The 57,671-nt window shown below is 39.4% G+C and carries 47 protein-coding genes and 2 pseudogenes (1 of these 49 running past the window's edge); 48 read left to right on the top strand and 1 reads right to left on the bottom strand.

Annotation, left to right across the window (positions count from 1 at the left end; translation table 11 throughout):
• Positions 1 to 356: 356 nt before the first annotated feature.
• From MHB51_RS06600 to MHB51_RS06390, 43 genes and pseudogenes are all read left to right on the top strand, one after another.
• Entirely contained in the window at positions 357 to 1,142 is a 786-nt protein-coding gene (locus MHB51_RS06600; RefSeq protein WP_066170123.1) for an isoprenyl transferase, read from the top strand.
• Positions 1,142 to 1,936: a phosphatidate cytidylyltransferase gene (locus MHB51_RS06595; RefSeq protein WP_066170126.1), complete on the top strand. Its 795-nt coding sequence runs from the start codon at positions 1,142 to 1,144 to the stop codon at positions 1,934 to 1,936. The genes MHB51_RS06600 and MHB51_RS06595 overlap by 1 nt, the downstream gene beginning before the upstream one ends.
• An 18-nt stretch (positions 1,937 to 1,954) precedes the next feature.
• The gene (gene dxr / locus MHB51_RS06590; RefSeq protein WP_107942298.1) at positions 1,955 to 3,100 is read left to right on the top strand and encodes a 1-deoxy-D-xylulose-5-phosphate reductoisomerase; all 1,146 of its coding nucleotides are present in this window, start codon (positions 1,955 to 1,957) and stop codon (positions 3,098 to 3,100) included.
• Positions 3,101 to 3,240: 140 nt separating this feature from the next.
• The gene (gene rseP, locus MHB51_RS06585; RefSeq protein WP_107942299.1) at positions 3,241 to 4,509 is read left to right on the top strand and encodes an RIP metalloprotease RseP; all 1,269 of its coding nucleotides are present in this window, start codon (positions 3,241 to 3,243) and stop codon (positions 4,507 to 4,509) included.
• A 356-nt stretch (positions 4,510 to 4,865) separates the two neighbouring features.
• Positions 4,866 to 6,575: a proline--tRNA ligase gene (locus MHB51_RS06580; RefSeq protein ID WP_066170136.1), complete on the top strand. Its 1,710-nt coding sequence runs from the start codon at positions 4,866 to 4,868 to the stop codon at positions 6,573 to 6,575.
• 82 nt (positions 6,576 to 6,657) lie between these two features.
• Positions 6,658 to 9,582: pseudogene (locus MHB51_RS06575) on the top strand (PolC-type DNA polymerase III); the annotation flags it as partial.
• Positions 9,583 to 10,300: 718 nt separating this feature from the next.
• Positions 10,301 to 12,127: a group II intron reverse transcriptase/maturase gene (ltrA, locus tag MHB51_RS06570; protein ID WP_342559257.1), complete on the top strand. Its 1,827-nt coding sequence runs from the start codon at positions 10,301 to 10,303 to the stop codon at positions 12,125 to 12,127.
• 109 nt (positions 12,128 to 12,236) lie between these two features.
• Positions 12,237 to 13,640, top strand: a pseudogene (locus tag MHB51_RS06565) (PolC-type DNA polymerase III); the annotation flags it as partial.
• Positions 13,641 to 13,910: 270 nt separating this feature from the next.
• Positions 13,911 to 14,396 carry a ribosome maturation factor RimP gene (gene rimP, locus MHB51_RS06560; protein WP_066170139.1) on the top strand — a complete coding sequence of 162 codons (486 nt, stop codon included), beginning with the start codon at positions 13,911 to 13,913 and terminating at the stop codon, positions 14,394 to 14,396.
• 12 nt (positions 14,397 to 14,408) lie between these two features.
• Positions 14,409 to 15,548, top strand: a complete 1,140-nt coding sequence (nusA, locus tag MHB51_RS06555) for a transcription termination factor NusA (protein ID WP_066170142.1) — start codon at positions 14,409 to 14,411, stop codon at positions 15,546 to 15,548.
• A 115-nt stretch (positions 15,549 to 15,663) separates the two neighbouring features.
• Complete coding sequence (locus MHB51_RS06550; RefSeq protein ID WP_066170145.1) at positions 15,664 to 15,942, top strand: YlxR family protein; 279 nt, start codon at positions 15,664 to 15,666, stop codon at positions 15,940 to 15,942.
• Positions 15,939 to 16,247 carry a YlxQ family RNA-binding protein gene (locus MHB51_RS06545; protein WP_066170148.1) on the top strand — a complete coding sequence of 103 codons (309 nt, stop codon included), beginning with the start codon at positions 15,939 to 15,941 and terminating at the stop codon, positions 16,245 to 16,247. Before MHB51_RS06550 ends, MHB51_RS06545 begins: the two co-directional genes overlap by 4 nt.
• A gap of 14 nt (positions 16,248 to 16,261) precedes the next feature.
• Positions 16,262 to 18,532: a translation initiation factor IF-2 gene (infB, locus tag MHB51_RS06540; protein ID WP_066170151.1), complete on the top strand. Its 2,271-nt coding sequence runs from the start codon at positions 16,262 to 16,264 to the stop codon at positions 18,530 to 18,532.
• The gene (locus MHB51_RS06535) at positions 18,532 to 18,810 is read left to right on the top strand and encodes a DUF503 domain-containing protein (protein WP_066170154.1); all 279 of its coding nucleotides are present in this window, start codon (positions 18,532 to 18,534) and stop codon (positions 18,808 to 18,810) included. The genes infB and MHB51_RS06535 overlap by 1 nt, the downstream gene beginning before the upstream one ends.
• 27 nt (positions 18,811 to 18,837) lie before the next feature.
• Positions 18,838 to 19,182, top strand: a complete 345-nt coding sequence (gene rbfA, locus MHB51_RS06530) for a 30S ribosome-binding factor RbfA (RefSeq protein ID WP_066170157.1) — start codon at positions 18,838 to 18,840, stop codon at positions 19,180 to 19,182.
• 324 nt (positions 19,183 to 19,506) lie between these two features.
• Positions 19,507 to 20,427 carry a tRNA pseudouridine(55) synthase TruB gene (gene truB / locus MHB51_RS06525; RefSeq protein WP_342559256.1) on the top strand — a complete coding sequence of 307 codons (921 nt, stop codon included), beginning with the start codon at positions 19,507 to 19,509 and terminating at the stop codon, positions 20,425 to 20,427.
• A 6-nt stretch (positions 20,428 to 20,433) separates the two neighbouring features.
• Entirely contained in the window at positions 20,434 to 21,378 is a 945-nt protein-coding gene (locus MHB51_RS06520) for a bifunctional riboflavin kinase/FAD synthetase (protein ID WP_107942302.1), read from the top strand.
• A 219-nt stretch (positions 21,379 to 21,597) separates the two neighbouring features.
• A complete protein-coding gene (rpsO, locus tag MHB51_RS06515; protein WP_042472014.1) occupies positions 21,598 to 21,867 on the top strand; it encodes a 30S ribosomal protein S15 in 270 nt (89 codons plus the stop codon).
• Between the two features lie 161 nt (positions 21,868 to 22,028).
• Positions 22,029 to 24,143, top strand: a complete 2,115-nt coding sequence (gene pnp / locus MHB51_RS06510; protein ID WP_107942303.1) for a polyribonucleotide nucleotidyltransferase — start codon at positions 22,029 to 22,031, stop codon at positions 24,141 to 24,143.
• A 146-nt stretch (positions 24,144 to 24,289) separates the two neighbouring features.
• Positions 24,290 to 25,516, top strand: coding sequence for a pitrilysin family protein (locus MHB51_RS06505; RefSeq protein ID WP_066170169.1), 1,227 nt, complete (start codon positions 24,290 to 24,292; stop codon positions 25,514 to 25,516).
• A gap of 309 nt (positions 25,517 to 25,825) precedes the next feature.
• Positions 25,826 to 26,089, top strand: a complete 264-nt coding sequence (locus MHB51_RS06500) for a YlmC/YmxH family sporulation protein (protein WP_066170172.1) — start codon at positions 25,826 to 25,828, stop codon at positions 26,087 to 26,089.
• Complete coding sequence (locus MHB51_RS06495) at positions 26,086 to 26,874, top strand: dipicolinate synthase subunit A (RefSeq protein ID WP_342559255.1); 789 nt, start codon at positions 26,086 to 26,088, stop codon at positions 26,872 to 26,874. The genes MHB51_RS06500 and MHB51_RS06495 overlap by 4 nt, the downstream gene beginning before the upstream one ends.
• Positions 26,847 to 27,434: a dipicolinate synthase subunit B gene (locus MHB51_RS06490; protein WP_066170177.1), complete on the top strand. Its 588-nt coding sequence runs from the start codon at positions 26,847 to 26,849 to the stop codon at positions 27,432 to 27,434. Before MHB51_RS06495 ends, MHB51_RS06490 begins: the two co-directional genes overlap by 28 nt.
• A gap of 84 nt (positions 27,435 to 27,518) precedes the next feature.
• A complete protein-coding gene (locus tag MHB51_RS06485; RefSeq protein ID WP_066170180.1) occupies positions 27,519 to 28,559 on the top strand; it encodes an aspartate-semialdehyde dehydrogenase in 1,041 nt (346 codons plus the stop codon).
• Positions 28,560 to 28,761: 202 nt separating this feature from the next.
• On the top strand, positions 28,762 to 29,676 hold the full coding sequence (gene dapA, locus MHB51_RS06480; protein ID WP_066170183.1) for a 4-hydroxy-tetrahydrodipicolinate synthase: 915 nt from the start codon (positions 28,762 to 28,764) through the stop codon (positions 29,674 to 29,676).
• A 135-nt stretch (positions 29,677 to 29,811) separates the two neighbouring features.
• Positions 29,812 to 31,479 (top strand): ribonuclease J, encoded by a 1,668-nt coding sequence (locus MHB51_RS06475; RefSeq protein WP_107942306.1) that lies wholly within the window; start codon positions 29,812 to 29,814, stop codon positions 31,477 to 31,479.
• A 95-nt stretch (positions 31,480 to 31,574) separates the two neighbouring features.
• Complete coding sequence (locus tag MHB51_RS06470; RefSeq protein ID WP_342559254.1) at positions 31,575 to 33,800, top strand: DNA translocase FtsK; 2,226 nt, start codon at positions 31,575 to 31,577, stop codon at positions 33,798 to 33,800.
• Between the two features lie 180 nt (positions 33,801 to 33,980).
• Positions 33,981 to 34,709, top strand: a complete 729-nt coding sequence (locus tag MHB51_RS06465; protein ID WP_066170326.1) for a GntR family transcriptional regulator — start codon at positions 33,981 to 33,983, stop codon at positions 34,707 to 34,709.
• A 54-nt stretch (positions 34,710 to 34,763) separates the two neighbouring features.
• Positions 34,764 to 35,861 carry a BMP family protein gene (locus MHB51_RS06460; RefSeq protein ID WP_066170192.1) on the top strand — a complete coding sequence of 366 codons (1,098 nt, stop codon included), beginning with the start codon at positions 34,764 to 34,766 and terminating at the stop codon, positions 35,859 to 35,861.
• A gap of 477 nt (positions 35,862 to 36,338) precedes the next feature.
• Positions 36,339 to 37,877 (top strand): ABC transporter ATP-binding protein, encoded by a 1,539-nt coding sequence (locus tag MHB51_RS06455; RefSeq protein ID WP_066170194.1) that lies wholly within the window; start codon positions 36,339 to 36,341, stop codon positions 37,875 to 37,877.
• Position 37,878: 1 nt separating this feature from the next.
• Entirely contained in the window at positions 37,879 to 38,925 is a 1,047-nt protein-coding gene (locus tag MHB51_RS06450; protein ID WP_066170197.1) for an ABC transporter permease, read from the top strand.
• Position 38,926: 1 nt separating this feature from the next.
• Positions 38,927 to 39,889, top strand: coding sequence for an ABC transporter permease (locus MHB51_RS06445; protein WP_107942308.1), 963 nt, complete (start codon positions 38,927 to 38,929; stop codon positions 39,887 to 39,889).
• A 272-nt stretch (positions 39,890 to 40,161) separates the two neighbouring features.
• Complete coding sequence (locus MHB51_RS06440) at positions 40,162 to 41,442, top strand: pitrilysin family protein (protein WP_342559253.1); 1,281 nt, start codon at positions 40,162 to 40,164, stop codon at positions 41,440 to 41,442.
• A complete protein-coding gene (locus MHB51_RS06435) occupies positions 41,429 to 42,730 on the top strand; it encodes a pitrilysin family protein (RefSeq protein ID WP_342559252.1) in 1,302 nt (433 codons plus the stop codon). The genes MHB51_RS06440 and MHB51_RS06435 overlap by 14 nt, the downstream gene beginning before the upstream one ends.
• Positions 42,727 to 43,449 (top strand): SDR family oxidoreductase, encoded by a 723-nt coding sequence (locus MHB51_RS06430; protein ID WP_066170213.1) that lies wholly within the window; start codon positions 42,727 to 42,729, stop codon positions 43,447 to 43,449. Before MHB51_RS06435 ends, MHB51_RS06430 begins: the two co-directional genes overlap by 4 nt.
• 56 nt (positions 43,450 to 43,505) lie before the next feature.
• On the top strand, positions 43,506 to 43,763 hold the full coding sequence (locus MHB51_RS06425) for a DUF3243 domain-containing protein (RefSeq protein WP_066170215.1): 258 nt from the start codon (positions 43,506 to 43,508) through the stop codon (positions 43,761 to 43,763).
• 702 nt (positions 43,764 to 44,465) lie between these two features.
• On the top strand, positions 44,466 to 45,251 hold the full coding sequence (locus MHB51_RS06420; RefSeq protein WP_066170218.1) for a DUF3388 domain-containing protein: 786 nt from the start codon (positions 44,466 to 44,468) through the stop codon (positions 45,249 to 45,251).
• 17 nt (positions 45,252 to 45,268) lie between these two features.
• The gene (locus MHB51_RS06415) at positions 45,269 to 46,147 is read left to right on the top strand and encodes a helix-turn-helix domain-containing protein (protein ID WP_342559251.1); all 879 of its coding nucleotides are present in this window, start codon (positions 45,269 to 45,271) and stop codon (positions 46,145 to 46,147) included.
• A gap of 59 nt (positions 46,148 to 46,206) precedes the next feature.
• The gene (gene pgsA / locus MHB51_RS06410) at positions 46,207 to 46,785 is read left to right on the top strand and encodes a CDP-diacylglycerol--glycerol-3-phosphate 3-phosphatidyltransferase (protein ID WP_066170224.1); all 579 of its coding nucleotides are present in this window, start codon (positions 46,207 to 46,209) and stop codon (positions 46,783 to 46,785) included.
• Positions 46,786 to 46,800: 15 nt separating this feature from the next.
• Positions 46,801 to 48,042 (top strand): competence/damage-inducible protein A, encoded by a 1,242-nt coding sequence (locus MHB51_RS06405; RefSeq protein WP_342559250.1) that lies wholly within the window; start codon positions 46,801 to 46,803, stop codon positions 48,040 to 48,042.
• Between the two features lie 308 nt (positions 48,043 to 48,350).
• Positions 48,351 to 49,418 (top strand): recombinase RecA, encoded by a 1,068-nt coding sequence (gene recA, locus MHB51_RS06400; RefSeq protein WP_107942314.1) that lies wholly within the window; start codon positions 48,351 to 48,353, stop codon positions 49,416 to 49,418.
• A 264-nt stretch (positions 49,419 to 49,682) separates the two neighbouring features.
• Positions 49,683 to 51,245, top strand: a complete 1,563-nt coding sequence (rny, locus tag MHB51_RS06395; protein WP_066170328.1) for a ribonuclease Y — start codon at positions 49,683 to 49,685, stop codon at positions 51,243 to 51,245.
• Between the two features lie 336 nt (positions 51,246 to 51,581).
• Positions 51,582 to 52,379: a TIGR00282 family metallophosphoesterase gene (locus tag MHB51_RS06390; RefSeq protein ID WP_342559249.1), complete on the top strand. Its 798-nt coding sequence runs from the start codon at positions 51,582 to 51,584 to the stop codon at positions 52,377 to 52,379.
• A gap of 27 nt (positions 52,380 to 52,406) precedes the next feature.
• Here MHB51_RS06390 and MHB51_RS06385 read toward each other — a convergent pair whose 3' ends face one another.
• Entirely contained in the window at positions 52,407 to 52,694 is a 288-nt protein-coding gene (locus MHB51_RS06385) for an RNA polymerase alpha subunit C-terminal domain-containing protein (protein ID WP_066170234.1), read from the bottom strand.
• A 136-nt stretch (positions 52,695 to 52,830) separates the two neighbouring features.
• Here MHB51_RS06385 and MHB51_RS06380 point away from each other — a divergent pair, with 136 nt between their 5' ends.
• The 5 genes from MHB51_RS06380 to MHB51_RS06360 form a co-directional block, all read left to right on the top strand.
• Positions 52,831 to 53,097: a stage V sporulation protein S gene (locus tag MHB51_RS06380; RefSeq protein ID WP_042472077.1), complete on the top strand. Its 267-nt coding sequence runs from the start codon at positions 52,831 to 52,833 to the stop codon at positions 53,095 to 53,097.
• Between the two features lie 102 nt (positions 53,098 to 53,199).
• A complete protein-coding gene (locus tag MHB51_RS06375) occupies positions 53,200 to 53,613 on the top strand; it encodes a hypothetical protein (RefSeq protein ID WP_342559248.1) in 414 nt (137 codons plus the stop codon).
• 172 nt (positions 53,614 to 53,785) lie between these two features.
• Positions 53,786 to 55,519, top strand: a complete 1,734-nt coding sequence (locus tag MHB51_RS06370; protein ID WP_066170241.1) for a 2-oxoacid:acceptor oxidoreductase subunit alpha — start codon at positions 53,786 to 53,788, stop codon at positions 55,517 to 55,519.
• Between the two features lie 2 nt (positions 55,520 to 55,521).
• On the top strand, positions 55,522 to 56,388 hold the full coding sequence (locus MHB51_RS06365; protein ID WP_066170244.1) for a 2-oxoacid:ferredoxin oxidoreductase subunit beta: 867 nt from the start codon (positions 55,522 to 55,524) through the stop codon (positions 56,386 to 56,388).
• Positions 56,389 to 56,534: 146 nt separating this feature from the next.
• Positions 56,535 to 57,671, top strand: partial view of a methyl-accepting chemotaxis protein gene (locus MHB51_RS06360; protein WP_342472824.1) — the 5' portion only. The gene runs 384 nt beyond the window's last position; only the first 1,137 of its 1,521 coding nucleotides appear in the window; its start codon is at positions 56,535 to 56,537; the stop codon falls past the right edge of the window.

The following is a 57,671-nucleotide window of genomic DNA, read 5'->3' as shown; positions in this document are numbered from 1 at the left end:
ATATGTCAAAGAAATTAATAATAAAACACCTTATATTATGAGACGCGTATGTTAAAATATATTAGAGATATAATTGATTGTTCTATTACTTTAATCAATTATGCCTATACTAACTCTAGTCTAGATTTTTTCGAGCTTGCGTAAGTAGTTGTTTTTCAAAATATATGACATCCGCCACAACTATATCTTAATTCAATGAATATTTAATTACGATTGAATCAAAGTAGGCATTTAATTTGCCATCTGTAGTGGGAAAAGCTGAATCAAGATAGAGTGCCGTAGGTGTATGCAGTACTATCATGATGTCTGAATACGATAAAATAGGTCCGATATGCAAGTAGTTGGAGGAATAGGCTATGTTTAAAAAGCTGTTAGGAAAAAAAATAAATAAAAATGAAATCGAATATAATAGCAAGAGCTTAATTGATGCAGAGGTTCCTTCGCATATTGCGATTATTATGGACGGCAATGGTAGATGGGCGAAAAAGCGTGCGATGCCGAGAATTGCCGGACATCATGAAGGAATGAAAACTGTGCGGAAAATTACGCGCTATGCTTGTGATTTAGGTGTGGATATTTTAACATTATACGCTTTTTCAACGGAAAATTGGAAGCGCCCTAAATCGGAAGTTGAGTTTTTAATGGGACTACCCGAACAATTTCTTAATTCCTTTTTACCAGAGCTGATGGAGCGCAATATTCGAGTGCAAATGATTGGAGATGTGGAAAGCTTGCCTATGCATACGCAGAAGGCTTTACACCATGCAATCAATACAACAAAGCATAATACGGGCTTAATTTTAAATTTTGCGATGAATTATGGTAGTCGTGCAGAGCTTGTGCTAGCAATGAAGCATATTATGCAGGAAGTGGCAGCAGGCAAGCTAACAATTGATGAGGTAACAGAAGAGCATATTAGTGCTAATTTAATGACTTCCCATTTACCTGAGCCAGATTTATTGATTCGCACAAGTGGAGAAGTACGTTTAAGCAATTTTATGTTGTGGCAGCTAGCCTATACTGAATTTTTATTTACAGATACGCTATGGCCAGATTTTGATGAGCAATGCTTATTAAAGGCAGTCCAGCAGTATCAGCAACGAAATAGACGGTATGGCGGGCTGAAAGGAGAAGAGCAGTAGTGAAGCAACGAATCATAACAGCAGTTATTGCAGCGGCGTTATTTATACCTTTCGTCGTTTATGGGCAATGGCCATTCGCTTTATTAGTTTATGCAATGGCAGCAGTAGGATTATATGAGATTTTAAAGATGAAAGGGATTGCGGTTTTTTCTGTACCGGGAATATTAGGAGCACTCACATTGTTTACCATTTTGCTACCGAAAAATGTAGCGGAAAAAGTGCTTGAAATAACAAGCTATACAAAATTTGAACTTCTTATTATTGGTGTTATTTTATTGCTTGTTTATTCGGTTATTGTGAAAAATCATTTTACATTTGATGATGTAGCCTTTGTTATTTTAAGCACATTATATGTTGGCATTGGCTTTTATTATTTTATCGAAACGCGTGAAGCAGGATTAGTATTTGTTATTTTTGCCTTGCTTATTGTTTGGACAACCGATTCTGGCGCATATTTTATTGGTCGTCGCTTCGGGAAAAATAAGCTATGGCCAGAAATATCCCCGAATAAAACGGTGGAAGGCTTTTTAGGTGGTATAGCAGTTGCTGTTATTGCGGCAATCATTATGCAGCTAATTGTGCCGTTTACTATTTCATGGCTTTTATTAATCATCATTGTCATTATTAGCTCGATATTCGGACAAATGGGTGACTTAGTAGAGTCTGCTATTAAACGACATTATGATGTTAAGGATTCAGGTACAATTTTACCTGGTCATGGTGGCATTTTAGACCGCTTTGATAGCTTATTATTCGTTTTACCATTATTAAACTTGCTGCATTTCGTTAACTAATGAAGGGAAGTAAAGAAGTTGAAAAAAATTAGCTTATTAGGAGCAACAGGCTCTATTGGTTTACAAACGATTGATATTTTAAAAGCACAAAAAGAGACTTTTCAGCTTGTTGCAGTATCTTCAGGACGAAACATAGAGGCAACAAAGCAAATTATAAATGAATTGCAGCCACAGCTTGTATCTGTTCAAGATGCCGAGGATGCACGTCGCTTACAACAGGAATATCCGCATATTGAGATTACCTATGGTGCAAAAGGGCTTGTGGAAGTAGCCACACATCCAGAAACAGCGGTATTACTTAATGCCGTATTAGGTAGCGTCGGCTTAGAAGCTACTTTAGCAGCGATTCGCATGGGGAAAACGATTGCCATTGCGAATAAGGAAACACTTGTTACAGCAGGGCATCTAGTGATGGCAGAGGCGCGTAAATATAATGCGCCGATTTTACCTGTTGATAGCGAGCATTCCGCTTTATTCCAATCTATGAATGGTGAAAATCCTAACAATATTGAGCGTTTAATTTTGACCGCTTCAGGCGGCTCATTCCGCGACCGTAGTCGTGAAGAGTTGCAGCATGTGACAGTAAAGGATGCTTTAAATCATCCCAATTGGTCAATGGGTGCTAAAATTACGATTGATTCTGCCACGATGATGAATAAAGGGCTTGAAGTGATTGAAGCACATGTTTTGTTCGACATGTCATACGATAAAATTGATGTATTATTGCATCGCGAGAGCATTATTCATTCATTAGTGGAATACCATGATACGAGTGTTATTGCACAGCTTGGTACGCCGGATATGCGCGTGCCAATCCAATATGCGCTTAGTTATCCAGAGCGTGTACCAGTGCAAGGTGGACAGCGTTTAAATTTAGCACAAATTGGGCAATTATCATTTAAAGAGATTGATTTTGAGCGCTTTAAAGCATTACAGCTTGCATATGATGCAGGGCGTGCTGGTGGAACGATGTTAACAGCGATGAACGCTGCAAATGAAGCAGCTGTTTCGTTGTTTTTACAAGAAAAAATAACATTTTTACAAATCGAGGAGCTTATTGAACGTGTAATGCTTGCACATAATAATATACTGCTACCAGATTTGGAGACAATTTTACATGTAGATAGTGAAACGAGAAAAACGGTTATAGACATGGTAAAATAGAATGAATCTATAATGAGTATGTTTTTCGCCGAGTTTTAACATAGCATAAAAATATGCTTATGCTACTAGCATTGAGAAGCAACAAAGGAAAAGCTACATTTGTGGAGTAATTAATAAAAAGCTTATGAAGGTGGGTAATTATGCAAACAGCTATTGCATTTATCGTAATTTTTGGCTCGCTCGTATTTTTCCATGAGCTAGGACATTTCCTATTCGCTAAGCGCGCAGGAATTATGGTACGAGAATTTGCCATTGGGATGGGGCCAAAAATCTTTGGTATGACGAAAGGCGAAACTGTTTATACGTTACGCCTACTTCCAATAGGTGGATATGTTCGTATGGCTGGCGATGATTTAGATTCGGTTGAATTACAGCCGGGCTATCGTGTTGGCTTATTAATGAATGAAGATAATGTCGTTGAGAAGATTGTTTTAAATCAAAATAGCCAGCATCCGAATATTTTATTTATGGAAGTTGAGCGTGCAGATTTAGAGCATGAGCTATGGATTGAAGGCTACGATGAGGATGAAAATCTAGTGCGCTACAATGTTTCACGTACGGCGACGATTGTGGAAAATGGCAAAGAAACAATGATTGCTCCTTATGACCGTACATTTAATGCGAAAACGGTCGGACAGCGCTCAATGGCTATTTTTGCAGGACCGTTATTTAATTTTATTTTAGCCTTTTTCCTGTTTTTAATGATGGGGCTTTTACAAGGTGTGCCTACAAACGAATCGCTGCCGAAAATTGCACAAGTTGCAGACGACGGTGTAGCGAGTGCTGTTGGCTTAGAGCGTAACGACGTTGTAACAGCAATTGATGGCAAAAGTATTTCAACATGGGAAGAGCTGTCACAAGCAATCCAAGCCAAAATGGGACAACCTATGCAAATGGAAGTGAATCGTGACGGTCAACTATTAACTTTTGAATTAACACCGAGAATTGTACAAAATGACCAAGGTGAAAAAGTTGGACAAATTGGTATTTATGCGGCACGAGCTTATGAAAAATCTCCGATAAAGGCTGTAGCCTACGCGGGAGAGCTGACATATGAAACAGCGACAATGATTTTTAAAGCTGTTATTAAGCTTGTGACAGCACAATTGTCGATTGATGAGCTATCAGGTCCTGTTGGTATTTATAAATATACGGAGGAAGCGACATCCTACGGTATATTTAATTTAATGTTTTGGGCGGGAGCACTGAGCATGAACTTAGGAATTATGAATTTATTGCCGCTACCAGCACTTGACGGCGGACGGTTATTATTCTTCGGTTTTGAGGCATTGCGCGGGAAACCGATTGATCGTCAAAAGGAAGGGCTTGTGCATTTTGTTGGCATCGTGTTACTGATGATTTTAATGATTGTCGTAACATGGAACGATATTCAGAAGTTTTTCTTTTAGCATCTTTCACCAATGTTTACTGCGCCGAGTAACCGCGCAAGTAAATTACTTTTTACTGAGAACGTAGCGACAAATCTTATTTGTCCCGGTAGCAAGGCAACAGGTATAGCTTCAGAAGTCTCAAGCATCTATAGGCGGCGAGATGAATGAATTCATTAGGCTCATATCAATGGGCGTGTAAATACCCGCTGAAAGAAGTTCAGCCTCCTGTGGATGTTACAGATTTTGAAGAGGAATTTTTGAGCTAGCTCGAAAAAATCTAGACGCAATTACGCAGAGGTGTAATTGAAATAGTAGCATCTAAAGCAAAGTTTGTTTAAGCTATCTATATAATTAATTTAAAGGTGGAACTATATATGAAACAAAGTTTAACATTCATTCCAACATTGCGGGAAACGCCAGCAGATGCGGATGTCCAATCACATAAGGCATTATTACGTGCAGGCTTTATTCGTCAAAATGCGAGTGGTGTTTATTCCTATTTACCATTAGCGAAGCGTGTATTGACAAAAATTGAACAAATTATTCGTGAAGAGATGGAAGCAATCAATTCAATTGAACTACTAATGCCATCATTACAACCAGCAGAGCTTTGGCAAGAATCCGGTCGCTGGGAAGCGTATGGTCCAGAATTAATGCGTTTGAAAGACCGCCATGAACGTGATTTCGCACTAGGTCCAACGCATGAAGAGGTAATTACAACATTAGTGCGTGATGAAATTAAATCGTATAAAAAACTTCCAATTACGCTATACCAAATTCAAACAAAATTCCGCGATGAAAAGCGTCCACGCTTTGGTTTATTACGCGGTCGCGAATTTATTATGAAGGATGCCTATTCATTCCATGCATCAAGAGAGAGCTTAGATGAAACGTATGAGGATATGTATCGTGCTTATTCAAATATTTTTACACGTCTTGGTTTGAATTTCCGTGCAGTTATTGCAGATGCAGGCTCAATTGGTGGTAAAGGCACACATGAATTTATGGTATTATCGAAAATTGGTGAAGATACAATTGCTTATTCAGATTCATCAGATTATGCTGCCAATATCGAAATGGCAGAAGTAATCGTAGATTATAAAGCGAGTAGTGTCGCACAAAAAGAGCTTGAAAAAGTGGCGACACCAAATGCGAAGACGATTGAAGAGGTAAGTAACTTCCTTTCTGTTGATGCAGCAAACTGCATTAAATCATTAGTGTTTAATGTGGATGGGGAACTTGTTGTTGTGTTAGCGCGTGGTGACCATGAAATTAATGATATTAAATTGAAAAATGCTTTAGGTGCTACCTCTGTAGAATTAGCAGAAGAAGCGGATATTAAAAACTTATTGAATTGTACGCCAGGCTCAATCGGACCGATTAAACTACCTGTTGAAGTAAAGGTTATTGCAGACCATGCGATAAAAACGATTCGCAATGGTGTAGCGGGTGCGAACGATGATGGTTTCCACTATACAAATGTCAATCCAGAGCGTGATTTCGCTATTAATAGCTATGAAGATATTCGTTTTATTCAAGAGGGAGACCCATCACCAGACGGTCATGGTACAATTAAATTTGCTGAAGGTATTGAAGTAGGACATATTTTCAAGCTAGGCACAACTTATTCGGCTAAAATGGACGGCACGTTTTTGGATGAACAAGGGAAGGCACAGCCATTTATTATGGGCTGCTACGGCATTGGTGTATCACGTATACTAGCTGCTGTGGCAGAGCAATTCCAAGATGACAATGGCTTTATCTGGCCAAATCAGCTTGCGCCATATGATGTACATTTAGTCCCTGTTAACTTGAAGGACGAGACGCAAAGCCAGTTGGCAGATGAGCTTTACAGTATTTTAAAATCATACCGTTATGACATACTATTCGATGATCGCCAAGAGCGACCAGGTGTAAAGTTTGCTGATGCAGATTTAATAGGCTTACCGATTCGAATTACAATTGGCAAAAAAGCTTCAGAGGGCATCGTGGAAGTAAAGGTACGTGCAACAGGTGAAACATTTGAATGGGCGAAGGAAGAGGTTGTTGATCGCTTAAGCGAATTTTTCCGCACACACGAATGATAGGATATAAAGAAGAACGAGCTGTCTAGAAAGTTTTTGACCTTTCTAGACTGCTCTTTTTTGCTAGAGGAAGGTGACGATGATGACCAACGAACAAGAGGCAAGAACGAGGTTTTTAATGCTCTTACAGCAACTAGAACTAACGGATGATATTTATATGTCGTTATTTGAAGAGGGCGAGCTAACGAGATTATCTGTTCATAAAAAAAATCGCATATGGTGCTTCGTCATTAAGTTGCAAAACATACTGCCATACAAAGTATACCAGCTACTTATTGCACGTTTAACAGAGAAGTTTTCACATATTGCAACGATTACATTAACGATTGAGGCGACTGCACCTGTTGTGACAGAGGAGCTAGTACTAGATTATTGGCTGCCGACAATCAGGCAGCTAGAAGATATGTCGCCACCATTGAAAAATCAATTGATGAGGCAAAAACCGCAATGGACAGGGCATAAATTGATTGCTACAACAATGCATGAAATAGAGCAAATGTCATTAAAATCGAAATATACGGATAAGTTATCGGAAAGCTATCAGCAATTTGGCTTCCCGTCTATACCGCTTGAATTTCAATTAGTAGAGCAATCAGACGAAATGAAGCAGGCACACGAGGCGTTTTTGGAGCAGCGTAGACAAGAAGAAGCCATATTAGCACAGCAGGCATTGGAGGATTTTGCTAAGCGCGAGAAGGACAAGGCAGATTCGCCAAATGCAGTGCTAGGTGACAGACCATTCCAGCTAGGGGCACAAATTAAAGATAGTGAAACGGTGGAAATTCGAACGGTGCTTGAAGAAGAACGCTCAATCGTATTAGAGGGCTTTGTCTTCATTTCGGAAGTCAAAGTGCTAAAAAGTGGTCGCTCCTTATTAGAGTTCAAAATGACCGACTATACGGACTCAATTTTAGTCAAAATGTTTTCGCGAGATGATAGTGATGCGGAATTAATGGCACAACTTTCAAAAGGTATGTGGGTAAAAGTTCGTGGTTCTGTACAAATGGATACATTTGCACGCGATTTAGTAGTGATGGCACGTGATATTGTAGAAATAAAGAAGGAAACGAGAAAAGACCTTGCACCAGAAGGGCGCAAGCGCGTTGAATTGCATATGCATACACCGATGAGTCAAATGGATGCAGTAACACCTGTAGATAAATTAGTTGGACAGGCTGCTAAATGGGGGCATCCTGCTGTAGCAATTACAGACCATGCTGTCGTGCAAGCATTTCCGGAGGCTTATGCTGCTGGTAAAAAACATGGCATTAAAATTATTTATGGTGTAGAGGCGAATTTAGTCGACTCAGCGGCGCTCATTGCCTATGAAGAACAGCATATTAATCTAGAAAATGCCACATTCGTTGTGTTTGACGTCGAAACGACAGGTTTATCTACTGTATATGACACGATTATTGAGCTCGCAGCAGTCAAAATTCAAAATGGGCAAGTGATTGGTCGCTTTGAACGCTTTGCGAACCCGCATAAGCCGCTAACAGCAAATATTATTGACTTAACTCATATTACCGATGATATGTTAAGAGACGCACCAGAGGTAGAAGATGTTGTACGTGAGTTTCATGAATTTATTGGCGATAGCATTGTTGTGGCACATAACGCTTCATTCGATATTGGCTTTTTATACGTTGCCTACCAAAAATACGGCATTAGTAATGATAAGCATCCTGTTATTGATACGTTAGAGCTATCACGTATGTTAAATCCAACATTGAAAAACCATCGTCTAAACACGCTGTGTAAACGCTATGGTGTGGAGCTAACACAGCACCACCGCGCTATTTATGATACGGAGGCAACAGGTGAGCTAATGCTCCATCTTTTAAAAGAAGCGCATGATAAAGGCATTAAGTATCATGATGACTTTAACCGTTATGTTGGTGGAGATGACAGCTATAAACAGGCTAGACCTTCACATTGCACTATTTTAGCGGTTAATGAAATTGGCTTGAAAAATTTATTTAAGCTTATTTCGATTGCCCATACAGAGACGTTTTATCGTGTACCGAGATTGAAAAAGAGCGATTTACAAAAATACCGTGAAGGTTTGATTATTGGCTCAGGATGCTCGAATGGTGAGCTTTTTGAAACGATTATGAATAAAACGCCTGAAGAAGCTGAGCGAGTGGCAAAGTTTTATGATTATATTGAAGTACATCCAAAACCTGTTTATTCGCAACTGATTGAGCGCGGAACAATTCATGACGAATGGAATTTAGAGGATATTATTCGCAGGCTCGTGAAGCTCGGGAAGAAATTAAATATCCCCGTTGCAGCGACAGGCAATGTCCATTATTTAGATGAAACAGATGGGAAGTTTAGACAAATTTTAATTGGCTCGATGGGCGGTGCTAATCCGCTTAATCGTTATCCTTTGCCAAAGGTGCATTTTAGAACAACTGATGAGATGCTTGCACAATTTGATTTTTTAGGTCCTGATTTGGCAGAGGAAGTTGTCGTTACGAATACGCAATTAATAGCAGACATGATTGGCGATGTAAAGCCGATTAAAGATGATTTATATACACCTAAAATTGAAGGCTCTGATGATGAAGTAACAAACTTAACATACGAAATGGCGCATCACATTTACGGAGAAGAATTACCCGAAATCGTGCAGGCACGCATTGACAAAGAGTTAAAATCGATTTTAGGTCACGGCTTTGGGGTTATTTATTTAATTTCTGCAAAGCTTGTAAAAAAATCGTTAGCAGATGGTTATTTAGTAGGGTCACGTGGCTCAGTAGGCTCCTCTTTAGTTGCCACCTTTATGGAAATTACAGAGGTTAATCCATTACCACCACATTATATTTGCCCGAGCTGTAAGCATTCGGAGTTTATCGCTGACGGGTCTGTTGCCTCAGGCTTTGACTTACCGAACAAAGATTGTGTTCAATGTGGCACACCTTATAAAAAAGATGGTCAAGATATTCCGTTTGAAACCTTTTTAGGATTTAAAGGGGATAAAGTTCCAGATATTGACTTGAGTGCGACACGTTGCTAGTTGAAAAGACTAGCCACCATTATTGGTAGAACTGCTATTTCGAGGTGTGGAATGACGGAGTAACGCCCCGAAACACACTCGCTGAAGCTACGACATGCAAGCGGATGACTGCAAAACTGAAACTTGTATGAAGCTCGTTAAAGTAGACTGAAGTTCACCCAAACAGTACGGCTGTGGAAAAGGGGTAATCCTGTGAATGATAGGTCTGGCGTCTATAAACTTTCTATGGTTAGAATCAGTAGACTCACTGGGTCGAACCCTCGATTGACTTTTCGTGAATGTCACGTAGTAGAAATGCTGCGGGGTCCAAATTAGGGCTTCTAGGTGTGGATGAGTAAGCGTTTGGTTATGAAAATCCATCTTGTGTTACAGGCACATGCAAGCCTAGCGGAATTTAGGGGGAACCTAAGGGAAGATGTACAGATAGAAATAGTGGAACGTGTGAAGCTCCTAACGTAAGAGACAGTTGCATGTCGATGAAGACGGTGTACGGAAATGCTGAACAAGTTATAACGTACTTTGATGGAGTGGCAGTAGTGCCGTAGTACCAATGATGAAATGCCAGTGATGACTGAATAACAAATAGGTCGGAGGAAAAAACATTTCTGAGGGAAGGGCACAAGTCGTTAGTGTTGAAAACAAACCTACACAAGTCAGATTCTAGTATGACTAAAGAGAACGAAAGCTCAAAGGGAGTGATTAGTTGACTGACTTAATGATTCAAAAGTTAAGAAACAACGAGTATTTTGGATTGCAAACAACTTTTGATAACCTTTATAACGAAAGTAAAAGTGGTCGTTATTTTACAGACCTTTATGAATCGATTATTTCCGAAGAAAACATATTGCTCGCCTTTCGAAATCTAAAAAGCAATACAGGTAGTAAAACGAAAGGTGTTAACGGACACACAATTAAACACTTGAATAAAATGAATGCTAATAAACTAATCAAACTTGCTCGAAGAAGACTGGAAAATTATTCACCACATGCAGTAAGAATGCTATTTATACCAAAACCAAACGGAAAGATGCGACCTCTAGGTATCCCAACTATTGAGGATAGATTAATACAGCAAATGTTTTTGCAAGTATTAGAACCGATTACAGAGGCGAAATTTCATCCGCAAAGTTATGGGTTTAGACCGAAGCGAAGCACACATGATGCACTCGCAAGATGCTATCATATGGTGAATCATAGTCATCAACATTTTGTAGTTGATATCGATGTTAAAGGTTTCTTCGACAATGTAAATCATAAAAAGCTAATGAGACAATTATGGACGATTGGTATTAGAGACAAAAAAGTATTAGCGATACTAAAGAAGATGTTGAAAGCCGAAATTACAGGTGAAGGAGTACCAACAAAAGGAACCCCACAAGGAGGAATTTTATCTCCATTACTCGCAAATTTAGTTTTAAACGAGTTTGACTGGTGGATTTCAAATCAATGGGAAACGAAACCAACACGAGTACCATATAAGCTAAAACGCAATAAAACGGATGCACTTAAAAAGACAAGGTTAAAGCCAATGTATTTAGTTCGATACGCAGATGATTTTAAAATATTCACGAACTCATATGAAAATGCTCGAAAGATTAAAATGGCTGTTGAGAAATGGTTAAAAGAACGATTAGGGCTAGAAATTAGTGAAGAAAAAAGTAAAATCACAAATTTGCGTAAAAACGGTACAGACTTTTTAGGGATTCGATTTAGAGCGGTACAAAAAGGCAATGCGAAAACAGGATACATCGTCAACTCTAAGATGGACCCAAAAGCAAAAGAAAAGGTACAAGGCGTTATAAGGCATCAGCTAGTAAAACTAAGAAAAAGTCCTACTCCACAAAAAGTGATGAACTTTAATGCAAATATTTTAGGGTTGCAAAATTATTATAAGATTGCAACTCGAATTTCTCAGGAGTTTAATGAGATAAGGCATAACATTCATCCAAATATTAAATCACTCATGATAAGAAATATCTTTGTGAAAACAAAAGAAACAAACGGAGTGATTGATAAATTTTATGGAGATTACAATTATCCACGTTTCAAAAGCAATGGATTGCTGGTATATCCTATTGAATCTGTTCGACATGATATACGAGGACAGCGAAAGCCTGAATTCACAATTTACAATGAAGCTGATAGGAAAGTAATTCATAGAGATTTAAAACAAGTGTCCATTCGAGAGATCGAAATGTTTCGTAAAGGAATATATAAATCAAAAAGTGTTCTGTATGAAAATAACCGATTGAGTAAATATGTAGCACAAAAAGGTTGCTGTGGAATTACGGGTGAGAGATTAACACCTCATCAGGCACTATGTCATCATATAAAACCAACAGCACAAGGTGGTACAGATGAATACGATAATTTGATTATTATCAATAGAAAGTATCATAGGCTCATTCACAATTCAGACCCTTTAAGGAATAAAGAGTATCAAAAGTTATTAAGTAAATTCGAAGCAAAAGCAATTAACAAATTAAACAGGCTAAGAACGGAAGTAGGAAATCCAAAGCTTAGTCTATAACATTCAACAAAACTAACGATGGAACGCCGTGTGAGTGTGAAAGCCTCATGCACGGTGTGGGACGGGGGAAAAGTTGGTGATAACTTCAAAGGCTTACCTATCGTCATACTTCTCGGGTGAATATCAGCCACAGGCTCATAACTATACAAAGGTTTTATTCGGTGAGGACTATGTTTTCCGTGCAGGAACGATTGGTACGGTAGCAGAAAAAACAGCATACGGCTATGTTAAAGGCTATGCAAGTGATAATAATTTAACATTCCGCGGGGCAGAAGTAGACCGGCTTGTGCAAGGGTGTACAGGGGTAAAGCGAACGACAGGGCAGCATCCAGGAGGCATTATTGTAGTGCCTGATTATATGGATATTTATGATTTCTCGCCAGTGCAATTTCCGGCTGACGCACAGGATGCTGAATGGAAAACGACACACTTCGATTTCCACTCAATCCATGACAATATTTTAAAGCTTGATATATTAGGGCACGATGACCCAACAGTCATTCGTATGCTGCAAGATTTATCGGGCATTGACCCGAAAACAATTCCGACAGACGACCCAGAAGTAATGAAAATTTTCAGTACGACGGAATCGCTTGGTGTTACGACTGAGCAAATCGGAACAAAAACAGGAACACTCGGTATTCCAGAATTCGGTACACGCTTTGTGCGCCAAATGTTAGAGGAAACGAAGCCATCCACGTTTAGTGAATTAGTACAAATCTCAGGTTTATCTCATGGAACGGATGTATGGCTTGGCAATGCACAGGAATTAATTAAAAATGGCACATGTGTATTAGCGGAAGTAATCGGCTGTCGTGATGATATTATGGTGTATTTAATTTATCAAGGATTGGAGCCCGCATTTGCCTTTAAAATCATGGAGTCTGTTCGTAAAGGGAAAGGTTTGACGGATGAAATGGAAGAGGAAATGCGTAAAAACAAAGTGCCGGAATGGTATATCGACTCCTGTAAAAAGATTAAATATATGTTCCCGAAAGCCCATGCGGCTGCCTACGTATTAATGGCAGTGCGCATCGCATGGTTTAAAGTGCATCATCCAATATTGTACTACGCGGCATATTTCACAGTTCGTGCAGATGATTTCGATTTAATTGCCATGAAGCAGGGACCTGCTGTCATTCGGACAAAAATTGATGAAATCAATGCGAAGGGCTTAGATGCGAGCCCGAAAGAAAAAAACTTAATGACAGTGCTTGAAATTGCACTAGAAATGTGTGAGCGAGGAATGTACTTTAAATCGGTTGACCTGTATCGTTCAACAGCAAGTGAGTTTATTATTGATGGCAATGCTTTAATCCCGCCATTCGATGCTATACCAGGTCTTGGAACAAACGTAGCGAAGCAAATTGTTATTGCACGTGAGGAAGGCGAATTTTTATCGAAGGAAGATTTACAACGACGTGGTCGCGTATCGAAAACGCTAATTGAGTATATGGACCAGTTAGGCTGTTTAGAAGGATTGCCCGACGCCAACCAGCTTTCGTTGTTCTAGCTAGTAAGTGGGGATATTTGCAATTGTTTTCGAGGTATGCTATTGTAAGTGTAACAATTTGTTGATAGTTCGCAGCAAAAGAGTGGGTTTCTCCCGCTCTTTTCTGTTGTTTACAACAACAAAAAAGCTAAAATTAGTGGTATTGCTACAGAAGCATAAGTTTTTGAGATGGTACAGACAGCGAGTTATACCAATTTCTCATAACGCAATGTGAATAACAAACAATAAAGCAAATAAATTTAAAGTACAACAACATATGAGGAGGATATGATGAGCAAAGTTACTTCAACTATTGAAGCGCTCGTAACGCCTATTATTGCTGAATTAAATCTTGAATTAGTGGATGTCGAGTTTGTGAAGGAAGGTCGCAACTATTTTCTGCGTATTTATATCGATACGCCAGAGGGTGGGATTGACATTGATCAATGTGCACAAGTAAGTGAACGTTTAAGTGTCATTTTGGATGAAAAGGACCCGATTGAGCAAAATTATTATTTAGAAGTATCTTCACCAGGTGCAGAACGCCCGTTAAAGAAAGAACAAGACTTTGTTCAAGCAGTTGGTAAATATATTTATGTGAAAACATACGAGCCAGTGAAGGATATGAAAGAATTTCATGGTTATTTAACTGCATATACTGAACAAGGTTTGGAAATGGAAATTCGCATTAAGACACGCAAAATCAATGTACAAATCGATAAAGAAAAAGTAGCGCAGGCTAGGCTTGCGATTGACTTTTCAGATAAGCAAATTTAGGAGTGAACAAAAATGAGTAGTGATTTACTAGATGCTTTAACGGCCCTTGAGGTGCAAAAAGGGATTTCAAGAGAAGTATTAATTGAAGCAATTGAGGCGGCATTAGTAACAGCGTATAAACGCAATTTTAACCAAGCGCAAAATGTGCGAGTAGATTTAAACCTAGATAAAGGAACGATGCTCGTCTATTCTCGTAAAGACGTTGTAGAAGAAGTGGAAGATGATCGTTTAGAAATCTCAGTAGAAGATGCAAAAATGATTAATCCTGCATATGAAATTGGCGATGTATTGGAACAAGAAGTAACACCACGTAATTTTGGTCGTATTGCAGCTCAAACAGCGAAACAAGTTGTTACACAGCGTGTTCGTGAAGCAGAGCGCGGCTTAATTTATGAAGAGTATGTAGACCGCGAAGATGATATCGTAGTCGGTACAATTGAGCGCCAGGATGCACGTAATATCTACGTATCACTAGGTAAAGTAGAGGCGGCATTACCAGTAAACGAGCAAATTCAAGGTGAGGTCTATAAACCGCAATCACGCATTCGTGTTTATATTACAAAAGTAGAGCGTACAACACGTGGTCCACAAGTAATTGTTTCACGTACACACCCAGGTTTGTTACGTCGCTTATTTGAAATGGAAGTGCCTGAAATATTTGACGGTACAGTAGAAATCAAATCGATTGCGCGTGAAGCTGGAGACCGTTCAAAAATCTCTGTATTCGCACACAATCCAGAGGTAGACCCAGTGGGCTCATGTGTCGGTGCTAAAGGTGCGCGTGTACAGACAATTGTGAATGAATTAAGCGGTGAAAAAATTGATATTGTTGAATGGTCTGAAGACCCGATTGTGTTCGTAGCAAATGCTTTAAGTCCATCAAAAGTATTAGATGTGCAAGTAAATGAAGAAGAAAAGTCTACAACAGTTGTTGTACCAGACTATCAACTTTCACTAGCAATAGGAAAACGTGGTCAAAATGCGCGACTTGCAGCGAAGCTAACAGGCTGGAAAATCGATATCAAAAGTGAAACAGATGCACGTGAATTAGGAATTTATCCTTCTGAAACGAGCACATTCGTTCCACAAAATAACAATACGGCAGCATATGATGATATCGAATATGATTTATATCAGGATGATGAAGAATAATCATATGAAGAAAATAGTTTAGCTTCTCACAAGCAACTCTTCTAGCATGACGGGAAAAGTGCTTGTGAGTAAGCAAGCAGAAAGTGCTGAAGTTTTGGAGGGAAGGTGAGCGAGGATGGCTATGCAAAGAAAAGTGCCTTTACGCAAATGCGTAGCAACGGGCGAAATGCATCCGAAAAAAGAAATGATTCGTGTTGTACGTTCGAAAGAAGGCGAAGTATCTGTTGATACAACAGGTAAAAAGTCAGGACGCGGAGCTTATGTTTCTAAAACGGAGCAGGCTGTTGAAGAGGCACGTAAAAAAAATAGCTTAGGAAAACAACTTGAAGTAGCAATTCCAGAAGATGTATACGAGGAGCTATTAAAGCTTATTCGCAGGGAGTCTATTTTATGATGAACAGTGCAATACTGCAATTATTAGGGCTAGCTGCCAGAGCGAGAAAAGTTGTTTCTGGAGAAGAATTAGTCGTAAAGGAAGTGCGCACAGGAGGAGCGAAATTAGTTTTCCTCGCAAACGATGCTTCTGCCAATACGGCAAAAAAGATTAAAGATAAATGTACGTATTACAACGTTGAGTTTTATGTTTTTGGAGATCGCTATGATCTAGGACATGCTACAGGAAAGGAAGCGCGTGTAGCATTAGCTATAACCGATAGTGGGTTTGCGAAAAAAATGTCTAGTCTACTCAACGAAAATTAATCGGGGGTGAGCAGATGAGCAAAATTAGAGTTCATGAATATGCGAAAAAGGTAAATAAAACGAGTAAAGAAGTAATGGGACAGCTCACAAAGCTTAATATAGAAGTGAAAAACCATATGTCGATGCTTGATGCTGTAACTATTACAAAGCTTGATTCTGTCTTTCAGCAAGTAGCAGAACCGAAAAAAGCAACACCTGCAAAGCCAGCTGCTAAAAAAGAAGGCTTATCGCAGCACGTGCAAACAGAAGCACGTTCACAATCCAAGCAGCAACAAATGAAAAAAGCGGATAAAGCTCCGAATGTAGAACAAAACAAAGCGTCACAGAGTGACAAATCTAATAATACAAAGGGTAACCAAAATCGAAATATGACACAAAATAACAATCAAAATAGTCGTGGTAAAAGCGGCGGTAATAAGAATAATAATCAAGGCGGCTATCAACAGCGCAAGAAGCCAGGTATCCACGGTGGTAAACGTCGTCCAAATAGAGGACCTCAACAGCCTGTACAAACTGTACAGAAGGAATTACCAGAAAAAATCACATTTTATGAATCATTATCAGTTGCAGAGCTAGCAAAAAAATTGCATCGTGAGCCATCTGAAATTATTAAAAAGTTATTTATGCTAGGCGTTATGGCAACAATTAACCAAGAGCTTGATAAAGATGCGATTGAGCTAATTTGTGCTGATTATGGTGTGGAAGTAGAGGAAGAAATACGTGTAGATATTACAGACCTTGAAACACATTTTGAGCAAGAAGTGAGTGAAGAAGAACAACGCGAGCGCCCACCAGTTGTAACGATTATGGGGCACGTTGACCACGGGAAAACATCGCTTTTAGACTCAATTCGTAATACGAAGGTTACTGCTGGCGAAGCAGGTGGTATTACACAGCATATCGGTGCATACCAAGTTGATGCGGATGGTAAGAAAATTACATTCCTTGATACACCAGGTCACGCTGCGTTTACAACGATGCGTGCACGCGGTGCGAAAGTGACAGACTTAGCTATTATCGTTGTTGCAGCAGATGACGGTGTAATGCCTCAAACGGTAGAAGCAATTAACCACGCGAAGGCAGCAGAGGTTCCAATTATTGTCGCAATTAACAAAATGGATAAACCAACTGCTAATCCAGACCGTGTAATGCAAGAATTAACTGAGCATGGCTTAGTTCCAGAAGATTGGGGCGGCGATACGATTTTCGTACCAATTTCTGCACTGAAAGGTGAAGGAATCGACCAATTATTAGAAATGATTTTACTTGTTTCTGAAGTTGGCGAACTAAAAGCAAGCCCAGCTCGCTCTGCAATTGGTACAGTAATTGAGGCTCAATTAGATAAAGGTCGCGGTTCTGTTGCGACATTATTAGTACAAGATGGAACATTGCGTGTCGGTGACCCAATCGTAGTAGGTCATGCATACGGTCGTGTACGTGCGATGGTAAATGATATAGGTCGCCGTGTGAAGGAAGCAGGCCCATCTACACCAGTTGAAATTACAGGTTTAAATGATGTACCACAAGCTGGTGACCGATTTGTTGTATTCGAAGACGAGAAAACAGCTCGTTCAGTTGGTGAATCACGTGCAATGACTGCGATTCAAGCACAACGCTCTGAAAAACAACGCGTAACATTAGATAACTTGTTTGAGCAAATGAGCCAAGGTGAAATGAAGGAGTTAAACTTAATCGTTAAAGCCGATGTACAAGGTACAGTAGAGGCGATGGCTGCATCATTAATGAAAATTGATGTGGAAGGCGTTAATGTGAAAATTATCCACACAGGTGCTGGTGCAATTACTGAGTCAGATATTTCATTAGCAGCAGCTTCAAATGCGATTGTGATTGGTTTCAACGTTCGCCCTGATGCGAATGCTAAACGTGCGGCTGAGGAAGAGGGAGTAGATATCCGTCTACACCGCATTATTTATAAAGTAATTGAAGAAATCGAACAAGCGATGAAAGGGATGCTTGATCCAGAATACGAAGAAAAAATCGTTGGTCAGGCGGAAGTTCGTCAAACGATTCGCGTATCGAAGGTTGGTACAATTGCAGGTTCTTACGTAACTGAAGGTAAAATGGTGCGCGATGCAGGTGTACGTGTTATCCGTGAAGGAATCGTTATTTTTGAAGGAGAGCTAGACTCATTAAAACGCTTCAAAGATGATGCGAAAGAAGTAGCAAGAGGCTATGAATGCGGTATGACGATTAAAAACTACAACGACCTTAAAGAAGGCGACGTAATTGAAGCATTTATAATGGAAGAAATTAAACGTGCATAATGATTGTCTACGCAGAAGTTGAATTCATTATTCATACTGCCCATTCGCTAAAGGAAAAGCGCTCCGTATTACAAAGGATGGTAACGCGGACAAAACAAAAGTTCAATGTATCGGTTGCAGAAATTGACCATCAAAATGTTTGGCAACGTACGCGACTCGCACTTGTAACAGTTGCCTCCTCTAAGGAGGCGGCTGAGCGTGAAATGATGCATGCACTCCGTTATTTAGAATCCAACCCTGAGTGGGAACAACTAGAATTACTTCGCCAATATTTATAAGGAAATTTGTTAAGGTGGTGACTTTCTATGTCTCTACGATCAAACCGAATTGCCGAGCAAATGAAAAAAGAGCTTGGTGACATTCTTGGACGTAAAATAAAGGATCCTCGTGTAGGCTTTGTCACAGTAACGGATGTTGCAGTAACAGGTGATTTACAGCAGGCAACTGTTTATATTACATCATTAGGCAACGAACGTGAAAGAGAAGAAACGTTAAAAGCATTAGAAAAAGCAGCTGGCTTTATTCGTTCTGAAATCGGCTCACGTATCCGCCTACGTCGTACACCAGAAATTTTATTTGAATTCGATTCTTCTGTAGAATATGGTAATAAAATTGATGCTTTATTGCGTTCATTGCATGAAGATAAATAGAGTAGGGGGCGTCCAAAAAGTGTGCGAAAGCACTGCTTTTTGGACGTTTCGTTTGTGTTTCAGGGGTTGTCCGAAAAATCTATTTTGTTTTGACACCGCATTAAAATAAATGTTTTCATCGCTTCCCTTTTACTGAAGGATAACGCTGCTAAAGCCAATGTTCATCCCATTTTTAAAAGAGGCGTTCTCTGTTTATATGCATCAACATTTTGCGAAACATCATCGCTACTGTCCAAAATGCGGGCTATGCACGGCTTTTTGGACAGCCCCTTTTTATTAAAACAATGAATTTAGCGACTTTTCCTTTTGAGGAGGGATTTTACAATGAACGGTATTTTACCATTATGGAAAGAACGTGGTATGACGAGCCATGATTGTGTATTTAAGCTACGAAAAATTTTAAAAACTAAAAAAGTAGGTCATACAGGTACGTTAGATCCGAATGTAGAAGGGGTATTGCCTATTTGTATTGGTCAGGCGACAAGAATTGCCGAATACATTACAGATGCAGGAAAAACGTACGAGGCCATTATTAGTATTGGACGAACAACGACAACTGAAGATGCTGAAGGGAAAACAGTTGAACAAAATGCTACATATAAATCATTTAGCCGTGCGGAAATTTTGGGGGCATTAGAGCGATTAACAGGATTAATTGAGCAGACACCTCCCATGTATTCAGCGGTGAAAGTGAATGGTAAAAAACTTTATGAATATGCGAGAGCAGGACAAGTGGTTGAGCGTCCGACACGACAAGTGACGATTTATGATTTAACATTGTTAGATGAGGCTGACGTATTTGAAGGAGAGCAAGTGCAGTTTTCAATACGTATTAGATGTAGCAAAGGTACATATATTCGTACACTTGCTGTGCAAATAGGTGAGATGCTAGGCTATCCTGCACATATGCAGGCGCTTGTGCGCACAGCCTCTGGTACATTTACAAAGGAAAATTGTTTAACGTTAGCTGAAGTACAGGAATTGATGGAGCAGGAGCGAATTTCTGAGAAAATTTTGCCTGTTGAATATGCATTAACAAGCTATCCTTTTATTGAAATAGATGAAACGAATGCCAAGCAAATTTTTAATGGACAAGTGCTAGAAATGCATGCATTATTAAAGCAGCATCAGAAAATTGTCTATGCAAAAAATGGATTTGCGAGGGCGATTTATATCGCACATCCAACAAAGGAAAACATGATGAAACCAGAAAAAATGTTCCCTGAAATAGAGCAGGAGGTATAAATACTAATGGAAGTCATTTATTTAAAATACCCTCATCAGTTAGAGCGACCAGAAGCGGCTTACTCATTAGCAGTTGGCTTTTTCGATGGTGTCCATAAAGGGCATCAAGCTGTTATCGAGCATGCGGTGCGCAAGGCACAAGAATTAGGCATTAAAAGTGCTGTAATGACATTTGACCCGCATCCTACTATTGTATTAGGTGCTCGCAATGAGCAAGTATTTTATATTACACCACTTCAGCAAAAGCTAGATACATTAAAAGGATTAGGTGTAGATACGGTATTTGTTGTCAATTTTACATCTGATTTTGCAAAATTATCACCGGAAGAATTTGTGCAGTATTTCATTCGTGATTTATATGTACAGCATGTAACGGCAGGCTTTGATTATTCATTCGGAGCTTTCGGTAAAGGCGATATGCGCTTAATGGAAGAGCTGTCAAACGGCGATTTTGGGGTGACAACGATTGACAAGCTGAGCGACTGTGATGAAAAAATTAGCTCCACTCGCATTCGTAAATTGTTAAAAGAAGGCGATATGGAGGAAGTGTGCATGTTGCTTGGTCGTGCATTTGAAGTGCCGGGCATCGTTGTACATGGGGATAAACGTGGACGTACACTCGGTTTTCCAACTGCTAATGTACAATCGATGGCGGGCTGCTTTATTCCAGCAACAGGTGTTTATGCCGTACAAATTTTAGTGCAAAACAAGTGGTATAATGGTGTTTGTAATGTCGGTTATAAACCCACATTTAAAAATCCAGAAGAAAAACAGCTATCGATTGAAGTGCATATTTTTGATTTCGATAAAAATATTTACGGTGAAGAAGTTGTTGTCGGATGGTATAAACGTATTCGTAGCGAACGAAAATTTGCTGGCATTGATGAGCTAATTACACAAATTGAGCTAGATAAGCAAGAAGCAATCAATTACTTTGCGAGTAAAGTATAACACTTTCAGCAAATTAATTTTGTACCGATAACAGGGCAACAGGTAAAGGTACAGAGTCTATAGATGCCGAGAGGTGTGATTGAAATAGTTGCTTGCTGTTATCTAGTATGATATAATTCCTAAAGTGTTCAATATGCACTAAACCTTAGCTCGGCTTTCCGTTACTCCTGACGATTGCTGTGCTACAGGGGATAATTCAATTATAGGAGGTCATTTCAAATGGCAATTACAAAAGAACGTAAAAACGAAATTATCGCTGAGTACCGTACTCACGAAGGCGACACTGGTTCTCCAGAAGTACAAATCGCTGTGTTAACTGCAGAAATTAATGCATTAAACACGCACTTACGTACACACAAAAAAGATTTCCACTCAGAGCGTGGTCTTTTCAAAATGGTAGGTCGTCGTCGTCACTTATTAAAATATCTTCGTGAAACAGACGTACAACGCTACCGTGAATTAATTACACGTTTAGGCTTACGTCGCTAATCTCATATAAAAAGCGGGAAACTTCCCGCTTTTTATTTATGTATAAAAACTTTCAATGAAAATAAAAAAATTTAGCATAGAAACTACATTTTTGATACACTAACTATAGTACATACAAAAAAAGCTGAAGTAGGGTGTAAAAGTAGAAAGGGGTTCATCAGATGAACGACAAAAAAGTCTATTCTTATGAATGGGCTGGCCGTCCACTCGTAATAGAAGTAGGACAGTTAGCAAAACAAGCAAATGGCGCTGCATTAATTCGCTACGGCGAAACGGCAGTTTTAGCAACAGCCACAATGTCAAAATCACCAAAGCCATTAGATTTCTTCCCATTAACAGTGAACTATGAAGAACGTCTATACGCGGCAGGTAAAATTCCAGGTGGTTTCATTAAACGTGAAGGGCGTCCATCAGAAAACGCGATTTTAGCATCTCGTTTAATTGACCGTCCAATTCGTCCGATGTTCCCAGATGGTTTCCGAAACGAAGTACAAGTAATTTCAATGGTTATGTCAAATGATTCAAATTGTCCGTCAGACGTAGCAGCAATGTTTGGCTCTTCGTTAGCATTAGCGATTTCAGATATCCCATTCGATGGACCAATCGCAGGTGTACATGTTGGTTATATTAATAATGAATTCGTATTGAACCCAACAACAGAGCAAATGGAAGAAAGCACAATCCATTTATCTGTTGCTGGTAATAAAGATGCAATTAACATGGTAGAAGCAGGTGCTTTAGAAGTACCAGAGGAAATTATGTTAGAAGCAATTATGTTTGGTCATGAGGAAATTAAAAAATTAATCGCTTTCCAAGAGCAAATTGTAGCTGAAGTAGGGAAAGCAAAAATAGAGGTCGAACTTTACGAGTTAGACCCTGAATTAACAGCAGCGGTAAAAGCGGTTTGTGAGGCAGATATGAATGCTGCAATTCAAACAGTTGAAAAGCATGCGCGTGAAGATGCCATTACAGCTGTCAAAGAGCGTGTATTAGCTTCTTACGTAGAGCAGGAAGCTGATGAGGAAACAATTAAGCAAGTGAAAGGCATTTTAGATCAAATGGTGAAGGATGAAGTGCGCCGTTTAATTACTGAGGATAAAGTGCGTCCAGATGGCCGTAAGCTTGATGAAATTCGCGCACTATCCTCTGAAGCGGGCTTGCTTGACCGTACACACGGTTCAGCTTTATTCACACGTGGTCAAACACAAGCATTATCAATTTGTACGTTAGGCGCATTAGGCGATGTACAAATTATTGATGGCTTAGGTATTGAGGAATCAAAACGTTTTATGCATCACTATAATTTCCCACAATTCTCTGTTGGAGAAACAGGACCTATACGTGGTCCGGGGCGTCGAGAAATTGGTCATGGTGCACTAGGTGAACGCGCATTATTAGCAGTTATTCCTAATGAAGTGGAGTTCCCATATACAATTCGTTGCGTATCTGAAGTATTAGAATCAAATGGTTCAACTTCACAAGCTTCAATCTGTGCATCGACATTAGCAATGATGGATGCAGGTGTGCCATTAAAAGCACCGGTAGCGGGTATTGCGATGGGTCTTATTAAAAAGGACGAGCACTATTCCATTTTAACGGATATTCAAGGGATGGAAGACCATCTTGGTGATATGGACTTTAAAGTAGCCGGTACAGCTAAAGGTGTAACAGCATTGCAAATGGATATTAAAATTGATGGTTTATCACGTAATATTTTAGAGGAAGCATTAGCACAGGCAAAAATTGGTCGTATGCATATTTTAGAGCATATGATGACAACGTTAAACGAGCCACGTAAATCATTATCAAAATATGCGCCAAAAATTATTACGATTAAAATTAATCCCGATAAAATCCGCGATGTAATCGGACCAGGTGGTAAGCAAATTAATAAAATTATTGATGAAACAGGCGTGAAAATTGATACTGAGCAAGACGGTACAATTTATATTTCTTCAGCAAACGAAGAAATGAACAATCGCGCGAAAGAAATTATTGAATCCATCGTACGTGAAGCAAAAGTAGGCGAATACTACTTAGCGACTGTGAAACGTATCGAAAAATTCGGTGCATTCTGTGAAATTTTCCCAGGCAAAGACGGTTTACTACACATTTCAGAAATTCAAGAAGAACGTACGAAAGCTGTGGAGGATGTATTAAAGCTTGGCGATCAATTACTAGTGAAATGTATCGAAATCGATAACCAAGGTCGCGTGAATTTATCACGTAAAGTAGTGATTAAAGAAGAAAAAGAACGAGCTGAACAACAGCAATAAAGTAAAACTCCAATGTGGAACCGTCTAAAATATCATTTGGGGACGGTTTCTTGCGACACATAATAAAAAACATTAATGGCTGTCTGGAAAGTGGTGCGTTAGCCTACTTTCTTGACGGCTTTTTTGCAAGGGGGAAATGAAGAGCAATGACAGTGCAAGTATCGACATGTCAAAATGGTGTACGTATTGTATCGGAGCAACTGCCGCATGTGCGTTCACTTTCTGTTGGCATATGGGTCAATGCAGGTTCTCGCTATGAGCTACCGGAGGAAAATGGCATTACACACTTTATAGAGCATATGCTTTTTAAAGGAACGAAGACGAAGTCGGCAAAGCAAATTGCTGAAATATTCGACCGTATTGGTGGCGAAATTAATGCCTTCACCTCGAAGGAAAATACATGCTATTATGCGAAGGTGTTAGATCATCATGCCGAATTAGCTGTAACCGTTTTGGCAGATATGTTTTTCAATTCAACATTTACAGCGGAAGATATTGAGCGAGAGCGTCAAGTCGTGTTAGAGGAAATTTATATGAGTGAGGACGCACCAGATGATGATGTGCATGAAAAGCTATGGGCTGTTATGTATCCAACAGATGCCCTTGGCCGCCCAATTTTAGGAACAGCCGAAACGTTGGCAACCTTTGATGAGGCAATGATTCGTCAATATATGGCGAAGCATTACTGTCCACAAAATATTGTTATATCGGTAGCGGGGAATATTTCAGATGGACTTTTAGCGACGATTGAGCAATTGTTTGGGCAATTTCAAGCAAGTGCTAGTGCAGTGGAGCGAACATTGTCATATCCAGTATTTTCAGCAGGTGAAATCATTAAGGAGCGCGATATTGAGCAAGCACATGTGGCGATTTCATTCCCTGCAATTGGTGTGAAAAATCCTGATATTTATAGTTTAATTGCACTAAATAATATTATTGGCGGCAATATGAGCTCTAGACTATTCCAAGAAGTGCGTGAAGAGCGCGGTTTAGCCTATACAATCTACTCTTATCAGACATCCTACGAAGATGTTGGCTCATTAACGGTTTATGGTAGCACAAGCAAACAGCAGCTAAGTCAGATGCAGCATACGATAGATGCGACATTACTTGATGTTGTAGCAGGTGGTATTACTGAACTAGAGCTAGAAAATGCGAAGGAGCAACTCAAAGGCAGCTTTGTTTTAGGGCTTGAAGGCACAGAAGACCATATGAGCCGAAATGGCTTAAATGAACTAATCCATCAACGTCACCGTTCAGTTGATGAAGTGCTTACTTCAATTGATGCTATTTCAATGGAAACAATCAATGAGTTAATTACAGATATTTTATTGCAGGAACCAGCGATTGCAATAATTGGACCAGAAAACTAAAAAAAGCACTTGAAAGCAAGGTTTTTCACTTGATTTCAAGTGCTTTTTACTTATCAATTACGCCTTGGCTAACTCTAGTCCAGATTTTTTTGGAGCTGCTTAAGATAGAAGTTAATCTGAAACTGTCACGAGGCGTGCCAACGATTACTCGTCGCAAAAAACATGTGCACCTGCGGTTACTCGTCGCAAAAAACATTGCTGAAAGAAGTTAAAATTGTCCAGTGAGGTATGTTGAAAATTCTATTTTAGGCGAACGTTCAAATTGCGCGATGCATATAGTATGGTGAAGCGCTGAAGAGGAGGGAGAATATGCTTTTATCAGAGCTTGCTGACAAAGAGTTAATTGAAATGCAAAATGGTGTTCGCTATGGTTATTTGGCGGATACAGAATGCTTATTTGAGCCGACAACAGGAAAAATTATCGGCTTTGAGCTTATGCCGCAATCGAGGCTGATGTTTCAAAAGCGAAAAACAGGAGCGGCATTTATTCCTTGGGAGGAAATCGTTTTAATCGGAGAGGACCGCATTTTATTTAATCAAACTACAACCGCATTTAGAAGCTATGACCAATGACGGAGCGCTGGTTAGTTATTGGTGCAGACGAAAGAATGAAGGTATTAGCTAAAAATTTAGCAAGTGAGGAACGAACTATTTTTTACAAAAATAAAACGAGTTGGGATGCGGAGCTCAACGCAACCGCTTTGGAGTTTCATCCAGATGTTGTAGTGTTACCTATTCAACCGCTACAAATTGATGTGCAGATTGTACTTGGAATTCAAAAAGCAGTTATGCATGTTGGAAAGCTAGCGCCAGAATGGGAAGTGATTTTAAAGGAACATACGGTGCATCGTTATTTGCAGCAGGAGGCATTTATTTGGCAAAATGCAGCACTAACAGCAGAGGCATTTCTAGCTTATTTTTATGAGCATAAACAGGCTGTGCGTCATAAATGCTTTATAATTACTGGCTTTGGGCGCGTTGCTAAAATGACGGCACATATGCTAAAAAATATGCAGGCAAACGTCATTATTTTAGTGCGCTCTGTTGCCCAGCATTGTGAGGCGTTAGCACTTGGCTACGAATCATACTTATTAGACGATTTACCGCATATTGAAGGCGTAGCACTAATTAATACGATTCCAGCAAAATGGCTGACGCCAACAATGCGTAAGCAATTTGAGATGCCAATTTATGATTTAGCTTCTGCACCTGGCTGTGTAACGGATAATGTAGAGCATTATACATTACTTGCAGGATTACCTGGGAAATATTTCAGTACAGATGCAGCGCATTTATTAAAGACAGCAATATTAGATTGGAGGGCGCAGCAATGCTTGAAGGTAAACGCATTGGATTAGGTATTACAGCATCGCATTGCACATACGCCGATGTAGTACCTAAGATTGAAGATTTAAAGCAAGCAGGTGCAGAAGTTGTACCAATTATTACCCCATCTGTTTTACATGCCGCGACACGCTTTGGTACTGGGGAGGAATGGATAGCAAAAATAGAAGCAGCAACAGGGCAAAAAGTTATTTCATCCATTGTGGAAGCGGAGCCCTTTGGACCGAAAAATCCATTGGACTGTATGGTTATAGCGCCAATGACAGGGAATTCAATAAGTAAGTTCGCTAATGCCGCGACCGATAGTGCCGTTTTAATGGCAGCAAAGGCAACTTTACGCAACGGCTCTCCTGTTGTGATAGGTGTTTCAACGAATGACGCCCTCGGTTTAAATGGTCAAAATATTATGAAGTTGCTAAATGCAAAAAATATTTATTTTATTCCGTTCGGGCAAGATGATCCAATCCAAAAACCAACATCTCTCATCGCGGATTTTTCAAAAATGGTCGAAACTGTGCATGCGGCCATTTTTTATAAAAAACAATTACAACCAATATTTATACAATTTTTTTAATAATCAAATTAATCCTACACAACTGCAAGGTTTTATGTTACAATAGCCAACATTATGTAACTAGTTTTGAGGAGAGATGAGATTATGACGAAGCAATTGACAGTAGCTGTCGTAGGCGCGACAGGAGCAGTAGGTTCAACAATGATGGAACTTTTAACGAAGCGTAATTTTCCAATTAAGCAAATAAAATTTCTAGCATCTGCACGTTCAGCAGGGAAGAAAATTGAATTTAATAAACAGTCATATACAATCGAAGAAGCAACACCTGAAAGCTTTGAAGGGGTAGATATTGCATTATTTTCAGCAGGTGGCTCCGTATCAGCAGCACTAGCACCTGAAGCAGCGAAGCGCGGAGCAATCGTTGTAGACAATACAAGTCATTTCCGCATGGATCCAGAAGTACCGTTAGTTGTACCTGAGGTCAATCGACAAGCATTAAAGGATATTCCGAAGGGCATTATTGCCAACCCGAACTGTTCAACGATTCAAATGGTCGCAGCATTACAACCAATTCGTGAAAAATTCGGCTTAACAAAAGTAGTTGTTTCTACATACCAAGCTGTATCAGGCTCTGGTATTGCAGCAATTGAAGAGCTACAGACACAAAGCGCACAGTGGGATGCTGGAAAAAATGTTGAAGCGCATATTTTGCCTGCGAAAGCAGATAAAAAGCATTATCCAATTGCGCGCAATGTCATTCCGCAAATTGATAAATTCACAGACAACGGCTATACGTATGAAGAAATGAAAATGATTAATGAAACAAAAAAAATTCTAGAAATGCCTGAATTACAGGTGGCAGCAACTTGTGTGCGTGTGCCGGTAGTATCAGGACATTCAGAATCTGTATATATTGAACTTGAGCAAGAAGCGACAGTGCAAGATATTTTCGAAGTACTGAAAAATGCACCGGGTATCGTATTACAAGATGATATTGCTAATCAACAATATCCGATGCCGATTTTTGCTGAAGGAGAAGACCCTGTATTTGTAGGGCGAGTTCGCCAAGATTTAGACAATAAAAAAGGTTTCCATTTATGGATTGTATCGGACAATTTATTAAAAGGAGCGGCACTAAATTCGATTCAAATTGTTGAAGCAATGATAGAGGAAAACTTATTTTGATTTAGCTATTTGAGGGAAACAATTTATTCAGCAAATATAATAGCGTATTAATTTCAGAAAAATACTTAGTTCAGTTTGGAAGCAGCATGTCTGCTGAATCAAAATAAAGCCCTCGGGCATGTGATAGATTTTCAAAGGAAGCAGAAGTCCTTCTAAGAAAATCTATAGCTGAGGTGTAATTGATGATAAGAGGTGTAGAAGGATGAATTTAGGTCGAATTGGAACGGCGATGATTACACCGTTCAAAGAGGATGGTACGATTAACTATCCGGAGCTTGAACGAATTATTAATCATTTAATCGATAATGGGACAGATAGCATTATCGCATGTGGAACGACATCTGAAAACCCAACGATGTCGACAGAGGAAAAGATAGAGGTTGTACGCTTCACTGTGGAAAAAGTAGCTGGACGTGTGCCGGTTATTGCTGGAACAGGGGATAATGAAACAGCATACTCCATCATGATGACACATAAAGCGGAGGAAAATGGAGCGGATGGTATTATGCTCGTTGCTCCATATTATAATAAGCCAAATCAACGTGGTATTTATGCGCACTTTGAAACAATTGCGCGTGAAACAAAGCTACCAGTTATGTTATACAATGTACCTGGGCGTACGGCTGTCAATGTTACCTATGAAACGTCAGTTGCTTTAAGCAGAATTCCGAATATTTTATGGATTAAAGAAGCGAGCGGTAACTTAGATCAAATGGGTGATATTATTGAAAATGTGGATAGCAAGGATAATTTCTTAGTTTATAGTGGAGATGATGGTTTAACATTACCGCTTTTAGCAATTGGTGGAGCAGGCATTATTTCAGTTGCTGCGCATGTTGTTGGCAATGATATGCAATTAATGATGCGTGCATTTGAAGAAGGAAAGCATGAGCTAGCTGCAAAAATTCACCGTGCATTATTGCCATTAGTACGCGCGTTATTTGCACAACCAAACCCATCCCCAGTTAAATATGCAATGACAAAATTAGGTTTTGATACATTGGCAGTGCGACTGCCGATGATGGAAATGACAGATGAAGAAAAAGCTGATTTTGATAAAATTTGGGATACGTACCAAGCAAAAATTGAAGCAATTCGTCAAACTTTACCAGTGTGATGCATCACACTGGTTTTTTCGTTCGCTTTATTCAAATTCATTTTTTATGAATTTTTAATTTGTGCTAAAAGAAAACTACACGTATAATGATTGATAAGTGGTTGCTGTTCGGGATAATTTTTAGGAGGAAATCAAGTGACGAAAGTAAAAAATGAAGTAATCCGTATCATCCCTCTAGGTGGGGTTAGTGAAATCGGAAAATCAATGTATGTAATAGAAATTGACGAGGAGCTATTTGTTGTCGACAGTGGGCTTATGTTCCCAGAAGATGAGATGCTCGGGATTGATATCGTCATACCGGATATTACGTATTTAGAAGAAAATAAAGAGCGTGTAAAAGGGATATTCTTAACGCACGGACATGAGGATGCAATCGGTTCAATTGCCTACGTATTGAATAAAATAAAAGCACCCGTATATGGCTCGAAACTAACAGTTGCGCTTGCCAAAGAGCATTTAAAAGAGATGCCTGCACCGCATCCAGTGAAATTTTTTGAAGTGACAAATAAAAGTCGTATGAATTTCAATTCGACGTATGTAACATTTTTCCATACAACACATAGTATCCCCGATTCGCTAGGGATTGTGTTCCATACGTCAGAAGGCGCGATTGTGCATACAGGAGAATTCAAATTTGACCAAGCAGCACAGGGCAAATTTAGACCTGATATAGCAACGATGGCCAAGCTTGGTGAAGAAGGGGTATTTATTTTATTATCTGAATCAACTGAGGCGGAGCGTCCAGGCTATACGACAAGTGAGGCAGTTGTTAGTGAGCAGCTAGCCAAAACATTCCATTCAGCACAGGGACGAATTTTAGTAGCGGTATATGCTTCAAACTTTATTCGTGTGCAACAAGTATTTACACAGGCACAAAGCTCTTTCCGTAAAGTTGCGATTGTCGGTAAATCACTAGAAAAAGTAGTAGAGTTAGGAACATCGCTTGGCTATTTAGATATTGATGAAGATACGCTAATTCCAGTAAGTGATATTCATAAATATGAAGATGATGAAATTATTATTATCGCAACAGGTAACCAAGGCGAACCACTTGAAGCTCTTGATAAAATTGTGCGTAAGCATCATCGTGATATTAAAATTAAACAAACAGATACTGTGTTAATTACATTTACGCCATCTCCAGGAATGGAAGTGCAAATGTATAAAACGATGAACCAGCTTGCAAAAGCTGGGGCTAAGGTGCTATCAGCAGATAAAAAGGTTCATGTTTCTGGACATGGTAGCCAAGAAGATTTGAAATTAATGTTAAATCTGATGCAACCAAAGTATTTTGTGCCAATTCAAGGGGAATACCGCATGTTAATTGCCCATTCCAAATTAGCACAGTCTTTAGGGATGCAAAAATCACAAATTTTTATTGCGGATAAAGGCGATATTGTGGAATATAAAAACGGTAAAATGCGCATGAGTGGTCGTGTTCAGGCAGGCAATGTATTAATCGACGGTATTGGTGTAGGCGATGTTGGTAATATCGTCTTGCGCGATCGCAAACTGCTGTCACAGGATGGGATTTTTATTGTTGTTGTTACGCTAAACCGAGCACAAAAGAAAATTGCATCGGGCCCTGAAATATTGTCGCGCGGATTTGTTTATGTACGGGAATCAGAGGAGTTAATGGTCGAAGCATCTGATATTGCACGTGAGGTTATTGAAAAATACGTGAATAAGGATACGTTTGAATGGACAAATATTAAACAAGAAATACGTGATACACTTAATCAATATTTATTCCAAAAAACGAAGCGCCGCCCAATGATTATCCCAATTATTATGGAATATTAAGCGATAAAGGGGGAGCGTCTGAAAAGCGTGCGAGGCACTGCTGTTCAGACGCTTCGTTTGCGTTTTATTAAACTCGTAAGAAAGGAACAGGTGTAATGGCGAACAAAGGAAAGAAAAAACAATTGAAGGCAAATAAAAAAGAATGGCATCCACTTACCTATGAAATTGTTGGTATTTTATGTATTGCTTATGCAATTATTATTTATTTTGAATATGGTATAGTTGGACGCTTTACACAATCAATTGCTTTATTTTTATTTGGCAATTTGCATTTCGTCATCCCGTTTTTACTCGTTTTAGTAGCATCAATGCTGATGGTAAGACGGCGTGGTGTGACGATGAAAAACCGTGTTGTCATTGGTGTTTTTCTTATGATATGTAGTCTTACTGTGTTTAGCCATAGCCTGCTTTTTGAGGAATTGCATAAGGCGAACGCACTACTATCCAATTCAGTGTTACGTGAAACTTGGCGCCTTTTAATTGAAATGGATGGCGTTGCTAATAGAGGCCAAGCGCTTGGTGGTGGTATAGTGGGCGCATTGCTTTTTAGTGTACTACATGTTTTATTTGACTCGACTGGGGCAAAGGTAGCAGCATGGGTTCTACTATTTATAGGCATCATATTAGTAACAGGCAAAGCGCTTGTTCCTATTATGATGGAAAAAACGCCTGCGCTGAAAAGAAAGCTTGCACGCCCAAAAAAAGAGAAAAAACGCCGTTCGCCCAAATCCGTAACTTCCGAAACGGAGATGCTTGCAACAGAGGAAACGATTGTGCATGAAGAGCCAATTATTTCAGCCTTTACGCAGCCGCAAATTCGCGAAGAAGAGTCGGAAGCGATTGAAATCGAAATTGAAGAAATACTGGAAGAGCCTGTGCAAATGAATGAATCGGAAAGTCCGTACACATTACCATCAACTCTATTGCTACAATTACCGCCCGCGCATGATCAAAGTGGAGAGTATAGCATTATTCAAGCAAACGCTAAAAAACTAGAGCAAACATTGCTAAGTTTTGGGGTAAAGGCAAAGGTGGTTCAAGTGCATTTAGGACCTGCTGTAACAAAATATGAGGTGCTTCCAGATGTAGGAGTAAAGGTAAGTAAAATAGTTAGCTTGCAAGATGACTTGGCATTAGCGCTAGCTGCGAAGGATATTCGTTTAGAGGCGCCAATTCCAGGGAAATCTGCTATCGGAATTGAAGTACCTAATAATGAAGTTGCAATTGTAACATTAAGAGAAGTAATTGAAGTGCCTGAAAACAAGGCATCGAGTAAATTATTGATTAGCTTTGGTCGCGATGTCACAGGACAAGCAATGCTGGCGGAGCTTAATAAAATGCCACATTTACTCGTTGCTGGCTCAACAGGCAGTGGTAAAAGTGTATGTATTAATGGGATAATTATTTCTATTTTACTACGAGCGGCGCCACATGAAGTACGAATGATGATGATTGATCCAAAAATGGTTGAGCTAACAGTATACAATGGTATTCCGCATTTACTTGCACCTGTTGTAACAGATCCACGTAAAGCCGCGCAAGCATTGCAAAAAATTGTTTCTGAAATGGAACGGCGCTATGACCTCTTTTCACATACAGGAACGCGCAACATTGAAGGATATAATGAGCATATTGAGCAGCACAATGCACAAAATATGGAGCAACAAGCTAAATTACCATATATCGTTGTCATTGTAGATGAGCTTGCAGATTTAATGATGGTTGCCTCAAATGAGGTTGAGGATGCGATAACGCGTTTAGCGCAAATGGCACGTGCAGCAGGTATTCATTTAATCATCGCAACACAGCGTCCATCCGTAGATGTTATTACAGGAATTATTAAAGCCAATATTCCATCGCGCATTGCCTTTGCTGTATCCTCTGCTGTTGATTCACGCACAATTTTAGATATGGGTGGCGCAGAAAGATTGCTTGGACGCGGTGATATGCTATTTTTACCAGCGGGAGCCTCCAAACCTGTACGTGTACAAGGAGCCTTTGTATCGGATAAGGAAGTAGAAGCAGTTGTTGATTTTGTTATACAGCAGCAAAAAGCACAATATGAGGAGTCAATGATTCCAACTGAAGTGCCGCAAACAGATATTGCTGAGGAAACGGATGATTTATACGATGAAGCTGTAATGCTTGTGGTTGAGCAGCAAAGTGCCTCGGTATCAATGTTACAACGTCGTTTTCGTATAGGCTATGCAAGAGCTGCACGCATTGTTGATCAAATGGAAATGCGTGGGGTTGTTGGGCCGCCTGATGGTAGTCGACCACGCCAAGTATTGCTAGCAAAATCTAGCATTTCAAGCGAATAGTGATAACAGACTTTTCAGAATGTTATTTCTTCGTTCAAAAATTAATATAAATTTTATGATTCAGTAACACTTTTTAAATAAATGTATTTGCAACAGCAAGTAAAAATGTTATATTGAAAACTAATTAGTAGGAATGTTGTACATCAGATGTCTGATCTCTTTGTTGGTGGTGGTGAAAAAGTGACAATTAAAACAGATCACCGTCATCTATACTTACAAGTGATTGATCGCTTAAAATCAGATATAGAGAAGGGGATTTATCAAGAAAATGAAAAATTACCCTCTGAATTTGAGTTATCCAAATCACTTGGAGTAAGTCGTGCCACTTTACGCGAGGCGCTACGATTGTTGGAGGAAGAAAACGTTATCATCCGTCGACACGGTGTGGGGACATTCATCAACCCTAAGCCAGTATTTACTTCGGGAATTGAACAATTGTCGAGTATTTCATCAATGATTGAGCAAGCAGGAATGACACCGGGCACGATTTTTATAAAAGCGACAGAAGAAAAATCGACTGAGGATGATATAAAGCGTTTTCAAACCGACATTGATGACAATGTGATCACGATTGAACGTGTAAGAACAGCGGATGGGGAGCCGGTTGTTTATTGTATTGATAAAGTACCAGCTAACTATTTACCGCAGCAATTTGTTAATAATCAGGATGTATCTCTTTTTTCAGCACTTGAAAAATCAGGTGCTATCCATGTCAACTATGCGATCACATACATCGACCCTATAGGTTTTCATGAGGAGGTTTCGCCTATTTTAGACTGCGGTCCTGAAACGGCGTTACTCGTCTTGAAGCAACTTCATTACGATGATAATGATCGGGTAGTTTTATATTCTAAAAATTATTTTAGAGCTGATAAATTCAGCTTCCATGTAGTACGAAAAAGGGTGTAGAACAAATTTTATTTCCTGCTAATGACTAAAAAACCTTTCTAGGAGGATTCACTAATGAAAAAACGTAAATTTGGTTTATTAATCTCATCAGTTGTAGCTACAGGTGCAATTTTAGGTGCATGTGGTACAGATGAGGACAAAAATGACAACGCATCAACAAACGAAGGCTCAAACGATAATGGTACTGAAACTTCAACAGGCGGCATTTCAGTAGCGATGGTAACAGACGTAGGTGGCGTTGATGATAAATCATTCAACCAATCTGCTTGGGAAGGTATCCAACAATTTGGTAGCGAAAATGGTTTAACAAAAGGCGATGGTGGTTTTGATTATTTACAATCGGCTTCAGATGCTGACTACAACACGAACTTAAACAGCTTATTACGTCGTGATTTCGACTTAGTATTTGGTGTAGGTTTCTTAATGCAAGATGCAGTTCTTGAAATTGCTAACCAACAAAAAGATGCACAATTAGCAATTATCGATGCAGTAGTAGATGCACCAAACGTAGTATCGGTATTATTTAAAGAGCAAGAAGGTGCTTTCCTTGCTGGTGTAGCTGCAGCTGAAATGTCTCAAACAGGCAAAATCGGCTTTATCGGTGGACAATCAATTCCTGTAATCGAGCGCTTCCACGCAGGCTTCTTAGCAGGTGCAAAAGCTGCAAACCCTGATATCGTAATCGAAGAATATTATGCAGAAGCATTCGATAAAGCTGAATTAGGTAAAACGGCTGCTAACCGCATGTACTCTTCAGGTGTAGACATTATCTTCCACGCTGCTGGTGGTACAGGAAATGGCGTATTTACAGAAGCAAAAGAGCGTAAAGAAAAAGATGCTAATGCAAACGTATGGGTAATCGGTGTAGACGCTGACCAATATGCAGAAGGTCAAGTGGGCGACCATAATATTACATTAACATCTATGTTAAAAGGTGTAGCGCATGCAGTAGTAGATATTTCTAACCGTACACAAGACGGCAACTTCCCAGGTGGAGAAACAATTGTTTATGGCTTAGCTGAAGATGGTGTAGGTCTTGCTGATTCACGTGGTGCGATTACAGATGATGTTTTAGCATCAATTGAAGAATTCAAAGGGAAAATTGCTTCAGGTGAAATCGTAGTACCTGAACATCCAAATGATGTAAAATAATTCAGTTATAATTAATCATCATAGGAGTCTACAGATTCCTATGATGATTTTCTCACTGTAATGGAAGTTTTAACTTCTTTTAGCAGTCTTTATCCGTATTAGCGGGCAGTAAGACGCCCACTTCGAGACTTGAGTGAAAATCGGCTTAAGGATAATTGGGGGATGAGGAAACACGCCACTGATTGAAGTTTCACTTTATAGGTGGCAAGCTGAATGCATTTATTGTAATACATAAGGCTAATTCGTTTTGTGTTTTACTAAAGCTAGCAGGAGTTTAAGAGAAATAAATTGAATTACATTGTTTATTAGATGAAAGTTAATAGATGGGGCTGTCGAATCAATCCAAGTGTTAAAAAGACGGATACTTCGACAAAAGTGCGAACTGCTGTCGGGAAACGCAGGATACCCATCTCCTTTCCCGACAGCCCCATGTGTTAATTTTTCTAAATTTAAAATGTGCCTAAAGGAGTGAAACGCTTGGAATACGTGATCGAAATGCTTGGCATCCGAAAAGAATTCGGTGGCTTCGTAGCGAACAATAATATCACCCTCCAATTACAAAAAGGCGAGATTCATGCATTACTTGGTGAGAATGGTGCAGGTAAATCGACTTTAATGAACGTACTTTTTGGACTTTATCAGCCGGAAGCTGGCGAGATTAAAGTACGTGGAAAATCAGTTAAAATTACAGATCCAAATGTGGCGAACGATTTAGGAATTGGAATGGTTCACCAGCATTTTATGTTAGTTGAAAACTTTACTGTAACTGAAAATATTATATTAGGAAGTGAGCCTACAAAAGGCGGTATTGTCAATATTAAAGATGCAGCAAAGAACATTCAGGCACTTTCTGAAAAATATGGATTAGATGTTGATCCGTATGCGAAAATTGAAGATATTTCTGTTGGGATGCAGCAACGTGTTGAAATCTTAAAAACATTGTATCGTGGTGCGGAAATTTTAATTTTCGATGAACCGACAGCTTCATTAACACCACAGGAAATTCATGAGCTAATCCAAATTATGAGACGCTTAATTTCAGAAGGAAAATCGATTATTTTAATTACGCATAAATTAAAAGAAATCATGGAAGTATCAGACCGCGTTACGGTTATACGTAAAGGTGAAGGAATTGGTACAGTTGTCACATCTGAAACAAATCCAGACCAATTGGCTGAATTAATGGTTGGTCGTCAAGTTGAGTTTAAAACGGAAAAAATTGCTGCCAACCCGACAGATGAGGTATTAAGTATACAAGATTTAGTTGTACTAGATTATCGCGGTATTGAAAAAGTTAAGCAGTTAAATTTATCTGTTCGTAAAGGTGAGATTGTTGGTATTGCAGGGATTGATGGAAATGGTCAGTCTGAGTTGATTGAAGCAATCACAGGTTTACGTAAAATTAAAAGCGGTAAAGTGGTTATGAATGGTCAAGATGTAACGAATAAAAAGCCACGAGAAATTACAGAAACTGGTTTGGGACATATTCCGCAAGATCGTCATAAGCATGGATTAGTGCTTGATTTCACAGTAGGTCATAACATCGCTTTACAAACGTATTACACGGAGCCAATTTCAAAATTCGGCATTATTGATTATAAAAAAATTACGCAAAAGGCAAATCAAGTAATTGAAGAATTCGACGTTCGTACAGGTCATGGTGAGGCGACATTAGCACGTGCTTTATCAGGTGGTAACCAGCAAAAAGCTATTATCGGTCGTGAAGTTGACCGCGACCCAGAATTGCTTATTGCAGCATTGCCAACACGTGGCTTAGACGTAGGGGCCATCGAGTTTATTCATCGTCGTTTAATTGAGCAGCGCGATAAAGGCAAAGCTGTATTGCTTATTTCCTTTGAATTAGACGAGGTAATGAATGTATCTGACCGCATTGCTGTTATTTATGATGGACAAATTGTTGATACATTAAATGCTAATGAAACGACTGAGCAAGAGCTTGGCTTATTAATGGCTGGTCAGTCGAAAAAAAAAGCAACGATGAAAGGGGACGAATAATATGAGCAATCGCGCAATGAATATTCTCGTTCCTATAATTTCAGTTATTTTAGGATTAATCGTCGGTGCCATTGTAATGGTTGTCTCCGGCTATGATCCAGTTAAGGGATATACTGCGTTATGGAATGGTATTTTTGGAGATGCCTATACGATAGGTGAAACAATTCGGCAAATTACACCGTATTTATTAGCTGGATTAGCGGTTGCCTTCGCATTCCGTACAGGTTTATTTAATATCGGTGTTGAAGGTCAGTTAATTATGGGATGGACTGCAGCAGCTTATGTCGGCTATGCAGTGCAAGGTTTACCTAAAATTATTCATTTGCCGTTAGCACTACTTGCAGCAGCAGCAGCAGGAGCTTTTTGGGCATTTATTGCAGGTTACCTAAAAGCACGCTTTAGTGTGCATGAAGTTATCGTAACGATTATGCTGAACTATACAGCACTTCATATTACGAATGCATTAATTAAATATTGGTCAGGCAGTGACCGTACAGAGCGTATTGCTGATTCAGCATCATTGCGTTCGCCTTGGTTAGAGGGCTTAACAGACTACTCGCGTTTACACTGGGGTATTATTGTTGCGTTAATCATGGTATTTGTCATGTGGTTCTTATTAGAGCGTACGACACGTGGCTTTGAGTTAAAGGCAGTTGGCTTTAACCAAAATGCGGCTGAATATGCAGGGATGAGTGTAAAGAAAAATGTTATTTTAGCAATGACAATTTCAGGCGTATTTGCAGGTTTAGGTGGAGCGATGGAGGCACTCGGTACATTTGGTTATGTATCGGTGAAAGGTGGCTTTACAGGTATCGGTTTTGATGGCATCGCGGTTGCATTACTTGGTGCAAATACACCACTTGGAGTAGTTTTCGGTGCTTCTTTATTCGGTTCGTTAAAATTCGGTGCATTAAATATGCCGAGTGCTGCAGGGATTCCTTTAGAAATCGTATCGATTATTATTGCATTAATTATTTTCTTCGTAGCTTCAGGCTATGTAATTCGCATTGCGTTAGAAAAATTTGGAAAGAAAAAGGAGGGCAAATAATATGAGCTTTTTAGACGTCTTATATTTTATCGTCCCTTCTGCTATATTTTACGCAGCACCTTTAATTTTAGCGGCTATTGGCGGCGTTTTCTCTGAGCGATCTGGTGTTGTTAATATCGGTATTGAAGGTATTATGGTTATCGGTGCTTTTGTAGGGATTGTTTTTAACTTATTTACTTACGAAACATTAGGTAATTTTACACCATGGGCAGCCCTTTTAATGGCGATGGTAGTCGGTGCGATTTTCTCGTTATTATTAGCGGTAGCAGCGATTTCATTCCGCGCTGACCAAACGGTAACTGGGGTAGCATTAAACTTACTTGGAATTGCGGTTGCATTATTCTCTGTAAAAATGATTTTTGAAGGAAGAGGACAAACAGATTTCATTTCAAAGCGTTTTGCTCGTTTTGATATACCAGTGTTATCAGACATTCCTTTTATAGGACGACTTTTATTCCATGATGTATATGGCACATCTATTTTAGCAATTGCAGTAGCCATATTTGCCTGGTTTGTTATTTTTAAAACACCATTTGGATTGCGTTTACGCGCAGTTGGTGAGCATCCAATGGCAGCCGACACAATGGGGATTAATGTAACAAAAATGCGCTACATTGCCGTAATGATTTCAGGTGGACTTGCTGGTATTGGCGGTGCGATTTATGCACAGACGATTACTAATGACTTTGGACATGCAACGATTAATGGACAAGGCTTCATGGCAATTGCCGCAATGATTTTCGGAAAATGGCATCCAATTGGTGCAATGGGCGCAGCGCTATTCTTCGGTTTAGCTCAGGCGTTATCTATTGCGGGTGGCTCGATTCCATATGTAAAAGAAATTCCACCAGTATTTTTAACGATTTTACCTTATGTGTTAACAATTTTAGCGCTGGCAGGATTTATCGGTAAAGCGAGTGCACCGAAAGCAAGCGGTCAACCATATATTAAAGGTAAGCGATGAGAGAGGCGTCAAAAAGCAGTGCTGAGGCACTGCTTTTTGGACGTTTCGAGTATGTTTCATGTAAAGTGCTAACTGTTCAAAAGAGGTGCCCAAAAGCAGTGCATTGCCTGCTTTGGAGACGCATTCGATGATGTTACATCAAATATTAGTCGAGGCGTAATTGATTTAGCATATTTTTCCCGCAATAATACCATACTAAATAATAAGTTTGTATCGCAGCAGTATAAGCGTGTTATAGTAGGAATAAAGCATTACTTTAGGGAGGGTTTTTTTTGTTTTCAACTACACAACTAGCGAAGGGCGTTTCGCTACATATTCGACAAACAACGCAGTTCAAAACAGTGAATTTTTCAATAAAATGGCGTGCCGCATTAACGGAAAAAGATGCCGCCCACCGCACTGTATTAACGAATGTTTTGCAACATAGCAATGAGAAATTTACAACATCGGCAGCTTATCGTAGCTATTTGGATGATTTATTCGGTACGGTGCTCTATTTCGACACGTCAAAACGTGGTAATGAGCATACGGTGTTAATGAATGTTGAAACGGTAAACGACCAATATTTAGCAAAGAGCAATGTGTTAAATGAAGTGCTTGAGCTATTGCACACAGCTATTTTTAAGCCAAATCTCGAAAATGGTGCATTTGTAGCATCCATTGTAGAGCGTGAAAAAGATATGGTTATGCAACGTATTCATTCTGTTTTTGATGATAAAACACGCTATGCACAGCAAAGAATAACGCAAATTATGCGACCTAATCATGCCGCATCTATTTCTGCAAATGGAACGATTGAAACTGTCGCCGCGATAACGCCACAATCCTTGATGGAAGCGTATACACATATGATTAATCACGATATGATTGATATTTATGTTGTAGGAGATGTAGATGAAAATGCGATAATTGAAAAACTACGTCAAATGCTACCATTTGCGAGTCGTGAGCATTACGAGAAAGAAATGCTCGTTCCAATCAACCAGCCGGGGGATAGCTATACGAAAGAGCAGCAGGAAATGAAGCAAGGTAAGCTGCATATTGGTTATAGCACACCTGTCCTATTCGGTGATGCAGATTTTCCAAAAATGCAGATTTTTAATGGTATTTTCGGCGGTTATGCACATTCGAAGCTATTTATGAATGTACGTGAGCGTGAAAGCCTTGCATACTATGCTTCAAGCTCTTATGCCTCTCATTATGGCTTGATTTTTGTCGTTTCAGGCATTGAACCAAGCAATGAACAAAAGGCTATTGAAGTAATTGATGAGCAGCTAGTAGCCCTACAAAAAGGCGAAATAACGGATTTGGAATTGGCACAGACAAAAGCAATGCTCATTAACCAATTAAAAGAAGCATTAGATTCTGCACGTGGTCAAATTGAAATTTACGATCAGTACAAAAATTTAGCTACGGCATTTTCAGTAGAAGAATGGACTAAAAACTGGCAGCAAGTAACGAAGGAAGATGTGCAGCAAATGTCCTTAAAAGTAAAACGCGAGTCCATTTATTTCCTGTGTGGTAAGGAGGAGCAGAGAGATGCAAGCAATTGAATTTAAACAGTTAGATGAGACACTTTATTATAAGCAGCTCCATAATGGCTTAGATGTTTATATTTTGCCGAAAAAGGGCTTTTCAAAGGCTTTTGTGACGTTTACAACAAAATACGGCTCTATTGATCGCTCGTTCGTACCGATTGGTGAAACGGAGCCGATTATTGTGCCAGATGGTATTGCTCATTTTTTAGAGCATAAAATGTTTGAAAAAGAAGATGGTGATGTTTTTCAGAAGTTTAGCGAAGTAGGCGCACAGGCGAATGCCTTTACTTCGTTTACACGTACATCTTATTTGTTTTCTGCAACTGAGCATATCCATAAAAGCACTGAAACATTGCTTGATTTTGTGCAGGAGCCCTATTTTACAGAGGAAACGGTTAATAAAGAAAAAGGCATTATCGGTCAAGAAATTACGATGTACGATGATTTACCTGATTGGCGCCTATATTTCGGAACGATTGAAAATATGTATCATCAACACCCTGTGAAAATAGATATTGCCGGTACAATTGAATCGATTAACGATATTACAGCAGAGCATTTATACACTTGTTATAATACGTTTTACCATCCATCAAATATGCTGTTATTTGTCATTGGTGCTGTGGACCCGCAAGAAATGCTGGCGGTAATTGAAGAAAATCAAAGTCGCAAAACGTTCCCAGAGCCGACACCTTTAACACGCATTTTCGAGGAGGAACCGGCAACTGTGGCAGTGCAAGAGCGGGTACTTCAGATGGATGTGCAAAAGCCAAAAGTATATTTCGGCTTAAAAGCAAAGCAAACGGATTTGTCAGGTGAACAAATGCTAAAGCATGAGCTTGCTGTACAAATTGGTTTAGAATGCTTATTTGGCCGCGCCTCTGATTTTTATACAAAAATTTATGAGGAGGGCTTGATTGATGAAACTTATTCTTATGATTTCATGCTAGAAAAGGGCTATGGCTTTGCTTTAATTGGTTCAGATACGCCAAAGCATGAGGCGCTTGTTAATGTAATTAAAGAACGCCTCGCAGAAGCAGAGCAGCAAGTATTATTTACTACGACGGATGTCGAGCGCATTAAACGTAAAAAAATTGGCTTTTTCCTACGCGCATTAAACTCTGTTGAATTTATTGCGAATCAATTTACACGCTATAAATTTAACGAGATGAATTTATTTGACGTTGTACCAATGCTTGAAACGATTACGGTAGAGGACATTGTCGAAGCCTTCAAAACAATTCAGGGTGAGGAGCAGCAAACCGTATTTAAAATTTTACCGATGAGCGAGCGTAAAGAATGAAAAAATACGCGTTAGTTTGCGGTGCCTCGGGTGAAATTGGTACAGCAATTTGCCAGCATCTAGCGCAGCAAGGCTGGTCGTTATACGTGCATTACGCCTCTAAACCAACGACGGAATTAGTGGGAAAATTATCAGCAGCCTTCCCGCAGCAGGAATTTTTTAGTGTACAGGCAGATTTTACTTGTCCAGAAGCTGCAAGCCGCTTAGCAAAACAAATATTTGCGCTACAGGCAATTGTTTTTGCGAATGGGCATGCGTCCTACGGCTTGCTTGAAGATATAGCAGCCACTGACATGCAGACATTATGGCAAGTTCATATGCAAACACCGATGCTAATTTTACAGCAACTTGCTGCAAAATTACGCACTCATTCTGTGAGCTATGTAATTTTTATCGGCTCAATTTGGGGTACGGCAGGTGCGGCAGGCGAAGTCGTTTATTCGGCTGTCAAAGGTGCACAACATAGCTTTGTCAAGGCATATGCACAGGAGGTAGCTTATAATGGTATTCGAGTAAATGCGCTTGCTCCAGGCTTTATCGCGACAAAAATGAATAGTCATATCGATGAATTAGAGCGTAAGCAAATTATTAGTGAAATACCATTGCAGCAACTTGGCACAGTAGAAGATGTTGCGCGTCTCTGTGCTTTTTATGTCAGCGGGCAAGCCGATTATGTAACAGGTCAAATTATACATTTGAATGGCGGCTGGTATATCTGACTGTATAATAAAATGCTCCTTTGCAAATACTAATTGTGCAAAGGAGGCGAAAATGAATGAGTATTTTAGAAAACTGGCAGCAATGGACATCATTTTTAGGCGCTCAAGTGGACGATGCAAAGGACAGCGGTATGCCAAATAAAATAATTGAAAAAGCTGCTGTACAAATTGGCAATTACTTAGCGGAAAATGTAGATCCAAAAAACGAGCAAGAGCGTGTTCTTTCGGATTTATGGTCAGTAGCAGAATCCGATGAAAAAAAGGCGTTAGCTAGCTGTCTCATTAAGCTCGTACAAAATAACAGAGTGCAATAAGGCGAAATTTGGGGTTGTCTGAAAAGCATGCATATGCACCGCTTTTCAGATAACTTTTCTTGTTTTTTTAGACAGCCTTTATTTGTTGAATTTCCTATATTTAACTTAACGCGGTGAATTATTTTGTACCGAAAGCAAGGCGCTAGGTACAGAACTTTCCCATCTCAATAGTTGGCGAAATTAACTATACATTAGACCTATTTCAGCGAGTGTTTAATCACTTCGTGGATAATGAGGGACTCAGTTTAAGAACCTCGTATCCTGCGATAACGGCTGGGTGACCAACGCCTATGTTAGCCATACTTGCGTTGGATGTCACAGGGCGTGAGGATTTTAACTTAACTTCCACTAAACAGTTGGAAAAAATCTGGACGTAATTACGCCTCTACGTAATTGATTTTACATAAAGATTTACTTCTACGGTAATGCCAAATAAATTGTCATTATCCTCGTCGCAGGAAACATTGCTACTGCGGTAGTCACAATGAATTGTCACTGTCCCCCATCGTAAAAATTATTATTATTCATCGCAAAAATAGTGCTCCTGCGATTAATTGTCGTAGAAAATAATGCTGAATTAAAATAAAAAAGTGAAATATAGAAAGAAAAGCATAGTTTCTAACTTTTCATACGTTGTAAAATCAGCTATGATGGAACTTATAGAGTAATTTTACGTTTCTATAATGAAAGGGACGGATTTTGATGAGCGAATGGTATTTTGAATATGAAATTCAAGTGAATCGCCCGGGTTTATTAGGCGATATTTCATCTTTGCTTGGCATGTTGCGCGTGAATATTGTAGCGATTAATGGCGTGGCGCAAGAACGACGAGGAATGCTGCTGGAATCTGCCAATGACGAAGCGATTCAGCGCTTTAAATCTATTGTGACGACAATGGAAAATATTAATGTTACGAGATTCCGTTTACCAAAATTGCGTGACCGCTTAGCGATGCGCCATGGTCAATATATTACTCGAGGCGGAGATGAAAAAAATACTTTCCAATTTGTGCGTGATGAGCTTGGAATTTTAGTTGATTTTATGGCTGAGCTGTTTAAGCAGGATGGTCATAAATTAATCGGTATTCGGGGTATGCCACGTGTCGGTAAAACAGAATCTGTTGTTGCCGCAAGTGTTTGTGCAAATAAAAAATGGATTTTCATTTCATCGACAATGATTAAGCAAACAATTCGCAATTCCCTTATCGGCGATGAGTTTGGTGGTAATAATATATTTATTTTAGATGGCGTTGTGACACGAAAGTCGACGGATGAAAGACATCAGCAGCTTGTGCGTGAAATGATGAGTATGCCGACGATAAAAGTAATTGAGCACCCGGATATTTTCGTTCAGCATTCACAATATACGATTGAAGATTTCGATTATATCATTGAGCTCCGAACTCACCCAGATGAAGAAATCACATATGAAATTATTGAGAAAAACGATATGATGTCAAGCAATGATTTCGGAGGATTTAATTTTTAGTAAAGTAGGTGTTATTGTTGACAGAATTAGGAGCTCGCTTAAAAGAAGCGAGATTAGCTAAAGGACTTAGCTTAGATGATTTACAAGAAGTAACGAAAATTCAAAAGCGCTATTTAGTTGGTATAGAAGAGGGCAACTATTCAATTATGCCGGGCTCATTTTATGTGCGGGCATTTATTAAACAATATGCAGAGGCAGTAGGGCTTAATCCTGAAGAAGTACTTGCGGATTATAAACAGGATATTCCTGGTGTACAGCAGGAGGAAGTTGTACAAGCCTATTCGCAAAATACGAGACGACGTAAAATAGCATCGAGCTCATCAAACAGGGTGCTTGAAATGATGCCAATGTTAATTGCGGCCCTATTCATTGTCGTTATTATCGTAGTGAGCTGGTTCTTATTCCAACAAAAGGCGAACAACTCTTTACCGCCTGAAAATGAGAATCCAAATGCAGTACAAATGGATAATAATCAGGGCGTTACTGGCAATAAAGAGCAGGACGACATAGACAATGAAGAACAAGCTGAAGAGCAACAGCAGGAAGAACAGGAAGAAGAGCCTGCTAATGAAGCAAAGCAAGTTGTTACACAAACAGCCATTAATGGTGAAGATGTACTATTTGAAGTGACTGGTACAACAGAATTAAAAATTCGCACGGAAATTGTTGAACAACGTAGTTGGGTAGCGTTTCGAAATACACAGGGTATAGACCATTTGGGAAAAGAGTATTCTCAAGGTGAATCTGTAGAGTATGATGCAACAGAGGATGGTTATGTAAGAATTCGCTTAGGACGTAATGCCTTTGTTGAAGTTTATGTCAATGATGAGCTTGTTACATCGACATCTGATTTAACAACACAAAACTACATTATTCAATTAGCTCAACAACAATAAACAAAGTAGCCATGTCGATGTATATGGCTTCTTTGTTTTAAAATGAAAGGTGCTTAATCATGAATATTCCAAATAAGATTACAATTTCACGTATTTGTTTAATCCCCTTCTTTATGATTATCGTAATGTTTGACTTCGGATGGGGAAATATGAAGCTTTTTGGTGCTGAAATGCCTATTCATCATTTTGTTGGGGCGCTGATTTTTATTTTTGCCTCAGCAACAGATTGGGTGGATGGCTATTATGCGAGAAAGTATAATCTAGTTACAAATTTCGGGAAATTTTTAGACCCTTTAGCAGATAAGTTGCTCGTGTCAGCAGCGCTGATTTTGCTTGTAGAGCTACAGCTAGCGCCTGCATGGATTGTCATTATTATTATTAGCCGTGAATTTGCAGTTACAGGCTTGCGTTTAATTTTAGCAGGAGAAGGGGAAGTCGTTGCAGCAAACCAACTAGGAAAAATTAAAACATGGGCACAGATTGTGGCGATTTCAGCATTGCTTCTGCACAATACGATTTTCACACTTATAGGCATCCCATTCGATACGCTTGCGCTTTATGTTGCATTATTTTTTACAATTTGGTCTGGTTGGGATTATTTCTACTTAAACCGCCGCGTACTACTAGATTCAAAATAAGGAGAGGTTATCCCTATGAATGCAGAAATTATTGCAGTTGGCTCAGAGCTCTTACTTGGGCAAATTGCCAATACGAATGCAAAATTTATTTCGAGCCAGCTATCTGAATTAGGTGTCAATGTTTATTATCATACAGTAGTTGGTGACAATGCTGCTAGACTTGAAGAAGTAATTGCAGTTGCTGAGAAACGTGCAAATATTATTGTTTTTTCGGGTGGCTTAGGTCCGACAAAGGATGATTTAACAAAGGAAACGATTGCGCGTCAATTAGGTGTGGAGTTAGCATTTGATGAAACTGCACTAACGTATATTGAAGCGTTTTTTGAGCGCTTAGGACGCCCGATGACAGACAACAATAAGAAGCAAGCGCTTGTATTAGCTGGAAGCGATGTCTTGGCAAATCATCACGGGATGGCACCCGGTATGATTTTTGAGCGCAATGATAAAATATATATTTTACTACCCGGCCCACCAAAGGAGCTAGAGCCGATGTTCCAGTTTGAAGCAAAGCCAAAGCTTGCGGCTCGCTTAACAGACGGAGCGATTATCCTTTCACATGTCATGCGCTTTTACGGTATCGGTGAAGCGGAGTTAGAAGTAGCGGTGCAACATATTTTAGACAATCAAACAAACCCAACTGTCGCACCATTAGCCTCTGATGGAGAAGTAACATTACGCATTACGGCAAAGGCTGACAATGGGCAGGAGGCACGCAGGCTTATTGAAGCAAAAGCAGCAGAAATTCAAGCGATTGTTGGTCAGTTCCAATATGGTATAAATGATGATTCACTTGCTTCGAAAACAGTGGAGGCATTGCTTGCTAATAATTTAACAATTGCTGCGGCTGAAAGCTTAACCGCTGGGTTATTTCAAGCTGAATTAGCTGAAATTCCAGGTGTAAGTGGAACTTTAGCAGGCGGGGTTGTAACATATAATGAGCATACAAAAACGGAGCAGCTCGGTATTGCTTCTGAGCTATTCGCCGAATACGGTGTGGTAAGTAGCGAATGTGCGGCAGCAATGGCAGAAAGCGTGCGGGCAAAATTCGGAACAAATATTGGTGTAGGCTTAACAGGTGCTGCTGGTCCTGATGGTCATGGTAAACAGCCTGCGGGCACCGTTTGGATAGGCATTAGTATGGAAGGGCGAGATGTGCAAACATACAAGCTCCAGCTTTCAGGTATGCGCAACACAAATCGTCTAAGAGCAGTTAAATTCACATGTAGTTATTTATTACGCCTACTTAATGAAAAATAATAGCGAAAAATAAAATTTGGGCGTATTTTAATGCCCAAATTTTTATTTTCAAACAAAATCGAAAATACGTTCGCTTTTTTATTGCTATTTTCTCAAAGAACAAGTATAGTAGGATTATAAAGTGAAACTTCAATCAGTGCAGGTTTTCCCCATCCTCCACTGAATGTTAGTTGAACCAATCGGGCATTTACAGCAGTGGATTTCCCACTTAACCTTCGCTTATTTTTTACTTAAGTCTTGAAGTGGAAGGCTTACTGCACGTTAATGCGGGATAAATAAATCTAACCTTTTTTAGAGGAGGAACTATAGTGAGTGATCGTAAAGCGGCCTTAGAACAGGCGTTAAAACAAATTGAAAAGCAATTCGGTAAAGGTTCTATTATGAAGCTAGGTGAAACGACAGATCGTGAAATTGCTACATCATCAAGCGGCTCGTTAGCATTGGATGCAGCGCTAGGAGTAGGTGGCTACCCACGTGGTCGTATTATCGAAATTTATGGACCTGAATCATCAGGTAAAACAACGGTTGCATTACATGCTATTGCTGAAGTACAAGCAGCGGGGGGACAAGCAGCATTTATTGACGCAGAGCATGCGCTTGACCCGGTATACGCACAAAAGTTAGGCGTAAATATCGACGAGTTATTATTATCACAGCCAGATACTGGTGAGCAGGCATTAGAAATTGCTGAAGCATTAGTACGCAGTGGAGCAATTGATATATTAGTAATAGACTCTGTTGCAGCACTTGTACCAAAAGCAGAAATCGAAGGAGAGATGGGAGATTCACACGTAGGTTTACAAGCTCGTTTAATGTCACAAGCATTACGTAAGCTCTCTGGTGCGATTAATAAATCCAAAACATTGGCTATTTTTATCAACCAAATACGTGAGAAAATCGGTGTTATGTTTGGTAACCCTGAAACGACTCCGGGTGGACGCGCATTAAAATTCTACTCTTCCGTTCGATTGGAAGTGCGTCGTGCAGAAACAATTAAGCAAGGCAATGATATGGTTGGTAACAAAACGAAAATTAAAATTGTTAAAAACAAAGTAGCGCCACCATTCCGTACGGCTGAAGTGGATATTATGTACGGTGAAGGTATTTCCAAGGAAGGCGAAATTGTCGACTTAGGTGTTGAACTAGATATCGTCCAAAAGAGCGGCTCTTGGTACGCATATGGCGATGAGCGATTAGGGCAAGGGCGTGAAAATGCCAAACAATTCCTAAAAGAAAATGTTGCTGTTCGTGAAGAAATCGCTGATAAAATTCGTCAATCTTACGGCATAGCTGCTGCCAACTATACAATTGGCGGTCATGAAGAAGACGAGGAAATGGACGAAGAATTATCTTTATTATTAGGTGAAGAAAAATAAAACAACTAGAGCTGTCAAGAAATGTAAACGAACTTCGTATTTCTTGACAGCTCGTTTTAATTTTACGGTTATTTGCAAGTAGTGAGTTTGAAATGTCTGTAAATAATATACTCTACATATGGCGGCAATCCTTGACAGCACAATAACAGAACTATACAATTAAAAATGTATAATTTCTAAAATTTGAAATGAAAAATGATTAACTGTCTATACAATTAATCAATAAAAACAACATGAAATTGGCACTTGGAGGTGTTTAGTATGATGGAAGTAATTATAAGCATCTCCGCTTTGCTTGTTGGACTCATCGTTGGTGCCGCTGTTAGCTATTTCTACATGAAAAAAGTGAATGACTCAAAAATCACGGGTGCTACGCATACTGCCAAATCTATCGTTGAAGAAGCGAAACGTGAAGCAGATGCATTGAAAAAAGAAGCACTACTTGAAGCAAAAGATGAAACTCACAAATTTCGAAATGAAGCAGAGAATGACATTCGTGAACGTCGTTTAGAACTTCAAAAACAAGAGAACCGTTTATTGCAAAGAGAAGAAAATCTTGATCGCAAAGATGATGCTCTCAATAAAAGAGAAGCCGGTCTAGAGCGTAAAGAGGAAGCTCTATCGGACAGACAACAGCATATTGAACAGATGGAAGGCAAAGTGGAAGAGCTCGTTGCAGCGCAAAAAACAGAGCTAGAACGTATTTCTGCATTAACGCGAGAAGAAGCGAAAGCGATTATTTTAAGCGAGGTAGAAAAGGAATTAGCGACGGATATTGCTGTAATGACGAAAGAATCCGAAACACGTGCAAAAGAGGAATCTGATAAAAAGGCACGTGAAGTTTTATCATTAGCACTACAACGCTTTGCAGCTGATCATGTGGCAGAAACAACGGTATCTGTTGTTAACTTGCCGAATGATGAAATGAAGGGACGCATTATTGGACGAGAAGGGCGTAATATTCGTACGCTTGAGACGTTGACAGGTATCGATTTAATTATTGATGATACACCGGAAGCTGTAATCTTATCGGGATTTGATCCGATTCGACGCGAAACAGCTCGTCTTGCACTAGAAAAGCTTGTTCAAGATGGACGTATTCACCCTGCACGAATTGAAGAAATGGTTGAAAAATCGCGTCGTGAAGTGGACGAACAGATTCGTGAAACAGGAGAACAAACAACATTTGAGGTTGGTATTCACAACCTACATCCAGATTTAATGAAAATTTTAGGTCGTATGAAATATCGTACAAGTTATGGACAAAACGTTTTAAAACACTCTATAGAAGTTGCACATCTTGCAGGCTTATTAGCAGCAGAGCTTGGAGAGGATGTAACATTAGCGAAACGCGCAGGGCTTCTACATGATATTGGGAAAGCGATTGACCATGAGGTTGAAGGTAGCCACGTAGAAATTGGCGTAGAGCTTGCGACAAAATATAAAGAGCACCCAGTAGTAATCAATAGTATTGCTTCCCATCATGGAGATACAGAAGCCACTTCTGTCATTGCAGTGCTTGTTGCAGCAGCAGATGCTTTATCTGCAGCACGCCCGGGTGCACGTAGCGAAACACTTGAAAATTATATTCGCCGCTTAGAAAAGCTAGAAGAAATTTCAGAAAGCTACGATGGTGTTGAAAAATCATATGCTATTCAAGCTGGTCGCGAAGTACGTATTATTGTTCAGCCAGATAAAATCGACGATCTTACATCGCATCGCTTAGCGCGTGATATTCGCAAGCGCATCGAGGAAGAGCTTGATTATCCAGGACATATTAAAGTAACAGTAATTCGAGAAACACGCGCAGTAGAGTACGCGAAATAGCAGATTATATAAAGTGAAGCTTCAATCAGTGGGGGATTTTCCTTATCCCCCACTGAATGTTAGTTGAACCAATCGGGCTTTTACGGGCAATTGAACTCCCACTTATCCTTTAGCGTATTTTCACTTAAGTCTTGAAGTGGTAGGTTTACAGCCCGTTAATGCGGGGTAAAATGAATCTTCATGAAGAGGACTTTAACTGCATGTTAAAGCGAGATAAAGGCTGTGTCATAAGTACAATACTTATCGCACAGCCCTTTTTCATGGGAAGGATGCAAAAAATATGTGTGACAAAATATTTTTCACTTTGTCTACACTTTAGAAACGGATTGATGTATCATGAAAATTTTATTTATTGGCGATATTGTGGGCTCAATTGGACGAGATGTAGTAGCCAAATACTTACCGCGTTTGAAAAATAAATATGCGGTGGATGTTGTCATTGCAAATGGAGAAAATGCAGCAGCAGGGCGTGGTATTACACGAAATATTTATAATGAGCTTCTGCAAATGGGTATCGACGTTATCACTATGGGGAATCATACATGGGATAATAAGGAGATTTTTGACTTCATTGATGATGCCGATTATTTAATTCGCCCAGCTAATTTTTCAAAGGAAGCACCTGGTAAAGGGATAATGCAAATTACGAAAAATGATGTGACATTGTCAGTTATTAATTTACACGGGCGTGTATTTTTACCGCCGCACGAAGATCCATTTGCAATGGCGGATGAGCTAGTAGCAGAGGCGCGAAATATATCGCCGCTTATATTTGTTGATTTCCATGCAGAAGCAACGAGCGAAAAAATTGCATTAGGATGGCATTTAGACGGAAAAGCATCAGTAGTTGTCGGTACGCACACGCATGTACAAACGGCGGACTCACGTATTTACCCAAATGGTACAGCATATATTACTGATGTCGGAATGACAGGACCTTATGATGAAATTTTGGGGATGACAAAGGAAAGCGTTATATACAAATTCCAAACAAATATGCCATCACGCTTTGAAGTACCAAAAAAAGGGCGTGAAGTACTAAGTGCGTTCTTTGTTGAAGTTGATAACACAACAGGTAAAGCACTGCGTCAAGAACGTATTTATATTAATGAGGATTATCCATTTAAACCATAATCAAAAAGGGTTAAGCTTTCCACTCGGTTAAGAGCGGAAGCTTAACCCTTTTTCTTCTAATGCTGTGCGCATTATTGGTAAAGATGCGCGCCCAATGCCATGTAGCTTCAAAACTTCTTTTTCTGTATATTGCGCGAGCTGCTCTAAAGTTGTGATACCCTCATGTACAAGTGCATTCCTAGCTGGAGAAGATAACCTCGCTAAAAATCCCTCAGTTGGTTTATTGTCCTGTTCACATTTTGGGCAAGTATTACAATCGCTACTTTTATAATAACGATGTCCTTTCTCACAAATTCTTAACGTTTTTTTTGTCAAAGCTTTTCACCGCCCTTATATAAAATATACAGTAAATTTATTCTATTTGTCATGTTCCATTTGGTTCAAGCATACAATGACCTACAGACAATAAATAAAAAGTTGTCTCGATCATGCAAAATGGGGAGGAATAGTTGTGGATTCATTAAAAGTATCATCTCGCTCAAATCCAAATTCTGTTGCAGGTGCACTTGTTGCCGTCATTCGTGAGCAAGGCTTTGTGGAAATGCAAGCAGTGGGAGCGGGAGCACTCAACCAGGCCGTGAAAGCTGTTGCAATAGCTAGAGGCTTTGTAGCACCGAGCGGAACTGATTTAATTTGCGCACCAGCATTTGCAGATATTACGATTGCAGGGGAAGATCGAACGGCACTCAAGTTAGTTGTAGAAAAAAGAAACCGATAATGCACAAAGCCGTCAATTTAGTGAAAGCTAAATTGACGGCTTTTTACGTATGGAAATTTACTTACTTAATAGCCTCGAAGTATAAAAGAAAGGAAGCTACTAATGAATACACCATTTTTTATTGTAATTAATCCTATAATAGCGATTACAATGGCTATCCTTTTTTATTTTGTAGTTGGAAATGTATACGAATTACCTATTCAAGAAGCGGTAGCAATACCTATGGGAGTCATATTATTTTTCATTTTAGTCATACCTTGTTACTTTCTAACAATTATATTTTTGCATTTCAAAAGGAAAAAGCTTGCTATTTATTTTTTTATTATTAATATTTTGTTTAGTTTTGGTATGACCTGCTTTTTAATTAGTGTCCACTTTTTGAGAGTACACTTTCCAATTGAAATCGTAAAACATCTAATGGTAAGTTTTGTGCCTATTGGTCTTATTAGTTTATATGGTGTACTAGCAATATACTGTAAGATAACAGGGCGTTCAAAAACATTCAATTTTTACTAAAAGCAGTATTATATGAAGAAATATAAGAGCGCCTGCTTCTGCAATCCGTTTTTTCCGCCAAAGGACTGAATTTTTGATGAATTACATATTTACAATAGTACATACACCATCTTCGTGTTAAACTAATGTAGGAAATTCATATATAAATTACGTAAGCTAAGGAGATGTTTATATGTTACATCAGCTTTCATGGAAAGTCGGTGGGCAACAAGGGGAAGGTATTGAAAGCACAGGTGAAATTTTCGCAACTGCGATGAACCGTTTAGGCTATCACTTATACGGTTACCGTCATTTCTCTTCTCGTATTAAAGGTGGCCATACGAATAATAAAATTACAGTGCGTCCAACAGAGGTACGTTCAATTGCGGACGATTTAGATATTTTAGTGGCATTTGACCAAGAAACAATTGATGTCAACTACAAGGAACTAACAGCATCAAGTATTATTTTAGCGGATGCTCGCTTTGAGCCAGTCGCTCCTGAAGATTGTGTAGCGCCATTATTTGCTGTACCATTTACAGAAATCGCAACAGAGCTTGGTACATCTCTCATGAAAAACATGGTAGCAATTGGTGCAACAACGGCATTGCTGAATTTAGAGGAAACGGTATTCCAAGGTGTTGTAGAGGAAATTTTTGGACGCAAAGGTGAGGAAGTTGTAGCGAAAAACATTGAAGCGATTCAAAAGGGTCGTGAAGCAATCACGGAACAAATCGGCGATCGCGTTGGCGAATGGGCTTTAGCACCAGCAGACGGCAAGCGCCGTTTGTTTATGATTGGTAACGATGCTATCGCACTTGGCGCAATTGCTGCAGGCTCTCGTTTCATGGCGGCATATCCAATAACGCCAGCATCTGAAATTATGGAATATATGATTAAAAAGCTACCGACAGTTGGCGGTGCAGTCATTCAAACAGAAGATGAAATTGCAGCAGCAACGATGGCTATTGGTGCAAACTACGGTGGTGTGCGTTCATTTACAGCATCTGCAGGGCCAGGTCTTTCACTAATGGTAGAGGCAATCGGTTTATCTGGCATGACAGAGCAGCCGCTTGTTATTATTGACACACAACGTGGAGGCCCATCAACAGGCTTACCGACGAAGCAGGAACAATCCGATTTAATGGCGATGCTATACGGCACACATGGTGAGATTCCGAAAGTGGTCATTGCGCCATCAACAATGGAAGAGGCATTCTTTGACACAATTCAAGCGTTTAATATCGCGGAGCAATTGCAGTTACCTGTTATTTTAATGACGGATTTACAGCTATCATTAGGTAAGCAAACAGTAGCGCCATTTGATTACAGCAAAATTAAAATTAAGCGCGGTAAAATTGTTGAAGCAGTAGAAGACGTGGAGTCCAAAGACTATTTTAAGCGCTATGAAAATACAGAGGACGGTGTTTCACCGCGTATTTTACCGGGGACAAAGGGCGGCATTCACCATGTAACAGGTGTAGAGCATGATGAAACAGGGAAGCCATCTGAAGCTACGGGTAACCGTCGCACACAAATGGATAAGCGTATGCGCAAGCTCAATTATTTACAATTTGATACACCGATTTATGTCAATGCTCCACATGAGGAGGCAGATGTGCTACTTGTAGGCTTTAACTCGACACGTGGTGCAATAGAAGAAGTACAAGAAGTTTTAAATGCAGAAGGAATTAAAACAAACCATGCACATGTTCGTCTATTATTCCCATTCCCAGCGGAAGAAATGGCAGCATTAGCTGATAAGGCAAAAAAAATTATCGTTGTAGAAAATAATGCGACAGGTCAGCTTGCAAATATTATGAAAATGAATATTGGCGCACATGGAAAAACAACGACTGTTTTAAAATATGATGGTACACCATTTTTACCGCGTGAGCTAACAAACTTAGTAAAGGAGAAGATTTAATCATGGCAACATTTAAAGATTTTCGTAACTCAGTAAAGCCTAACTGGTGTCCAGGCTGTGGTGACTTCTCAGTACAAGCGGCAATTCAACGCGCGGCTGCAAATGTAGGCTATGAGCCACACGAATTAGCGGTTATATCTGGTATCGGTTGCTCTGGACGTATTTCAGGCTATATTAATTCATACGGCTTCCACGGTATTCATGGTCGTGCTTTACCAATTGCACAAGGCTTAAAAATGGCAAACAAAGATTTAAAAGTTATCGCATCAGGTGGTGACGGTGACGGCTTTGCAATTGGTATGGGACACACAATTCATGCAATTCGCCGCAATATTGATATAACGTATATCGTTATGGATAACCAAATTTATGGTTTAACGAAAGGTCAAACATCTCCACGTTCAGCGGCAGGATTTGTAACGAAATCAACACCAGGTGGAGCGATTGAGCCATCATTAAAGCCGTTGGAAGTTGCTTTAACGAGCGGTGCGACATTTGTAGCACAAGGCTTCTCAACAGATATTAAAGAGCTAACAGCGTTAATTGAAGCGGGCTTAAATCATAAAGGTTTCTCATTTATTAACGTTTTCTCACCATGTGTGACTTATAATAAAGTAAACACATATGATTGGTTTAAAGAAAATTTAACAAAGCTTTCTGATATTGAAGACTATGACTATACAAACCGTTCATTAGCAATGCAAACAGTTATGGAAAAAGAGGGACTTGTGACAGGTATTATTTACCATGACCAAGAAACAACTTCTTATCAAGAAAAAGTAACAGGCTATTCAGAGCTACCGTTGACGGATATTGATATTAGCTTGTCAGAGGAGCAATTCAATAAGCTAGTAAAAGAATTTATGTAAGGGAAGTGTCCCACAAGCCGTGCAATAGCCGGCTTGTGGGACACTTTTTTAATGTTACTTCTATACAAACACTTAACATTGCCTTTACATCGAATTTATACAATTCGTATATGCTTGTTTTAGATAGTAAAAAAGGAGCATATAAAATGAAATATGTTAAAGTAAAGGACAAGCTAATGTTATTAATGCTTGTTTGCGTTGTTTCAAATATTATTATTGCTATTTTTTGTATTGATTATTTGCGGAAAATGGAGTGGCATGCTCAGCAAGTATATGAGCAAAAGGTGCAAGGAATGTATGTGTTAAAGTCGGCAGAAGCACTCACTATAGCAGGTCAAACAAAGGAAGCGCAGGCACTAATAAATGAAGCCCCTTATTTAGCATTTGATTCAAAAATGGATTTTTATTTAAAGCAGATGAAAACGGAAATAGATGAAGCCACTGTACAAGAGGTAATTGATTATGTACTTACTCGTACAGAGCAACAAATCACGAATTATGAAAAGGACATACATAGAGGTTATTTCATTATTATATTTATTTCACTAATGATGGTGGTGCTCGTACTTATTTTAAGCTTTACTGCTTCAAGGTCTGTACGTAAGCCAACATCACAATTAAAAGATTTATTAAAGCGTGCGGAGCAAGGCGATTTTACACAAAAGGCAGTATATACATCGCGTGATGAGCTTGGGGAGCTGCTACTTTGCTATAATCAGATGGTCGAAGAAGTAAAGGGCTTATTAGAAGTAGTTAACAGCAGCGCAAGCTCTGTCGAAAAAGCAAACGAAAATATTCGTACAAGCTCGCAAACGATGACTGAATCTACTCAGCAAATGACCGAAAATACAGATGGCATAACGCACAGCATTATGGAATCAACAACACATTTAACATCAAACACGGCGATGATACAAGAGGTAGCAAGCAATATTACGACAATTACTAATCGCGTGCAAACAATGAAGGAAAATATTGTCGAGACGGTTAAGCAGGCGAGGCAAGGTGAGCAAGAAATCGCAATGAATATGTCACAAATGCAAGTAATTGAACAGGCAATGGTTGAAACAGATGCGAAAATGCGCAAGCTTGAGCTGCAATCACAGGAAATTTCACAGGCTGTCGATATTATTCAAGCAATTGCTAATAATACGAGCTTGCTTGCTCTCAATGCCGCAATTGAAGCAGCACGAGCAGGCGAGGAAGGAAAAGGCTTTTCTGTTGTTGCAAATGAAGTTAAAAAACTGGCGCAGCAATCACTTGATTCAACAAAAATAATTACA

It is taken from the genome of Metasolibacillus sp. FSL K6-0083 (assembly GCF_038630865.1).
Lineage (GTDB): Bacteria > Bacillota > Bacilli > Bacillales_A > Planococcaceae > Metasolibacillus > Metasolibacillus fluoroglycofenilyticus.
This window is presented reverse-complemented; position numbering and strand designations above follow the sequence as displayed.

Bases quoted from the DNA above. Each gene is read 5' to 3' on its own strand.
- MHB51_RS06600 (WP_066170123.1), top strand. From the start codon at position 357: ATGTTTAAAAAGCTGTTAGGAAAAAAAATAAATAAAAATGAAATCGAA.
- pgsA (WP_066170224.1), top strand. From the start codon at position 46,207: ATGAATATTCCAAATAAGATTACAATTTCACGTATTTGTTTAATCCCC.
- MHB51_RS06445 (WP_107942308.1), top strand. From the start codon at position 38,927: ATGAGCTTTTTAGACGTCTTATATTTTATCGTCCCTTCTGCTATATTT.
- dapA (WP_066170183.1), top strand. From the start codon at position 28,762: ATGAATTTAGGTCGAATTGGAACGGCGATGATTACACCGTTCAAAGAG.
- infB (WP_066170151.1), top strand. From the start codon at position 16,262: ATGAGCAAAATTAGAGTTCATGAATATGCGAAAAAGGTAAATAAAACG.
- MHB51_RS06390 (WP_342559249.1), top strand. From the start codon at position 51,582: ATGAAAATTTTATTTATTGGCGATATTGTGGGCTCAATTGGACGAGAT.
- rseP (WP_107942299.1), top strand. From the start codon at position 3,241: ATGCAAACAGCTATTGCATTTATCGTAATTTTTGGCTCGCTCGTATTT.
- MHB51_RS06420 (WP_066170218.1), top strand. From the start codon at position 44,466: ATGAGCGAATGGTATTTTGAATATGAAATTCAAGTGAATCGCCCGGGT.
- nusA (WP_066170142.1), top strand. From the start codon at position 14,409: ATGAGTAGTGATTTACTAGATGCTTTAACGGCCCTTGAGGTGCAAAAA.
- MHB51_RS06470 (WP_342559254.1), top strand. From the start codon at position 31,575: ATGGCGAACAAAGGAAAGAAAAAACAATTGAAGGCAAATAAAAAAGAA.
- MHB51_RS06365 (WP_066170244.1), top strand. From the start codon at position 55,522: ATGGCAACATTTAAAGATTTTCGTAACTCAGTAAAGCCTAACTGGTGT.
- MHB51_RS06550 (WP_066170145.1), top strand. From the start codon at position 15,664: ATGGCTATGCAAAGAAAAGTGCCTTTACGCAAATGCGTAGCAACGGGC.
- pnp (WP_107942303.1), top strand. From the start codon at position 22,029: ATGAACGACAAAAAAGTCTATTCTTATGAATGGGCTGGCCGTCCACTC.
- MHB51_RS06580 (WP_066170136.1), top strand. From the start codon at position 4,866: ATGAAACAAAGTTTAACATTCATTCCAACATTGCGGGAAACGCCAGCA.
- MHB51_RS06505 (WP_066170169.1), top strand. From the start codon at position 24,290: ATGACAGTGCAAGTATCGACATGTCAAAATGGTGTACGTATTGTATCG.
- MHB51_RS06520 (WP_107942302.1), top strand. From the start codon at position 20,434: ATGGAAGTCATTTATTTAAAATACCCTCATCAGTTAGAGCGACCAGAA.
- MHB51_RS06405 (WP_342559250.1), top strand. From the start codon at position 46,801: ATGAATGCAGAAATTATTGCAGTTGGCTCAGAGCTCTTACTTGGGCAA.
- MHB51_RS06495 (WP_342559255.1), top strand. From the start codon at position 26,086: ATGACGGAGCGCTGGTTAGTTATTGGTGCAGACGAAAGAATGAAGGTA.
- rpsO (WP_042472014.1), top strand. From the start codon at position 21,598: ATGGCAATTACAAAAGAACGTAAAAACGAAATTATCGCTGAGTACCGT.
- MHB51_RS06545 (WP_066170148.1), top strand. From the start codon at position 15,939: ATGATGAACAGTGCAATACTGCAATTATTAGGGCTAGCTGCCAGAGCG.
- MHB51_RS06375 (WP_342559248.1), top strand. From the start codon at position 53,200: ATGAATACACCATTTTTTATTGTAATTAATCCTATAATAGCGATTACA.
- rny (WP_066170328.1), top strand. From the start codon at position 49,683: ATGGAAGTAATTATAAGCATCTCCGCTTTGCTTGTTGGACTCATCGTT.
- rimP (WP_066170139.1), top strand. From the start codon at position 13,911: ATGAGCAAAGTTACTTCAACTATTGAAGCGCTCGTAACGCCTATTATT.
- MHB51_RS06425 (WP_066170215.1), top strand. From the start codon at position 43,506: ATGAGTATTTTAGAAAACTGGCAGCAATGGACATCATTTTTAGGCGCT.
- MHB51_RS06460 (WP_066170192.1), top strand. From the start codon at position 34,764: ATGAAAAAACGTAAATTTGGTTTATTAATCTCATCAGTTGTAGCTACA.
- MHB51_RS06450 (WP_066170197.1), top strand. From the start codon at position 37,879: ATGAGCAATCGCGCAATGAATATTCTCGTTCCTATAATTTCAGTTATT.
- truB (WP_342559256.1), top strand. From the start codon at position 19,507: ATGAACGGTATTTTACCATTATGGAAAGAACGTGGTATGACGAGCCAT.
- MHB51_RS06430 (WP_066170213.1), top strand. From the start codon at position 42,727: ATGAAAAAATACGCGTTAGTTTGCGGTGCCTCGGGTGAAATTGGTACA.
- rbfA (WP_066170157.1), top strand. From the start codon at position 18,838: ATGTCTCTACGATCAAACCGAATTGCCGAGCAAATGAAAAAAGAGCTT.
- MHB51_RS06500 (WP_066170172.1), top strand. From the start codon at position 25,826: ATGCTTTTATCAGAGCTTGCTGACAAAGAGTTAATTGAAATGCAAAAT.
- MHB51_RS06490 (WP_066170177.1), top strand. From the start codon at position 26,847: ATGCTTGAAGGTAAACGCATTGGATTAGGTATTACAGCATCGCATTGC.
- MHB51_RS06435 (WP_342559252.1), top strand. From the start codon at position 41,429: ATGCAAGCAATTGAATTTAAACAGTTAGATGAGACACTTTATTATAAG.
- MHB51_RS06535 (WP_066170154.1), top strand. From the start codon at position 18,532: ATGATTGTCTACGCAGAAGTTGAATTCATTATTCATACTGCCCATTCG.
- MHB51_RS06485 (WP_066170180.1), top strand. From the start codon at position 27,519: ATGACGAAGCAATTGACAGTAGCTGTCGTAGGCGCGACAGGAGCAGTA.
- MHB51_RS06370 (WP_066170241.1), top strand. From the start codon at position 53,786: ATGTTACATCAGCTTTCATGGAAAGTCGGTGGGCAACAAGGGGAAGGT.